This window comes from Paenibacillus sp. MAEPY2 (assembly GCF_000499205.1).
GTDB lineage: Bacteria > Bacillota > Bacilli > Paenibacillales > Paenibacillaceae > Paenibacillus > Paenibacillus vandeheii.
Genome location: NZ_AWUK01000020.1, coordinates 1 through 57,671 on the forward strand (window position 1 = coordinate 1; position 57,671 = coordinate 57,671).

The 57,671-nt window shown below is 46.4% G+C and carries 52 protein-coding genes and 1 pseudogene (1 of these 53 running past the window's edge); 11 read left to right on the forward strand and 42 right to left on the reverse strand.

What is annotated here, in order from left to right; all coding sequences use genetic code 11:
- Positions 1-981: 981 nt before the first annotated feature.
- Positions 982-2,748 carry a methyl-accepting chemotaxis protein gene (locus P364_RS0116845; RefSeq protein ID WP_029881040.1) on the forward strand — a complete coding sequence of 589 codons (1,767 nt, stop codon included), beginning with the start codon at positions 982-984 and terminating at the stop codon, positions 2,746-2,748.
- A gap of 256 nt (positions 2,749-3,004) precedes the next feature.
- On the opposite strand, the gene P364_RS36910 is transcribed toward P364_RS0116845, so the two are convergent.
- The 5 genes from P364_RS36910 to P364_RS0116870 all read right to left on the reverse strand — a co-directional run bounded on the left by P364_RS36910 (position 3,005) and on the right by P364_RS0116870 (position 7,690).
- Positions 3,005-3,172, reverse strand: coding sequence for a DUF3934 family protein (locus tag P364_RS36910; protein WP_081718007.1), 168 nt, complete (start codon positions 3,170-3,172; stop codon positions 3,005-3,007).
- Between the two features lie 142 nt (positions 3,173-3,314).
- Positions 3,315-4,535 (reverse strand): MFS transporter, encoded by a 1,221-nt coding sequence (locus tag P364_RS0116855; RefSeq protein ID WP_024631260.1) that lies wholly within the window; start codon positions 4,533-4,535, stop codon positions 3,315-3,317.
- Positions 4,536-4,568: 33 nt separating this feature from the next.
- Positions 4,569-5,168 carry a TetR/AcrR family transcriptional regulator gene (locus P364_RS0116860; protein ID WP_024631261.1) on the reverse strand — a complete coding sequence of 200 codons (600 nt, stop codon included), beginning with the start codon at positions 5,166-5,168 and terminating at the stop codon, positions 4,569-4,571.
- Positions 5,169-5,288: 120 nt separating this feature from the next.
- Positions 5,289-6,437 (reverse strand): S1C family serine protease, encoded by a 1,149-nt coding sequence (locus tag P364_RS0116865; RefSeq protein ID WP_024631262.1) that lies wholly within the window; start codon positions 6,435-6,437, stop codon positions 5,289-5,291.
- A gap of 14 nt (positions 6,438-6,451) precedes the next feature.
- Positions 6,452-7,690 carry an FxLYD domain-containing protein gene (locus P364_RS0116870; protein WP_024631263.1) on the reverse strand — a complete coding sequence of 413 codons (1,239 nt, stop codon included), beginning with the start codon at positions 7,688-7,690 and terminating at the stop codon, positions 6,452-6,454.
- A gap of 300 nt (positions 7,691-7,990) precedes the next feature.
- Here P364_RS0116870 and P364_RS0116875 point away from each other — a divergent pair, with 300 nt between their 5' ends.
- Positions 7,991-8,746 (forward strand): class I SAM-dependent methyltransferase, encoded by a 756-nt coding sequence (locus tag P364_RS0116875; protein ID WP_024631264.1) that lies wholly within the window; start codon positions 7,991-7,993, stop codon positions 8,744-8,746.
- 106 nt (positions 8,747-8,852) lie between these two features.
- Here the strand turns inward: P364_RS0116875 and P364_RS0116880 are convergent, their stop codons facing one another.
- The gene (locus P364_RS0116880; RefSeq protein ID WP_024631265.1) at positions 8,853-10,985 is read right to left on the reverse strand and encodes a penicillin-binding transpeptidase domain-containing protein; all 2,133 of its coding nucleotides are present in this window, start codon (positions 10,983-10,985) and stop codon (positions 8,853-8,855) included.
- A gap of 147 nt (positions 10,986-11,132) precedes the next feature.
- Here P364_RS0116880 and P364_RS0116885 point away from each other — a divergent pair, with 147 nt between their 5' ends.
- Both P364_RS0116885 and P364_RS0116890 read left to right on the forward strand, forming a co-directional pair.
- Complete coding sequence (locus P364_RS0116885; RefSeq protein WP_024631266.1) at positions 11,133-11,537, forward strand: CBS domain-containing protein; 405 nt, start codon at positions 11,133-11,135, stop codon at positions 11,535-11,537.
- 273 nt (positions 11,538-11,810) lie between these two features.
- Entirely contained in the window at positions 11,811-12,950 is a 1,140-nt protein-coding gene (locus tag P364_RS0116890) for a hypothetical protein (RefSeq protein ID WP_024631267.1), read from the forward strand.
- 175 nt (positions 12,951-13,125) lie between these two features.
- Here the strand turns inward: P364_RS0116890 and P364_RS0116895 are convergent, their stop codons facing one another.
- Positions 13,126-13,491: a hypothetical protein gene (locus P364_RS0116895; RefSeq protein ID WP_024631268.1), complete on the reverse strand. Its 366-nt coding sequence runs from the start codon at positions 13,489-13,491 to the stop codon at positions 13,126-13,128.
- The gene (locus tag P364_RS0116900) at positions 13,488-13,937 is read right to left on the reverse strand and encodes a hypothetical protein (RefSeq protein WP_024631269.1); all 450 of its coding nucleotides are present in this window, start codon (positions 13,935-13,937) and stop codon (positions 13,488-13,490) included. Before P364_RS0116900 ends, P364_RS0116895 begins: the two co-directional genes overlap by 4 nt.
- Before the next feature lie 324 nt (positions 13,938-14,261).
- Between P364_RS0116900 and P364_RS0116905 the strand changes: the two genes are divergently transcribed.
- Both P364_RS0116905 and P364_RS0116910 read left to right on the forward strand, forming a co-directional pair.
- Positions 14,262-14,861: a hypothetical protein gene (locus P364_RS0116905; RefSeq protein WP_024631270.1), complete on the forward strand. Its 600-nt coding sequence runs from the start codon at positions 14,262-14,264 to the stop codon at positions 14,859-14,861.
- A gap of 128 nt (positions 14,862-14,989) precedes the next feature.
- Positions 14,990-15,202: a DUF6366 family protein gene (locus P364_RS0116910; protein WP_024631271.1), complete on the forward strand. Its 213-nt coding sequence runs from the start codon at positions 14,990-14,992 to the stop codon at positions 15,200-15,202.
- A 133-nt stretch (positions 15,203-15,335) separates the two neighbouring features.
- Here P364_RS0116910 and P364_RS38250 read toward each other — a convergent pair.
- From P364_RS38250 to P364_RS0116985, 16 genes and pseudogenes are all read right to left on the reverse strand, one after another.
- Positions 15,336-15,416: pseudogene (locus P364_RS38250) on the reverse strand (MgtC/SapB family protein); the annotation flags it as partial.
- A 41-nt stretch (positions 15,417-15,457) separates the two neighbouring features.
- Positions 15,458-16,489 (reverse strand): LacI family DNA-binding transcriptional regulator, encoded by a 1,032-nt coding sequence (locus P364_RS0116915; RefSeq protein ID WP_024631272.1) that lies wholly within the window; start codon positions 16,487-16,489, stop codon positions 15,458-15,460.
- 87 nt (positions 16,490-16,576) lie between these two features.
- The gene (locus P364_RS0116920; protein ID WP_024631273.1) at positions 16,577-17,623 is read right to left on the reverse strand and encodes an ABC transporter ATP-binding protein; all 1,047 of its coding nucleotides are present in this window, start codon (positions 17,621-17,623) and stop codon (positions 16,577-16,579) included.
- A complete protein-coding gene (locus P364_RS0116925) occupies positions 17,620-18,663 on the reverse strand; it encodes an ABC transporter ATP-binding protein (RefSeq protein ID WP_024631274.1) in 1,044 nt (347 codons plus the stop codon). The genes P364_RS0116920 and P364_RS0116925 overlap by 4 nt, the downstream gene beginning before the upstream one ends.
- 32 nt (positions 18,664-18,695) lie before the next feature.
- Positions 18,696-19,841, reverse strand: a complete 1,146-nt coding sequence (locus P364_RS0116930; RefSeq protein ID WP_024631275.1) for an ABC transporter permease — start codon at positions 19,839-19,841, stop codon at positions 18,696-18,698.
- Between the two features lie 2 nt (positions 19,842-19,843).
- Positions 19,844-20,842 carry an ABC transporter permease gene (locus tag P364_RS0116935; protein ID WP_024631276.1) on the reverse strand — a complete coding sequence of 333 codons (999 nt, stop codon included), beginning with the start codon at positions 20,840-20,842 and terminating at the stop codon, positions 19,844-19,846.
- 95 nt (positions 20,843-20,937) lie between these two features.
- Complete coding sequence (locus tag P364_RS35400; RefSeq protein WP_024631277.1) at positions 20,938-22,884, reverse strand: ABC transporter substrate-binding protein; 1,947 nt, start codon at positions 22,882-22,884, stop codon at positions 20,938-20,940.
- 419 nt (positions 22,885-23,303) lie between these two features.
- Positions 23,304-25,418, reverse strand: a complete 2,115-nt coding sequence (locus P364_RS0116945) for a DUF5054 domain-containing protein (protein ID WP_024631278.1) — start codon at positions 25,416-25,418, stop codon at positions 23,304-23,306.
- Between the two features lie 136 nt (positions 25,419-25,554).
- Positions 25,555-27,045 (reverse strand): Vps62-related protein, encoded by a 1,491-nt coding sequence (locus P364_RS36225; RefSeq protein WP_161634238.1) that lies wholly within the window; start codon positions 27,043-27,045, stop codon positions 25,555-25,557.
- Between the two features lie 389 nt (positions 27,046-27,434).
- Entirely contained in the window at positions 27,435-28,574 is a 1,140-nt protein-coding gene (locus tag P364_RS0116955; protein WP_024631280.1) for a GntR family transcriptional regulator, read from the reverse strand.
- 135 nt (positions 28,575-28,709) lie between these two features.
- The gene (locus P364_RS0116960) at positions 28,710-29,240 is read right to left on the reverse strand and encodes an HAD family hydrolase (RefSeq protein WP_024631281.1); all 531 of its coding nucleotides are present in this window, start codon (positions 29,238-29,240) and stop codon (positions 28,710-28,712) included.
- Between the two features lie 235 nt (positions 29,241-29,475).
- Positions 29,476-30,450, reverse strand: coding sequence for a phosphotransferase enzyme family protein (locus P364_RS0116965; RefSeq protein ID WP_024631282.1), 975 nt, complete (start codon positions 30,448-30,450; stop codon positions 29,476-29,478).
- Positions 30,451-30,843: 393 nt separating this feature from the next.
- Positions 30,844-31,431 (reverse strand): hypothetical protein, encoded by a 588-nt coding sequence (locus P364_RS37840; protein ID WP_024631283.1) that lies wholly within the window; start codon positions 31,429-31,431, stop codon positions 30,844-30,846.
- A gap of 5 nt (positions 31,432-31,436) precedes the next feature.
- The gene (locus P364_RS0116975) at positions 31,437-33,017 is read right to left on the reverse strand and encodes a glycosyltransferase family 39 protein (protein ID WP_024631284.1); all 1,581 of its coding nucleotides are present in this window, start codon (positions 33,015-33,017) and stop codon (positions 31,437-31,439) included.
- A gap of 201 nt (positions 33,018-33,218) precedes the next feature.
- Positions 33,219-33,428, reverse strand: a complete 210-nt coding sequence (locus P364_RS0116980) for a helix-turn-helix domain-containing protein (RefSeq protein ID WP_017690565.1) — start codon at positions 33,426-33,428, stop codon at positions 33,219-33,221.
- Positions 33,429-33,512: 84 nt separating this feature from the next.
- Complete coding sequence (locus tag P364_RS0116985; RefSeq protein ID WP_024631285.1) at positions 33,513-33,722, reverse strand: helix-turn-helix domain-containing protein; 210 nt, start codon at positions 33,720-33,722, stop codon at positions 33,513-33,515.
- A gap of 119 nt (positions 33,723-33,841) precedes the next feature.
- Here P364_RS0116985 and P364_RS38255 point away from each other — a divergent pair, with 119 nt between their 5' ends.
- Both P364_RS38255 and P364_RS38740 read left to right on the forward strand, forming a co-directional pair.
- A complete protein-coding gene (locus P364_RS38255; RefSeq protein ID WP_024631286.1) occupies positions 33,842-34,129 on the forward strand; it encodes a hypothetical protein in 288 nt (95 codons plus the stop codon).
- A 97-nt stretch (positions 34,130-34,226) separates the two neighbouring features.
- Positions 34,227-34,307 (forward strand): putative holin-like toxin, encoded by an 81-nt coding sequence (locus tag P364_RS38740; RefSeq protein WP_350338901.1) that lies wholly within the window; start codon positions 34,227-34,229, stop codon positions 34,305-34,307.
- A gap of 184 nt (positions 34,308-34,491) precedes the next feature.
- On the opposite strand, the gene P364_RS0117000 is transcribed toward P364_RS38740, so the two are convergent.
- Genes P364_RS0117000 through P364_RS0117010 form a run of 3 tightly spaced genes read right to left on the reverse strand, consistent with a single transcriptional unit; the run spans position 34,492 to position 36,165 of the window.
- Positions 34,492-35,025, reverse strand: coding sequence for an isochorismatase family protein (locus P364_RS0117000; RefSeq protein WP_024631287.1), 534 nt, complete (start codon positions 35,023-35,025; stop codon positions 34,492-34,494).
- A 48-nt stretch (positions 35,026-35,073) separates the two neighbouring features.
- The gene (locus P364_RS0117005; RefSeq protein WP_024631288.1) at positions 35,074-35,460 is read right to left on the reverse strand and encodes an iron chaperone; all 387 of its coding nucleotides are present in this window, start codon (positions 35,458-35,460) and stop codon (positions 35,074-35,076) included.
- A 42-nt stretch (positions 35,461-35,502) separates the two neighbouring features.
- Positions 35,503-36,165 (reverse strand): M48 family metallopeptidase, encoded by a 663-nt coding sequence (locus tag P364_RS0117010; RefSeq protein WP_024631289.1) that lies wholly within the window; start codon positions 36,163-36,165, stop codon positions 35,503-35,505.
- A gap of 168 nt (positions 36,166-36,333) precedes the next feature.
- On the opposite strand from P364_RS0117010, the gene P364_RS0117015 reads away from it, so the two are divergent.
- Positions 36,334-37,098, forward strand: a complete 765-nt coding sequence (locus tag P364_RS0117015) for a GNAT family N-acetyltransferase (protein WP_024631290.1) — start codon at positions 36,334-36,336, stop codon at positions 37,096-37,098.
- Between the two features lie 46 nt (positions 37,099-37,144).
- Here the strand turns inward: P364_RS0117015 and P364_RS0117020 are convergent, their stop codons facing one another.
- Positions 37,145-37,564, reverse strand: coding sequence for an ester cyclase (locus P364_RS0117020; RefSeq protein WP_024631291.1), 420 nt, complete (start codon positions 37,562-37,564; stop codon positions 37,145-37,147).
- Between the two features lie 319 nt (positions 37,565-37,883).
- Between P364_RS0117020 and P364_RS36230 the strand changes: the two genes are divergently transcribed.
- Positions 37,884-40,409 (forward strand): transglutaminase domain-containing protein, encoded by a 2,526-nt coding sequence (locus P364_RS36230; protein WP_024631292.1) that lies wholly within the window; start codon positions 37,884-37,886, stop codon positions 40,407-40,409.
- Between the two features lie 127 nt (positions 40,410-40,536).
- Here the strand turns inward: P364_RS36230 and P364_RS0117030 are convergent, their stop codons facing one another.
- Complete coding sequence (locus tag P364_RS0117030) at positions 40,537-41,439, reverse strand: SDR family oxidoreductase (RefSeq protein ID WP_024631293.1); 903 nt, start codon at positions 41,437-41,439, stop codon at positions 40,537-40,539.
- 330 nt (positions 41,440-41,769) lie between these two features.
- Here P364_RS0117030 and P364_RS0117035 point away from each other — a divergent pair, with 330 nt between their 5' ends.
- Complete coding sequence (locus P364_RS0117035; protein ID WP_024631294.1) at positions 41,770-42,753, forward strand: MerR family transcriptional regulator; 984 nt, start codon at positions 41,770-41,772, stop codon at positions 42,751-42,753.
- 26 nt (positions 42,754-42,779) lie between these two features.
- Here the strand turns inward: P364_RS0117035 and P364_RS0117040 are convergent, their stop codons facing one another.
- From P364_RS0117040 to P364_RS0117100, 13 genes are all read right to left on the reverse strand, one after another.
- Positions 42,780-44,240: an alpha/beta hydrolase family protein gene (locus P364_RS0117040; RefSeq protein WP_024631295.1), complete on the reverse strand. Its 1,461-nt coding sequence runs from the start codon at positions 44,238-44,240 to the stop codon at positions 42,780-42,782.
- A gap of 268 nt (positions 44,241-44,508) precedes the next feature.
- On the reverse strand, positions 44,509-45,888 hold the full coding sequence (locus P364_RS0117045) for an amino acid permease (protein ID WP_024631296.1): 1,380 nt from the start codon (positions 45,886-45,888) through the stop codon (positions 44,509-44,511).
- 143 nt (positions 45,889-46,031) lie between these two features.
- Positions 46,032-46,553 carry a GNAT family N-acetyltransferase gene (locus P364_RS0117050; protein ID WP_024631297.1) on the reverse strand — a complete coding sequence of 174 codons (522 nt, stop codon included), beginning with the start codon at positions 46,551-46,553 and terminating at the stop codon, positions 46,032-46,034.
- Complete coding sequence (locus P364_RS0117055) at positions 46,550-47,758, reverse strand: Gfo/Idh/MocA family oxidoreductase (protein WP_024631298.1); 1,209 nt, start codon at positions 47,756-47,758, stop codon at positions 46,550-46,552. Before P364_RS0117055 ends, P364_RS0117050 begins: the two co-directional genes overlap by 4 nt.
- The gene (locus P364_RS0117060) at positions 47,755-48,609 is read right to left on the reverse strand and encodes a metallophosphoesterase family protein (protein WP_024631299.1); all 855 of its coding nucleotides are present in this window, start codon (positions 48,607-48,609) and stop codon (positions 47,755-47,757) included. The genes P364_RS0117055 and P364_RS0117060 overlap by 4 nt, the downstream gene beginning before the upstream one ends.
- 14 nt (positions 48,610-48,623) lie before the next feature.
- Positions 48,624-49,403 carry a carbohydrate ABC transporter permease gene (locus P364_RS0117065; protein ID WP_029881046.1) on the reverse strand — a complete coding sequence of 260 codons (780 nt, stop codon included), beginning with the start codon at positions 49,401-49,403 and terminating at the stop codon, positions 48,624-48,626.
- Between the two features lie 152 nt (positions 49,404-49,555).
- The gene (locus P364_RS0117070; protein WP_024631301.1) at positions 49,556-50,446 is read right to left on the reverse strand and encodes a carbohydrate ABC transporter permease; all 891 of its coding nucleotides are present in this window, start codon (positions 50,444-50,446) and stop codon (positions 49,556-49,558) included.
- 130 nt (positions 50,447-50,576) lie between these two features.
- Entirely contained in the window at positions 50,577-51,944 is a 1,368-nt protein-coding gene (locus tag P364_RS0117075; RefSeq protein WP_024631302.1) for an ABC transporter substrate-binding protein, read from the reverse strand.
- Between the two features lie 42 nt (positions 51,945-51,986).
- Positions 51,987-52,853, reverse strand: a complete 867-nt coding sequence (locus P364_RS36235) for a DUF6923 family protein (RefSeq protein WP_024631303.1) — start codon at positions 52,851-52,853, stop codon at positions 51,987-51,989.
- Positions 52,854-53,025: 172 nt separating this feature from the next.
- A complete protein-coding gene (locus P364_RS35415; RefSeq protein WP_024631304.1) occupies positions 53,026-53,877 on the reverse strand; it encodes a helix-turn-helix domain-containing protein in 852 nt (283 codons plus the stop codon).
- Positions 53,878-54,052: 175 nt separating this feature from the next.
- A complete protein-coding gene (locus tag P364_RS0117090) occupies positions 54,053-55,405 on the reverse strand; it encodes a sensor histidine kinase (protein WP_024631305.1) in 1,353 nt (450 codons plus the stop codon).
- Positions 55,402-56,076: a response regulator transcription factor gene (locus tag P364_RS0117095; RefSeq protein ID WP_024631306.1), complete on the reverse strand. Its 675-nt coding sequence runs from the start codon at positions 56,074-56,076 to the stop codon at positions 55,402-55,404. The genes P364_RS0117090 and P364_RS0117095 overlap by 4 nt, the downstream gene beginning before the upstream one ends.
- A gap of 55 nt (positions 56,077-56,131) precedes the next feature.
- Positions 56,132-57,671, reverse strand: the 3' portion of a protein-coding gene (locus tag P364_RS0117100; protein ID WP_024631307.1) for a serine hydrolase domain-containing protein. 434 nt of this gene lie beyond the right edge of the window; the window shows 1,540 of its 1,974 coding nt (coding positions 435-1,974); the start codon falls outside the window, past its right edge; the stop codon is at positions 56,132-56,134.

Here is a 57,671-nt window from a genome sequence, read left to right on the forward strand (position 1 = left end):
GAGATTAAAAATCTCATTGTTTTTGCTTCGAAATCATACCGTTCGAAAACGTGTACCGATTTCTCAGCGTCGATCTTGCAAGCAAGATCGTTACTCACTCGTTGTTCAGTTTTCAAAGATCAAACTTGTTTCCGTTGCTGTCGTTGTTCTCTTCAGCAACTCTTATATATTATCACGTCCGAACCAACTTTGCAAGCATCTTTTTTTAAGTTTCTTTCGAAGCTTATTTTTCATTCGCTTGCCGCACCGTGTTTCTTGTGTTTTCTTGGCCGGATTAATAATATATCATGTTCTATTATTAATTACAACCCATATTATAAATTATTTTATTTCACTACAATGACTATTGATTATAAATGTACTCCAGTGATTGATACGCTAAAGGAATTTCGAGATACTCTCTAGACTTCTGACTTCTAAGGAACAGCCTATATTGAATGTAATCCCAACGCCTAAGCTCTAAGGATAGTTTAACTCTGAGGGACGTAAATGCTTTTCTTCATTAATGTAACTACTTATTAAGTTAGCTTCATCTATATACTGCTGTCTTTCATTATAGCAACAGAATAATGTTCAGTGATTTTGCTGATTCACCAAAATCTCGCCTCGAGTCATTTTTGCGTAATAATGTATTTCATATATGCGCATATCTTTATTTCAATATAAATCCCTCTTCCCTCTATGTATATACATGTTAGGCAACAATTCACTCATCAAAACGAACTCCCCTTATAACTCTTGGCAATCCATTTACTCAATCTTTAAGGAAATGGCCGTAAAGAATTTGCGCATTTTTCATTTATGAACACAATAGTGAAATAAACGAGAAACATTCTGAAAAACCTTGGTTCTAAAGCATCATTTTCATTCCAAACGCTAACATTAAACTAAATCTATTACGATATATCACATGGATACAAAGCACCATACGCAAAGCGAATACGCATCCAGAATGGTCTCAATTAGAAAAAGGAGTGAAAGATGTTGTTAGATAAGATACGGTGGAGTACCCTTCCTTTCTTTGCTAAAAGTCTCGTTATTTCGTTCGGTAGCATTATGTTGATTGGCGTCATCCTGATAACTGCGGGATATCAACTGCAAAAGGATATTTTGAGTCAACAACTGTACGATCAGGCTGAAGTTACGACACAGAAATGGTTTGATGACCTGGATACAGACCAAGTACTTGAAGCGGTAAACGAGAAAAGTTATTCTGGACCTGTTCAGAAACAATTAAGAGAATATCTGGATTCCATCCACGAGTTATATCCCAATATTGCACAAGCCTATATCTTCGGTACTGAACTGAAGGAAGGAAATCAGACGTCCATCATCGCGATTCCTACCAACCTGCTCGGGCCTTTTGAAGAAAGCAATATGGCAGCAGGTTCAATGTATCCATTACCACAGAAGAATGTTATAGCTCTTGAAGGTATGAAAAAAAATGAGAAGCCTGCATTAAGCAGCTTTTATACGGACGAATACGGTACTTGGACTACAATTATGTACCCTATTAAAAATGCCGAAGGAAAAATGTACGCCGCACTTTACTTCGACGTTGATGCAAATGCTGTTCCAAAAGGACTTCATAAACTGATTACATACAGCAGTATTTTCCTTATCGTTTTCCTGATTCTGTTTATGGTACTACAATATATTCTGTTAAAGAAAACACTCAAGCCAATCCGTGACCTCATGGAGGGTATTGAGGCTGCGAGCTCTGGTAATCTGGATGTAACCATCCAAACCGGACGAGATGATCTAGGAATTATTAATCAAAAATTCAATACGATGATTCAGCGATTCAATGACACGATGTTCAAAGTCCAAACGACATCCCATCACCTCTCTGATTCATCCAAGAAATTATTAGACATTTCCGAAAAAAATAATGATAACATCCAGATGATCAGCAGTAATATCCGGGATATCTCACTGGGCCTTCGTTCTCAGGATCAAGCCAGCGTGGAAAGTGCCCGAGCGATGACAGAGATGTCTGCCGTTGTGCAGACGATTGCCAGCAGTTCTGCAGATGTAGCGGATGAGGCATTAAGCATGGAACAACGTTCTAGTTCAGGCCATGAGATTATGCAACAAGTTATTGAGCAGATGAGACTGATCTCCGGTGCGGTGAAACATACGTCGGAATCTATACAATCTTTGGAAAGCCGCTCCAACGAAATTAGCAGCATCGTAAATATGATTACACAGATTGCGGAACAGACTAATTTGCTCGCCCTGAATGCTTCCATTGAGGCAGCTCGTGTTGGCGAGGAAGGAAAAGGTTTCGCGGTTGTCGCAGGGGAAGTACGCAAACTCGCTGAACAGTCCCAGGACTCAGCCAAACAGATCCGTACCTTGATTGACGGAATTCAGCGCGATATCCTCCAATCCGCCGAAGCTATGCAACTTGGCTCCCAAGAAGTGGAGAAGGGGTCTCATGTCACCCTGGAGACGGGCCAATTCTTTGAGGATATTCTGACAGCTACGAACAAAGTCGCCAACCAAATTCAGGATATCTCCAGCTCTACCGAAGAAATATCCGCCAGCACACAGGAAATGTCGGCTACTGCGGATGAATTGTCTTCGAGCGTAAGCAAAGCAGCACATAGCAGCAAACAGATTGAGCAATCTATTGCGGAACAGGAAGCATCCATGGCTTCCATTGTATCGGCCTCGGATGAACTTTCCGCTGTATCAGCCCAATTGCAGGAACTGATTTCATTCTTCAAAGTAAAAGCCGGCTAGTCTTGTGTAGAGTGTAGCAAGCTCAATTAGGTCATTCATATCAAAGAACCAAGATGTTAGGGTAGTTCCTTGCCTCTTGGTTTTTTTTATTTACTGCTCGGGGATGATTTAACCACACGTGCCGAAAACTCCGCCTCTCTAACCTTATTTCCTCAGCCTTTCTTCAATATATAAAGATGAAATAAAAAAAGAGACCGTCCCTATATATAGGTCAGATCTCTGCTCCATGAACTCCTCTGGTATCGTCAAGCCCCACTTACTGTGGCTTGTCAGTGGAAGCTTCGGTATCGTCCTTCTTCTTCGTGCCTTTACTCTTATAAGGCTTCGGGGCACTTTTCGCCCGGTTGGCGGCGGCTTGCCAACGGTTCCAGCCTTTTTTGCCAGTACCACGGCCGGTGCCACCTTTTCCTTTTGCTTTGCTCATGTTATCACTCCAATAATCCTGTATATGCTTAAAAATGACCGTCCTCGGTAACTTGTTATGCAACCCAGCCCATCTTCTTCACTTCCAGCATTTCTTATTATAACAAAATTGATGTCTTTACGTTCATTTACATAAATCATGATTACATTTCAGCCTTCGCACTGCCTGTGGATTTAACACCTCTTAATACCCGCAGAGATAACAGGAAACAGATCGCCAGAACGGCGGCTGCCGAGACGTAAGGATAGTTAATATTCACATCAAATAGTGCTCCCGCTACAATTGGACCTGCGATATTGCCCAAACTTGTATAGGCTGAGTTCAACCCAGCTACAAAGCCCTGCTGTTCTTCCGCCAGTTTGGACATCTGCGTGCTGATTGCCGGACGCAAAATATCCATGCCCAGGAAGACGATGAATGTAACGACCAAAATCATCCAGTATGTGTTTACAAACAGGGTTAACAATACAAATACCGCCACAAAGAGCAAGCAGACCGAAATGACTTTTTTCTCACCAAATCGGTTTAACAGCCAGCCAATCAATGAGACCTGTACCACGGCTCCCGCAATGGAACCAAACGTTATAATGAAGGCAATATCCTTGGTGGTAAAGCCAAATTTGTGATCCACAAATAGAGAAAAGACCGTCTCATAGTTAGCCAAGCCAAACGCCATAACAAATACGATGACCAAACTGAAAAAGTAGGGCTCACGGTACGAACGAAGCAGCTGGGAAACCATGCCCGGCCCTTTGACCTTCGCTGCACCCGCGACAGGTTTGGTCTGTTCTCCAGTAATTCTGGTTGATTCCGGCAAAATAATCAGCGTAATGATGGATGCCAGCAAACCCGCAATACCTGCAGCATAGAAAGGAATCCGAATACCAAAGTCCGCGATATATCCGCCGATTCCCGGACCGATGATAAATCCTGTAGTAATTGCGGCATTTATTAATCCCATACCTCTACCGCGTTCTTCCTCTGTTGTAATATCTGCAGTGTACGCCATAACCGCCGGGAAGATCATCGCTGCGCCAATCCCGCCAAGCATCCGTGCCGCGAAGAGCAGCGATGGTGCATTCACAGCACCAAACATAAACTCGGATACAGCAAAGATTAACATGCCGCCAACGATTATTTTTTTACGTCCCAAGATGTCTGACCAACGGCCCGCAATGGGAGAAAACAGAAACTGGGTGAATGAGAATGCCGCTACCAGCAAACCAACCGTGAATCCAGTGATATGCAGTAGATCCATGTAAGCAGGCATAATAGGCACAACAAGGCCTATACCTGTAAAAACGAGAAAAATATTAAACATTAACAGCAGCAATGCGCCCCTGTTCCGTGTAAGTAATGCCATGATTCCATCCTCCGTAGTTGTCAAAATGTTACCTTAATCTTTATCTTTTGCAATTCCATACAAGTATACGCTAGCAGCCTTGCGGTATAAGGCAAGAGCCTGTTCTGGCTCCATGCCGCGCGACAGCTGACTGAGACCAATAATGGTGCTTTCAAGAATGAGCGCTAGATGGTCTGCGTTGTCTGCTTTAAACTCCCCGCTCTCAATTCCCTGTTCCACCAATTGTTTGTTAAATTGAATATGCCGCTCAAACATCAAAGCTATTCGTTCTTCAATATCATTTTCTTTCTTCTCACCAGTGAAAAACTCATCTGCCGCCTTCGTCAGTGGGTGATTCATGTCATCAAGGATTAATTGTTCCGCCAAGCCGTATATCTTCTCCGTAGAAGTATGATACAGATGATCCTTGGCTGCCCAATTCTCCTCCCACTCCCGATCCCATTCATCAATCAGGTAGAGAAACAGACCTTCCTTGCTTTTGAAGTGGTAATATATATTGCCTTTACTGCTGCCCGTCGCAGCCACAATATCTTCTATGGACGTTGCTTTATAGCCTTTTTGCACAAAAAGGGCTCTTGAGGCATCCGCAAGTTTCTTCTTGGTCTGCTCGGTTTGTAGTTGCTTTTTATTCATACTCATTCATTTCACTCCACCTCTTGCATACTGAACGTTCGTTCTGTATTTTAACAGATGAATCGAACATAAGCAATCAAAAAGGAGAGTCGACTTGTCGCCCATTCTCCCTCCACAACTTTATTTTACTTTTTCCCCTTGGCCATGAAGTATTTTCAGTTGTCCATTCTCATACCCTACCTGATACGTAACTTTGTATTTCGTTGTTACATACTCGCCATCTCTACGCTCATCTGCTGTAATGACCGCCGTCACTTCCATCTCTTTATTTCCGTTTGTTGTAGAGGAAATTTCACCGATAGTTACATAGCTCGTATTGATATACCCTTCGCGAAACTTCGCATACGTCGTCCCGCTCTGCCATTCGCTGCCAAGCAATGCATAGGCGGTGACATAATCGCTCAAATTCAGGCTCGTATAAAAGTCCGTCACCAGTGCCTCTGCTTCCAATGCTGCTGAGCTTGATCCCGAATGCGTATCCCCTGCCGTCTTAACCGCTGCTGTGCCGGAAGGATTTTTGGACCAGTTCTGCACCTGCTTGAGCACACTGGTCATAGGGATGCTGAATCCAATTCCACCCTCCTGCTCCACCACAGCTGAATTGATGCCGAGTACTTCGCCAGTCTCCGCACTAATCAGTGGTCCACCACTGTTCCCATGGGTTATAGGAGCTGATATCTGATAAAGATTGCTATAAATATAAGGTGCTATTTCAAAGCTACGGCCTACACCACTAATAATCCCTGTAGTTACGGTATTCTCTAACCCGAGTGGACTGCCCAGCGCCAGAATTTCGTCTCCGGTCTCAGCTTTGGATTTGGCAATGTCTAGCGGTTTGATCTTTTTCATATCCGGTACCCTGACAACTGCTACATCCGTCTCTTCCCCTATCCCGATTACCGTTCCCTTATATTCCTCATGACTCAGGGTGCGGACGATCACTTCTTTTGAGCCTTCCACCACATGCGCATTCGTGACGATATCCCCCTGATCATTATAGAGAAAACCGGAACCCAATCCACTGCTGCTCTCAATCGTGACCACTTTCTTCTGGCTCTCTTCAATAATCTGTTTGCGCGTCTTCTTCTCAGGTTGCTTGGAAGCAGTCGTCGTTGCCGCGTTTTCCGTTTCCTTCGCAGCGACAACGGCCAGTCTGGGCCCATCCTGCAGCTGATCTACTGAATGCTGATGTATCCAGAACACGCCTCCTGCCCCAGCACCAATAATGATGGCACTGGATATGATCGTACTCCATGTTCGTTTGGCCATTCCAACCTGTCCTCCTATTCAAGATACCACGTTGCATTCACAACAGAGACTTCCGCTTCCTGATACACACCATAATAATAAGTTTCAAAGAAACCTTCTTCTCCCACATCCAACCAGCTTGGATACACATCCACATAAGTCTGGCCCAGATAGCTACCGTCTGTACCATAAATGTCGACCATGATAGTGACGGAGGAGATCGGCCGGGTCGCATTGTTTACCATTGAACCGCTAATATAAAGGTCACCGTACATATCGAGCGCTGCGTCAACGCTCACTAAGCTTACTGCTGCTGTTCGATTCTTCAGATCTTCTTCCGCAGCCTGCTGCTCCGCCAGTTGGATCCGTTCCGCTTCCGCTTTTTCAAACGCCTTTTTTTCACTGAGCACCCTCTCACGATACGCAGTGAGTTTTTCATTTTCCGGCGCATAGGACAACCCTTGATCCACAGTTTGTAAAGCAGCTGTGAAATCCTTTTTCTTCACTTGCTGTTCAGCCTGCTTATAACTAATGCCTGCGAGCTTATCGACGATTTGCTTCTCTACTGCCTCTGCTTCCTTGCCCTTCAAATTCGATACGGTATCCAGTTTCTCGGCAAGTGCCTCTACCGTCGTCAAACTATCGATTTCCTTCTTTACCTTCAGTACGGCCAGTGTGACCTTTCTGTTGTTTAATGTCGCACGCACTTTGGAAAATACTGGTTCGTCCCGCTCGTTCAGCACTTTGTTTACAGCCTGTATGGTCTTGTCTCCTGCGGAGAGTTTCCCTGTCTTCAGACTTGTGGACGCCTCATTTAACTGATTCATCAGATTGAACGCCTTCGCCGTAATTTGGCGATCCAGTACAAGTGCATTATAGTTCGGCCGTTTCGCTAAAGCGGTGTCCAGCAACTGAAGTGCTTCTTTGTACTTACCTTCCAGGGCTGCTTGTTCCGCCTGTTGATGCAGCGATTTCACCTCTGAATTAATGCCCATCTCCTGCTTGTAATAGTACGTCAACAAGGCCCCCATCACCGCTGCCAGAAGCAGTGGAATAACCCAGCTAAATGCGCGACCTTGGTTGCTCTGCTTCGGTGCAGACTGATGCTGCCTGGATAATTGATTGACTGCTTTTCCCGCTCCACTCTCCAAACCAACCGCTGTTTCTGCCCAAATCTGTTCTTCTGTAGAGCCTGAGTCTTTTAATTTCGTTTTACACTTTCTACATGTGCTGTCCCCTGGACTGCTTTTGGTCCCACATACGTGACAATACACCCTGATCCCTCCATCAAAAAGAACGTATGTATGTTATGCTATTTTTACATGAATCGACACTTATCATATAGCAAAAAGGTAAAATACACCATATATTTGTGGGGTATAATGGAAGTATTCCAACTGTGAGGTGAAACGGATGTTATTTCGAATTGTTCGAAGTAATTAGTCGTCGGGCTGGGTCAAAACGCGTACCAGCTATCAGGGGATACGTCTGCCCTTTTGAGCCTGTTCGACAATCGGAACGATTTCGCACTACATCTGCCTAGAATGAAGAACTCACATTGGAGGAAACTTATAATGAAGAAAAGAATGGATTATACTGCTTTTTACGAACGCATAGGCCAATTGAATGGCTGGAATTTTAGCTCTTTAAACGTGACTTCAGAGGGCATTGGATGGGACTTCTATGAGGAAGTTGTTCGCCGCACTCATTCATCCGATCTGTTGCTTGATATTGGCACAGGTGGTGGAGAAGCTGTTCTTTCCATCTCGAACGCCGCACTGTTATTGGTTGGAATCGACCTTTCCCATGGAATGATTGAGACTGCCCAGCGTAATCTCAAGGCATCTGGTACCCGGTCGAATGTCCGTTTTGTGCATATGAATGCAGAGCAACTGACATTTCCAGATCAATTCTTTAATGTGATATCCTCCAGACACTGCGACTTCTGCGCTACAGAAGTATACAGAGTATTGGGAGATGGGGGTACATTCCTTACTCAGCAAGTCAGTGAAAATGATAAATGTAACATCTCAGAGGCCTTTGGCCGTGGACAGTCACTGGGCGTTCAGCCAGGCACATTGATGGAACGATACAAACGTGAACTTCAGGAAGCAGGTTTTCAAGATATTCAGGTTAGGGAATATAATGCAACAGAGTATTACGCCACACCTGATGATCTGCTATTCCTTCTGACCCATGCACCGATCATTCCCGGTTTTGGTGAGAGGGAATCCGACTTTGAGTGTTTCCAACAGTTCGTCGAGCAAAATCGCTGCGATAAAGGGATTCGAACGAACTCGACACGTTTTATGTTGACTGCCCGGAAATAAAATCTATAACATAAAGGCAAAAATAAGAGCCCATCCGCCATTTTGGTAACATGAATGGTGTTGGGCTCTTCAAATACTATTTTAGATCATCGTATATAGTATCAAATTACTGCGTGACTCCCTTTTTCTCCAGGAACGGCTTTAATTTATCCAACACATGATGACTGCCACCTCGTCCGTTCACTTGTTCAATAACCGCGGCTATAAGGAAGGATGGTGAATCCGTATCAAACACCACGACAAAACCGTTCTCCTGTCCCTTCTCTCCCTTTTTGGCCTTCAACTCGGCAGTCCCTGTCTTTGCAGCCAACCCTTCAGAAAGTGAGTCCAAGGAATGGGCTGTTCCTCCCGATCGGGTTACGACTTGGCCCAAGGCATCCTTCACCGTATTTGCGACTTCAGGCGTAATTACAACTTCCGGTTTGGCTGTTTCCTTTTCCTCGATCAGTACAGGCTTCACCATTTTCCCTTCATTAATAAAAGGGGTGAAGGACGACGCCAGATGGATCGGCGACATCAACATTTCTCCCTGTCCATAGGATGTGTCAGCGAGCAACACCTCGGAAGACAGATCCAGATGAGCCTCGTTCGCATACTGGCTTGGTTTCAAATACAGTTCATCCAGTCCAAAGTTATCTCCAAAACCGAACTTCTGAATACCCTCTATAAACTTGGCGCTGCCCATCTCAACAGCTTCCTTCGCAAAATAAATATTGTCCGAGTAGACTAGTGCATCAACCATGTTCACCGGGGATACACTTTTCACACGCTTCACATAGTAACCGCCCCAGCTCTCATCCTTGCGCCATTGCAAACCAGAGATATCATGCGATTTGTCCGCTGTGGTAACCTTCTCCATCAGCCCTGCAGCTGCCGTAATGGCTTTGAAGGTTGAGCCTGGTGCATAGCGATTCGTAAACCTATTGATAAAAGGAAGCTTCTCATCTGCTGAATATGCATCCCACTCTGCCTGTGTCAGTCCCGTAACCATCTTGTTCGGATTATAGGAAGGCGCACTGACCAGTGCCAGCAGATTACCGTCCGTTGGATTCATCATCACCATCGCTCCGGCATCACCACCACTGGATAGTGTCTTATACAACTTACGCTGTTGCTCGGAGCTGATCGTCAGTTGAATATTCTGTCCATCCACTGCATCCTTGCGGATAAGCTCTGAGCGAGTGTTTCCAGAATCATCGGTGATCTCGATCAGGCCACCTCTTTCGCCGCGAAGCTGTTTCTCCAGTGATTGCTCCAGTCCGGCTTTGCCAATCCAATCTTCTGCACGATAATAGCCTTCCGTATCTTTCTCCAGATCCTCCTTGGTGGCCTTACGAACATAGCCGATCAGATGAGCGGCAGCCTCCCCAAGCGGATAATACCGTATTTCCTTGGATTGAACTTGCACACCAGCCAGTGCTGCAGGCACCCTGGAGTCCTCTGTTGAAGCAATGGGAACAAAATATTCCGGCTTCACCCATTTCTGTGCAAGTGCAGTGTTAATGATATCTGCTGTTACTTTGTAATGCTCCGCAATTCGGGCGATCATCGTCTCCGGATTTTCTCCCAGCTTCTCAGGAATGATGCCCCATTCATATATATTTCCCTTTGTTGCTAGGGGCAGCCCTTCACGATCAACAATGTCTCCACGTTCCGGGAATAGCGTTCTCACCCGAACTTTGCTCCCCTTGACCATGTCGGTCAGAATCATGGATGGCTTCCAGTTGATCCGCCAGACTTTCGCTCCGTCCTCAAGCTCTTCACGTACCAGTTTCAATGTATGTGTCTCATTCACTTCCCCCAGGAAGGTCGTTAGTTGCAGGCTGTAGTCCACCTCATAGACATCCGGGTTTTGATTTTTATTTCCACTATTCGTTCCATTCTTGTTCTCTTTATCACCGTTATCCTTGCCTTGCTGTGAGTTGCTGTCCGTTGTCTCTTCGGTTACCTTCGGTATCAATTCTGCCTTTACCGCAGAAACCTCCATGCCCGAATAAATCGCATTGTATTTTTCCACAAATTGCTCACGGTTCATGCCAGACTCATTCAATGAAGCAGGCGTCATCAAGGGATACAGTTGATCGAATTCTTTCTTTTGCAAATGCGTTATGTATTGATCAACGGTTGCCTGGGGTTTCACTTCCTCTGTTTTGCTATTCTGCATGTATAAGTACATTCCGATTCCACCAGCAAATAAGATGGGAAGCAGTCCATAAATAATTTTACGTTTCGATTTCATGATCATATCACCTCTAATATACACTATAGATTTCCAGCCTCAATTAAACAATGGAACAAATCTGACGAATTTATCATTAAAAATAGCCGAAAGCTCACATAATATGTTTAAATAAGGATAGTGAGATTACAGTAAAGGAGCCCGATGATGGAAATCAGCTATTTTTTACTCCCCAAAGCCGAAGTGGCCTATATCAAGTCTTCCGCTTCCATGAAAGATGCGATCGAGCAGCTTGAATTGCAACATTATACCGCCATTCCCGTGATTGACCAGGATGGAAAATATGTTGCCACCCTGTCCGAAGGCGATTTGTTATGGAAAATGCGGAGCACCCCCGGACTGACATTTGAAACGATGGATCAGGTTCAGGTGCACGAGATCGACAACCGTGTATATAATGAATGTGTCTTTATTAAGGCCGAAATGGAAGATATGCTGACGCTGGCAGCAGATCAAAACTTTGTGCCTGTGGTGGATGTGGACCGTGTCTTCCTCGGTATTATCCGTCGCAAGGATATTATTGAGTATTATACGCGTAACATCTCTGACTGATTTTTCAATTGAATATAGGCCTTTATCGATGAAAGATGAAAGATGGCAAAAGGCTGAAACAAAAATGACGAGCCCTGGCTTGTCATTTTTGTGTTGGGTGCTCATGTCAGATCACATCTTCCGCTTGGCGAAGACCTCTCACTGGAATGCGTATGGGTGCAATACCTGCGTGACAAACGAGGTAACCTGTACCCCAGGGCAAGAACAACATCTCTCCAGACGAACTGAACGAGATGGCTTATCTATATTCTATAGAGAGGAGGCAAGTAAAGCATGATCAAGAAGTGGAAAAAACTGACGCTTGTCGCCAGCCTTGCTGTGTTATGGAACGTATATCCCATTCAAGCTGTTCAGGCAGAGCAGCTTAAGGTGAGTGGGAATACACTCCATGAATGGAACAACGGAGCCAAGGTAGACGCCAGCGTTGATAACAAAGGCAGTATTCAGATTAAGACCTCTACACAGGGGCTCAAAAAAGGAAACTATTCGGCCTACGTCTATGAGCTGCAGAATCGGGACTGGTCAGGATATAGGGCTTTGACCTTCTCCATTCGCAATGAGTCGGACCAAAAGCTGCCTCTTAATATCGTACTGACCCGATCGGATAAACTTTCCCTGACTGTGTCTGATGATCGAAACATCATCATAGTCGAGAAATCAACCGGACAGGCTGAACTGGTTCGCCCGGTATCCGGTCTGATTGAGTTGGAACCGGGATTTGTCGGACAGATCCGCATTCCCTTTTCCAGCCTAATGGTTCAGAACAAAGCCAACACGACAGGTCAAGTGATCTTGGGCAAAGTCATTGGTTGGGGCATTACAACCACTACTCCCGAAAACGCCAAGCTGAGCTTCCGCATCGGCAATATCAAGCCTTTGTCCAGGAAGCAAGCTGTGGCGGAGAACGGGCTCACTACCTTGCAAATGACTGGTGACGAGCGTGTGGTGAAGCCTGTAACCGGGGAATCCACAGTCCAATACGGTGTTCAATCCGCCTCAGAAGAAACGCCTGATGTAAAATTCCAGCTCGACACCCCCGTTCAGGGAGTATCCATTACACCGGATGGACTGCTTACGCTTCATACCGATGCCGATGCCGAACAGACCACCATCCGCGCACTTGTAAGTGGCAAATGGAATCTGACAACAACCGTCATACTGGATCGCTCTTCGGCCATGAATGTTCAGGAGAAACCACGTTCTATTCCTGACCCATCTGAAGTTACCAAGGTGCTCAGCCCTGCGGACCCACTGATGAAAACATCGGTGGGATGGTTTATTCGGCTCTTGTTAACAGCTGCCGGAATCCATGGACTCATACTCTACTGGCTATGGAAAAGACAACGGAAAGCCCCTGGCGCCAAGCGACGTTCCCGGGAAGATCGACAAGCAAGGCGTCCTTTTCGCATGTAAACGCACGTATTTGTATCCATATCGCCGCAGGATCTCGTGGATGAATTTTTTTCTTACGGAGCGAAAGATTAACCCGCTGAAAGATCATACTTATATAAAAAATTAAAAGGAAAGGGTACCCCACGGCCAATGATTTGGCAGATAGGGTACCCTTTTCATCTTGTAATCCGTAGAATCAGTTTCGTTCACGCTTCATACAAATGAGCAAAGCTTCATCATGCTGCTCTAGCCTCATGCAGACTATACCCAGATCAATCCACGGCCCGGTATTAATATCGGAACCTCTCGTTTGCAGGGCAATTTCAGCCCACGGCTTCGCCAGTGTGTATTGCTCCAGGTCCATATGTGCATTCACATGACAGGAAGCAATCCAGCTTGCCATTTCCCAGTCAGTCTTCGGCTCGGGCAGCATCCCCCAAGCCTGATCATAATAGATCAGGGCTTGCTCATGCTGCTGCGTTTCATCGAGAACATTGCCTGCTTCTACCGTTTCAATAATTTCTCTCTCCAGTTCGGGATACTCCGGTGTCAGATCCTTCACTCCGCAACCTCCTCCTCCAGTTCGAAATACCATTCCAGAAAGTTATTGAAGCTCGTCCATTGCGGTGTACTTTCACGGCTCAGAAAACGTTCGATCGATTCACCCAGCTCCACCAGAGCCACATCTCCCGTTTGGCGGTTATAAAAGAATCCACCCTCGCCCTCAAAGCTGTCCAGCGGTATGTAGGCTTCTGGCAATCCAAGCGTAAGTTGAGCCACTGTCATGTCCTCCAAATATACGGTGTTTTCCATAACCCAGCAGATCTGATAGATCTCCTGATGTCTGCTGTAAAAGGTCGGATCATCATCCGCATGCAAATAAAAATGTGCAAAATCAGATTTAAGATCAATACCCAGTTGACGTAAAGATTCTTCATACTCTGCTGGTACATCTTCATGCCACCAGCCCTTATTTTGACAATAATCAATCACTTTATTGGATAGCATATTAAGCCTCCTAATGAATCAAACATGATGAGTATAAGCCCTCTGACTGTAAGATGGCTTTTAACTTTATAACCTAACCTGTTATCCCGTTAGACAACTTAATTGCAGAACGATATCGAGTGTGGTTGCCCATCACCCAGTCATGAAACATATAAATACTGTATCAAAAGAACAAGACGAATGGAAATGGAGACATTTCTATTTACCTATCCAAAAGCCCACGATGAGCAGAACACTCCGCAGCTAGCCTCAATTTCCTTATTCTGGCGCAACTTCCCCCTCATTCTTTCGTCTAATAATTGATTAACAACGAAGGAGATGACTATGCGAATAAGTTGCAGTCCTGGTTTCCCCGGAAGCATGATTGGTTCAATTGAAATCCAGCCGTCCAAGTTTAATACGGGCGTTTCCCATAACAGTGAGATTACTCATCATGTTGATCCTGACCTCATTGCTATTCCTTACATCGAAGACCCCGGATTCGGTTCAACCTTTGACACGATGAAGATGATGAAGGGAACGTTCCAAGAAGAGTTTCACGTAAGTTATGATGTGGAATTTACGATTGATGTGGATAAAAAGGGGTACATCACCCAGTTTGAGCATACCTTTGCACTGGAGCGTTATCTTGATCTTGTGCGGACGCAGTCCTATAAAGTAATTAAGACGAATTGGAAGGGACGTTCCTTCCATGTCATGACTTACAGTTATATGGAGGAAGTGTGCAACCCGGATAATGTAATCTTCAAATGTAACCATGCAGAGGATGTTTTTGTCGTAGCAGAACTTGTTCCCTATTCTGTCGGTGGTGGTGTGGTGCAGCCCAACAATGTGTACCTTCACCTCCGTGCATTAATCTCGGCAAGAGATGATCTCTATCCGATTGACTATATGTGTGAACCTGATTTCGATCTAAGCATCTAGGCCTGAGTTCTACATCATTTAAATACAGCAAAGAGCACAAAGCGTTCCTGATTAACTCCGGATCACCTGTGCTCTATTTGAATATAGGTTCGTTTTACCGAAAAAAATCAAATCTCAGGGGTGGTTACATGGATTTTCGAGAAGAAACACCCGAAGCCAAAAGAGAACGCTTGAGACAAGAAGAATTAAAGGGAAACTCCATGGGTACGTTTGGTGATGGTATCAATCGTGCTCAATTTGGAAGCTTATCCGATTTAGTTGGTGGTTTGGGATGGAAAGGCACCGGAATACTCATTATATTATTGGTAGTAGGCTATGTAATTTATAAATTAGTGGTCTGAGAAGGATAGGCATAACGATGCATTCTTTGCTGCTTAAAATAAATAAGCGTATTCAAAGCTTTCCACCGAATACGCTTATTCGTTTGCAAAATTACTCACGCTGCAGATGTCAAACCTTTCATTTCAAATCCGGCCTCATAATCTGTCCTGCTCCGAGAAAACCGAGGCCCGAGACAATCTGAGCTGCCAAGCGCATTGGGTCTTGGATGTAACCGTTATCATATTTAACCTTACTACATCCGAAACTTATTCTTGCTAATTCTTGATCGAGGAACAAGAGTTTCTCTCTATTATTTTGCTCGGAACGATCCTGTTATTCTCGTACGCTCCCTCCAGAATACCCAGCTTGTGCATAAGTAACCTTACCGATTGAACCCCCAGCTCAGATGGTTGCAGATCCATTCCCGTCAAAGAAGGCCTTACCTGGTGCATCATGGACTGATCGCCGCAGATGACAAACAAAGAGATATCTTCCGGCACACGAAGACCCGCGTCGTTGATGGCATTAAGGGCACTAAATGCAGTACGGTCGTCGTCTGCAATAATGGCTGTTGCTCTCTCCGTCTGGTTCTTCACATTATGAAGTGTCTCATCATAGCCATATTTAATATACTTATCTGAATGAATGCCCGGTTTATAATGGATCATTCCGGGCTGGATCATAACACCATGCTCTTGTAGCACCCGGACAAACTCTTCCGTACGTTCAATGGACACGGTCATCTGCTCCCCGGCGTTCAGGAACATGATGTTCCGGTGCCCCAGCCCAAGCAAATAATCGCAAATATCGCGGATAATCTGTTTGTTATCGTTATTGACGGTAGCGACACCCTGGAGTCCCTTGTTAATAATTTTGCCAATGGTAACGAACGGGATTTCATGCTGATACAGCAGATTGATCCGGTCGTCCTCTTCTGTAGGCCCCAGCACAATGGCCCCGTCAATAGGATAGCTCGCGAGTGAAGGTGTCTTCACCTCTTCGGCAGCAATCATGTCCAGAAGCACCCGATATCCGTAATTGGAGGCTTCCAGAATGACGCCGTTGATAAACTGATTATGGAACACGCTGAAAAAGAATTTACCGTGCGGAATCGTAAGCCCGATCGCCATTGTTTTCTTGGTGACCAAGCTTCTTGCAATATGATTCGGCACGTAATTCAATTCCTTCGAGATTTGCAGCACTTTCTCGGTTACCTTTTTGCTCGTCGGCCTTTTCTGGCTGAATACGTTGGATACCGTTCCCTTCGATACACCCGCCAGACGGGCCACATCGTCAATCTTTGCCATTAGGAACAACCTCTCCTCAACACTAGTTCGATTTCGTCCTCGCGAGTTCAAAGATGACTGTTTGTATCATCAGGTACATGTCGATGGTTAGGATGTCCTGGATTGCACCTCATCCTCAGTCTCGATTGGAACGCCGCGAAGCTGAAGCTGCTCGGCATAATGACAGGCAGCAAAATGATTATATCCTACTTCACGGAGTTCAGGAACGTGCTGGATGCATTTATCCGTCTTATACGAGCATCGGGGATGAAAATGACAACCGCTTGGCGGATTAGCCGGATTCGGTACTTCCCCCTCCAGTATAATTCGTTCTTTTTTGAAGTCCGGATTCGGTTGGGGCACGGCTAACATAAGCGCCTCTGTATAGGGATGCTGAGGATGCGAAAACAGCGATTCCGTTGTCGCCAGTTCCACAATTCTGCCCAGATGCATTACCGCTACCCGGTCGGAAATATTTTGTACGATGGAAAGATCATGCGAAATGAAGATATACGTGATCTTGAATTGCTCCTGCAAATCCTTGAGCAGATTGATAATCTGTGCCTGAATCGAAACATCAAGGGCTGAGACCGCTTCATCACAGACAATCAGTCTGGGCTGTGTAATCAGTGCACGTGCAATAGCTATCCGCTGCCGCTGTCCCCCGGAGAAGGCATGCGGGTAACGTTTCAGGTAACCCACATTCAGACCTGTTTTCTCGGCAATCTCCATTACTTTCGCTTCCACTTCCGCCCTGCTCAGCTTAAAGTTCGCAATCAGCGGCTCAGCAATAATATCGAATACGCTCATTCGAGGGCTGAGTGAGGAATAGGGGTCCTGAAAAATCATTTGGATGTCCTTGCGATATGCCTTGATCTCTTTCCCCTTCAAGTTAAGGTAATCTACTTCTTTTCCATCTTCCGCGTGATAGACTACACTGCCTGAAGAAGCATCCACACCTCTGACAATACATCGTCCTAGCGTCGTTTTCCCACAGCCGGATTCCCCTACAATACTCAAGGTTTCCCCTTCAAGGAGTTCAAATGAAATTTCGTTCAGAATGTGAATGGGTTTGGGCTTTTTGAACAGGGCTTTTTTGGATTTGACCTGAAAGCTTTTGTTCAGGTTGAGGACTTCAAGAATGGACTTGGTCATTGTGCTTCTCCTTCTCTCTGGTCCGCGTACAGGAAACATCGGACCATATGCTGGTCTGAGATCGCGGTTTTCGGTACAGCCTGACGATTACATACGCCTTCAATTCTGTCCTTGCAGCGATCATAGAATCCGCACATCGGGGGCATGTTGATCGGCATCGGAACAGAGCCTTCGATGGAATCCAGCCGTTTGCTTTTGTTTCCTCCCAATCTGGGCATTGATTTAAGTAACCCTTTCGTATAGGGGTGCTTCGGATTGTTAAAGATTTCTCTCATTGGGGCCTGCTCAACAATTCTTCCGAGATACATCACCGCAACCTCGTCACACATCTCGGCGATAATACCCAGATCATGGGTCACCAGCAGAATGGCCATGCCAAATTCCGCCTGCAGGCTTTTCATGAGTTCCAGTACTTGAGCCTGAATGGTCACATCGAGCGCTGTGGTGGGCTCATCGGCAATTAGAATTTCGGGGTTACAGGACAATGCCATCGAGATCATCGCCCGCTGACGCATACCTCCCGAGAATTCATGCGGATACTGATCGAAACGCTTGGCCTGATCGGAAATACCGACTTTGCTCAGCATCTCTAATGCGATTTTTTTGGCCTCTTTTTTGTTCTTCGTCTGATGGATTCGGATCGCTTCCATGATCTGATTCCCGATGGTATACATCGGTGAGAAGGCCGTCATTGGCTCCTGAAAGATCATCGAGATTTTACGGCCGCGGATGGAGCGGATCTGCTTGCCCGTCGGTTTCAGGGATAACAGATTCAGACCATGGAGGGCCATTTCCGAGTCGGAATTGTAAGTGATTGTTCCACTCGTTTCACATTCCTTGGGATTGATGCTGATGATTGATCGGCTTGTCAGGCTTTTGCCGCAGCCCGATTCCCCGACAAGCCCAAGGGTTTTTCCTTTGTATATATTGAAGTCGACACCATCCACGGCATTCATGACACCGTTTTCCATCTGAATCCGAATCTTCAGGTCTTGAACGGACAGTAAAGGTTGCTCCTTATGAACAGCTTGAGTTGCCATGCTATCCCCTCGCTTGCCTAGTATTTGGACAATTATTTTTTGTACGGATCTGCTGCGTCACGCAAGCCATCGCCGATAAAGTTATAGGTCAATACTGTCAGAATGACAAAAGCCAGTGGAATGAGCTTCCATGGATAAAGGGCCACATTTTCGATCTTTTGGGCCTCCTGAAGCAGCACGCCCCAACTGGTTGCCGGCGAACGGACGCCAAGGCCGAGGAAACTCATGGCCGTCTCACCCAGAATCATGCTGGGAATCGCCAGGGTTGCCGCCACGACCAAATAACTCATGAAGCCTGGCAGCAGGTGTTTGACGATAATCTTGGCGTCCCCTACACCAGCGATCTTTGCAGCAATTACATAGTCTTCATTCTTCAACGAAATGAACTTACCTCTGACGACCCGTGCCAGATCCGTCCAGCCAATAAAAGCGAAGATGATAACGATGTATAAATACATGGTCACTACCGGAATGCGCGGCGGAATTGCAGCGGATAATGCCATCCACAGCGGCAGCGTCGGAAAGGAACGGATGATTTCGATGATGCGTTGAATCAAGGAATCTATCCAGCCGCCGAAATAACCGGAAATGCCTCCAATAATCAAGCCCAGGATAAAGCTAATGCCTACGCCGACCAGCGGAATGCTGAGTGAAATTTGACTGCCCAACACGATCCGGGAGAACAGGTCACGACCCATGCCGTCCGTGCCTAGCAAAAATATTCTTCCTGGCTCATCTACGGCGAACAAATGCGTGGACATCGGAATCAGGCCAAGAAACTTATATTCTTCTCCCTTTACGAAGAATTTGAAGAAGTACTTTTTTTCGGTATCCGGGACAAACATTTTACGCAATGTTTCGGGGTCACGCTCACTTTTCAGCTCATACACAAACGGCTTGATGTGAAACTTGCCTTCCGCATCGACAAATCGAAGTCCCATAGGCGGTGCATTGACGTACTTGCTGTCATAGCTTTGCAGCCCATAGGGCGCGATAAACTGCGCGAACAGCGCAATGACGTAAAATGCAGCCAAAATGTACATACTGATTCGGGCCAATTTGTGTTTCTTGAATTTCTGATAGATCAGCCGCCACTGCGAGCTGTATACAGTATCTTTGGGTGCTGCTGTAACTGGGACTGCCGGCCTTTGACCTTTAAATAACGGTAGTGGTCTCATGATTAGGATCCTCTGAACTCTGTACGTATTTTGGGATCAAGCCAAGCCAGCAAAATATCGGAAATAAGCGTTCCGAGAACCGTCAGCAAAGCCATGATCAATAAAAAAGTTCCAGCAAGATACATATCCTGACCGAGCAGTGCATTATGCATAACTGGCCCTTGAATCGGCAGGTTTAATACGATTGCTGTAATGGTAGCACCGGTAAAGATGGAGGACAGTGACCAGCCAAAGGTACTCACAATAGGATTCAAGGCTGCACGTGTTGGATACTTGAACAGAATCTGCATCTCTGATAGACCTTTAGCACGAGCTGTGATGACATTCGGTTTATTCAGCTCATCAAGCATCTGTCCCCGCATGATCCGAATCAGATCCGCAGTACCCGAAAGTCCGATAACAATGACCGGAATCACCATATGCTGCATTAAGTCTTTTACCTTATCCATGGACCACGGCGCATTCACGTATTCGTTGGAGAATAAGCCGAGCAACGGATTGCCGAACCACTTATAGGAAAAAAACATGAGAATGATAGCTAACAAAAAGTTGGGCGTTGCCATTCCGATAAAGCTCAGGCCGGAGAAGAAATAATCGCCCGCAGAGTACTGCTTTACTGCTGTGTAGATCCCGACCGGGATCGCGATTATATAATGGAAGGCCATCGTCACCAGCGAGACAACCAGCGTCAGTCCCATATACTGCTGGATCACCGCCATTACCGGTTTGTTGTAGTTGAACGAGAAACCAAAGTCGCCATGCAGTATTATTTTCTTTACCCAGACGAAATATTGTTCATAGATTGGCCGGTCCAGCCCCAGATTCGCCCGCATGTCATCCATTTCAGCCTGAGTCATGATATCCCCTGAAGCGGACATCTTGGCCGAGTAGGAGGATACGTAATCGCCAGGCGGCAATTGAATAATATAGAAGACGATAAAGGAGATCACAACAACAACGGGAATGGCCAACAGAATTCGTTTTAAAATGTATTCAAACATCTATTCCTCTCCTCTGCACCGCGTGAATGATACAAAAGGAAACAATAGCAAGGATAAATCCCTCCTCACTATTGTTTACCTGAATGCTTCACCAGCTATTGCTTGATGAAAAATTGTGCCGGATGGCCTTGACCCAGCGAGCGATACTCATCGGACCAGATGAGATCCGTAGGAATGTTATGAATTTTATTCGAAGCCGTAATCAGCACCGGAGTTGGTCCCGCATATCCGATGACCCATTGATTCTTCTGGTGCAGTTTTACGATTTCATTGCTATACTGATTGATTTCATCCAGTGTCTTGCTAGCTTTGACCTTTTCCCAATACTCAAGGATTTTAGCGACATCGCCTTCAGGCTTGATGCCTTCTTTGCCGCCAGATTGGGAGTACAAACCGTAATGACCGAACCATGGAGTGATTACACGGAGCGGAACCATGGTATCCGGCCGGAAGGCTACGTTGACGACAGAAATATTCTCGGTAGTCATCGGAATCTGGTTGGCATATTTCATATCAAAATGAGTGCCGCCGTCAACCACTTTCAGGTTCGTGCGCAGCCCCATATCCTCGTAGTATTTCTTAAGCAATTCGAGGAAGGATGCCGTATCGGTCGTGTTCTCGATCACGGTAAGCGTCAGCTCGGAGCCGTCAGGGTTCAGACGGAAGTTGTCTTTATCCCGCTTGTTTAAACCAAGCTCGTCAAGAATTTGGTTAGCTCGTTCAGGATCGTATTCCGCCCACTGCTGAGCCCACCCTTCCTGAAAACCCATTACGCCTTGCGGTACGGAAGCTTGAATCGGCTCGCCCAGTCCACTGGTGACAATCTCAGATACCTGGTTACGGTCTACCCCAATGGAGAGTGCTTCCCTGAACTTGATATCCTGAAACAATTTGCGGAGATTCGGGTCCTCTGTTGTCTGGTTTAACTGTATTCCGGCACTGGACCAAGCTGGTTGTGTCCAAGGGATAATACGGTAGTCGCCTTTTTTCTCATTCTCTTTCAACACCGTGAAGTCTTTTGAATCAAAGATCACCAGGTTGTAATCACCCGCAAGGGTTCCAAGTACCTTTTGACTTGGATCTTGAATCTTGGTCGCTACAATTCGGTCAATATACGGAAGCTGTTTGCCTTCTTTGTCTGTTTTCCAGTAGTACGGGTTGCGCTCCATGACAAACTGATCGCCGTTCGGATCATTGGTTGGCACCCATGCTCGGAGTGTAGGGATCTGGTAATGCAGCCAGTCCGTATACCCGGTTTCCATCAAGAACACTTTGGGATCTTCATAGCCCCACTGCTTCGTGATCTCCAGTGTTTTTGCATCACCAACAAACTCTGGAAGGATGGTTTTGTGGAAGTGTGCGGGAGCGAAGAACCACTTGTTATCGATGGCCACACGTTCCAGGAAGAGCACACTCGGATATTTGTGGGTTACGGTAAACGTGTAGTCATCGACCTTTTTCACTTCAGCCAACGCTCTATCTCCGGTAACGGGATCAACGGAATAATAAGCGTCATAAATCTTTTTGCCGAAAGTTTCTTTGGTCAACATATGCTCCCAATAGAAGAGAACATCATCCGCTGTGAAAGGAACACCGTCGGACCACTTCATGCCTTCCCGCAAATGGATGGTGAACACGGTGGAATCTTCATTCACTTCATAGCTTTTGGCTACGTTTGGCTCAACCTTGTTACCTTCCTTGTTGAAGCGGAACAGCGCTTCTTCTGTTGGTTGGCCTATGCCCCACTTATCTGGAACGCCAGTCCAAGGCATATTCCAATCTCCACCGTATTGCCCGATCTCCTCAACAACCTCTTCAACCATAATGTCTTTGGAAGCCGGCAAGCGCTCAGCCAGTGCAGGCAATTTACCTTCATCAACAAGCTTTGCCAGCATCGGCGCTTCTTTTGCACTGTTGTCCGTAACAATAGGTTCTTTCACATTAGATTCCTCATTCTCGTTGTTAGCAGAAGAAAACGAGCATCCTCCCAGCACAGTCGTGATTAGAACCAGAATAATTAACAAATTGCTTTTCCTCTTCAAGCTAAACCCCTCCACATTTGGATTCACCATTAAACTTGCCTGCATTGCTCTGGTTGGCGCTCACCTCCCTGACGGAATAAACCTCTATGTAAAATATGTAGGCATTATTAAACCGGTTTAATAATGTGGCGAAAAAGAAGTTCTCGTTGGGAAAACATCACACAAAATTAAACCGGTTTAATTACCATATAAGAAAATGTAAACGCTTTATTTGTATATAATACATGGCTTACTGTGTTCAAGCAATAGCGTTTTAACAAAAAAATTGTTGTTTCTTCAAAATGATTTCAGGAATTTTTCAGGAACAGCTCGGTTCATTTCAAACCATATCCTCACTCACAAATCCAAGTATAGGTTCCAATTGTACTTGGATTATTATCCAATCATCAATTTTTGGTAAAATTCCACAATATCTTCTTTTATTTGCGGTTTGCAGTTGTATTTAGTCGGAAGCGGAATTTGGCATCCTCGCCGTACCACATAGGGAAATTCGTGCCCCAGATATTGTTATGCAGATTAAACTGCCATCCGGATTCAAGCGAAACAAACGAATTGTCGAATTGCAGCAGTCTTCTCTGTCCAGGTGCGACTAAAGGAGAATCCAGCGTTTCAATTGAAGCATGTCCATCTGCGCCTTCATAGAACACTCCCCTGTCTACAGCGTGTAGATTGCGGTTGCCGTCTTTTACAACATTCAACGGGGAGATTCGTCCTCCAAGCTTATCCATCATCCACAGATTGGGGTTATCCACCTTGAGGCCACATCCGAACCAACTTGCCTCCGGAAGACGATTCGCTTCTTTTCCAAACCATTGCAAGCTAACCTCAATCACTCCTGCCTGCGTAAAAGTGTACACCAGCTCCAGTTCCTTGGGTGCTCCGTACAATTCATAACTTTCTGCTGGCATGGATAACCGGAACCCGTACGTATCGCCATGAGCACTGCCTGAAATGTTCATGTCGGTCACGATTGGCAGATACACCTGATGGCTTGGCAGCGGGCGCACAAATTCAAAGCCAGGCTTGCTGAAATCGGCATCTGCCCAAGGATGGGTCACCGGAAGGTTCTGCATATAAGTGCGGAAATATCGATCGTAATCCTCCGTACCGAAGGTCTCATAGGCATAGGCCCCGAACGGATGCTTTGCATTCACCCAATTCTTTCCCTTCTCGTCCGTCAGCTGAATCAGGGCTCCATTGTTATTGAAGGCCAACTGATATCCGCCACTGTTATACACTTGATGGGTTATCACGGATACTGTGTCGGCAAACGCACGCTTAACTGGAGTTAGTTGTTCAAAAGCTTGCCGCGCTTCCTTCTGTTTATCATCACTCAGGCACGCCACAGCCTTGTCCAAGTATTCCCGCTGTTCCGCCCAAGAGCTCTCTATCATGGAATAAGTGCGACGGCTCGTCTCAGAGGAAAATAGTCCACTGGAATGACTGTCGAACTCATCCATGGCGAACGCACCGATATATTGAAACTTTGCGGGGATATCATCCACATCGACGTCATTAATTTCCCGCGCCCGGTTGAAGTCAGGCTTAGTATAATTCCGGAAATCCGGAAGCCATTTCTTCACATCAAGCCCCCACGTATGTTCCACAACAAGCAGCATGGCATCACTCATGCCTTTATATTCAGCGTCTGCCGGATCGATCCGGCCTTCGGTCAGCCACTTGTCTCTTAACCGCTGCAACTGGCGAAATCGGGCTATTTTCAGCGGGTCGGTACCGCCTCCATGAATCCAGGTATCCCCGAGCTCTTCACGTACAACAGGTAATTGGTCCCGAACCTGATCAAGATGCACTGCAAATGCATCCAGAGATGAAGCCATAATCTGTGCATCGGGGTAACGTTCCTGGATATGCTGGAACTGTTCACGAATCTCTTCTGCGCTTGGCGGTCCGCAATTGTCGCCCGTATGAGCGAACAACAAGATATCGTCGATACCTTCGATTTCGACTGCCTCCCCATAGGTGTCCGCATAGTTGACGATGATCTCACTGCCATCCGGTGCCTGCCACCTGAACAGCTTGGGCACATCCGGGCGCATGGAAGCCGGATTAACCCCAAGATGCATATACCGGAGACCCGCTTCACTCATCAAGGGCACCATGGACAAGGTATGGCCGGGTACATCCGTCATTTTTGCCGCAATGGTTGTTTTACCAAACTGTTTATCCAGATCCAGTCCGATGGACAACCCGTAGCGAAATAATGAGGCGTCCATCAGTTCGGTATGCGTCGTGAACGGCAGACCGTGCCACACGATATGACCTTTGCGGATCGCCTGTTCCATGGCCTGTTTCCCCTCTTCGGTCGCATGATTAAGATAGTGGCGGATCAGCCAGGAACCCGTGGTCCAGATGAATCTCTCCCGTCCTCCCTCCGCTTTCAACTGCGCAGAAAGTGCGATTGCTTTGGGCACATATTCTTCCACGTACTGCCTTACGACATTTTCCGCCAAGTGGGTAAATCCGATATCCAGGTGCGTTTTGAAAACGACATGTACTCTTTTTGGGTTAGTCATTGTTGTCTGAGCCTCCGTTGTTAGATTCACAGTTATCACTGTTTTTTGAATACTCCAGGTCGATCTCCGGTGTAGTCCTCTAATAAGCATGGGAGACCCGCTTCACGTGAAAGCGAGTCCCCCTGTTTGATTTCGTTTAATCTAAAATAACGTCATTCGTTAATGCACCTTTTTCCTGCGGACCTGTAGGTCCTCCAGCAAGCAGCGGCTGACCAAAGAAAGAGCCTTGGGACGGATTTCCGAATCTATAGACAGACAGGCTGTTCGGATTGCTGTAATCCCTGTCCAGCCATGACGGCCAATTATTCCCCAGACCGTTGCCTGTCCGGTTATTCGGATCATACTGAAAAGCCTGGATGTTGTTCCAGGTATCCCATGCCGTTCCCTGATTGGTTACATCAATCAACTGGGTCACGACAAGTTCCTGATAGACATGATTGCCGGGGTCTTTCCACATCCCATGGGAACCAAACGCCGAATAGGCGACAGGATGCGTATTGTTTATTTTGTCCACTTCACCCCAATTGTAGGTTGTACCGAAAGAATGTGCACCATAGTAGACTTGTACTGGTTTCACATAGTTACTGTTCTGATCGGTGAACTTCGCCAATCTGACCGTAACCCGCTCCCAGTCCCCCACATGATCTCCCACTTCCGTACCAAACACCGTTTTTCCAAGATCATAAGGACTGAACTGGAAATATACAAGGTCAACGTTGTTATATTCCTTCTCCACCCAAAACGCGTAGATTGGCGCATTAGCCAGATCTCCTGTAAAATACGGCAGTTTCAGGGTATAGGGATTCAACTCTGTTTTTGTCTTGAATTCATACAATCCCGAATCTGGGTTCACATACCGATCCACATAAGGCAGCGTATGTTCTACCGAAGACGGAAAATAGCTCTCTCCCTGGGCAAACCAGATTCTTGGCGCAAAGGTTTGCAAAATTTCACGTTTAGCTGCATCACTGTAATTGTTACCCGGAACGGCAACCGATGTGTTATCCAACGGAGAGATAGCTTCAACCTTCAGGCTGGATACAGAATCATTAATGTCACTGCCAACATAAATCGCATCTGCAGTCAGAACCTTAGAGTAGCCGCCGAAATTGTAGTCTTTGTACAGTGTTACCTTATACCCGGGGGCAACGCGGAGTGCAGAGATGGTGTCATTCCCCACTCCATTCTTCAATTCGTCCACATTATAGCTGCCAATATCAAACTGCTGCTCAAAACCTCCATAAGGCGAATTAGAATACGCGATAACCGGTTTATTGGGGCCTCCGATCCGCTCCACTTTCAGGCTGGAGGTTGCGTCGTTAAAATCATCGAGCCAGCCTGCGTCCCCGGTCAGCATTTTGGTACCTCCGGAAAAATCCTTGTCACGATATAAGGTTAAACGATATCCCGGGGCTACCTTTACCGAGGATATTTTATCGTTGCCCACCACGTTAAGCTGACTCACATTAAACAGGCCAACCCCAAATTGTTGGGAGGTGCCTCCAAAGTCTCCATCCTGGTACACTGTTACGGGATTATCATCTGCCGCCTGCGCAGGCTGCGCCAGTGGAAAGAAAAGAGATACTGCCAAGAACGAAGCTGCAAGCAAGGATTTGATTGTCATCATCGGGCTCCTCTTCGAATATTGATTTCGTTTATTGCCAACGCTCGTACGTTCATTTCTTTTGGCTCTGCAGGTCATTTCCCAGGATGTATGGTGGCGCTTTCCGAAAGGCCCCCCCTTCATTCTTCTGGTACGTGGTATATCTTCACACTAATATATGTCATTGACATATACAATGATATAAAGTGTAAAATCTTTCTCAGAAAAAACTTCATATAATTACTATAATTTACAATATATTTGCATAAAACCACGATAAATATAACATATTATGTATTTTCATAGGTTGAACAAGATATTAAATAACATATGTCACTGATATACAGGAGAAGCCTTTCTTATCCTTAAATCAAGATAAGAAAGGCTTAAATGAGCGGAACTAACATCAATGTTTATGGATTAAGATTTCGTACGGAGCTTCGTTCGATGATGGTTGTATTTACCTTAATGGATAACGCTCCTTCTCGGGAGTTCTCCATCCGTTTGCACAGCAAATTCACTGCTGCTTGTCCAAGCTTCTCTGTGGTTTGTCTTGCCGTAGTCAGCGGAACGGGCAAAAGACTCGCCAACTGGATGTCGGAAAAACCAATAATGGACAGCTCTTCAGGTACCCGCTTCTGGATGGACAAAGCCGTGTGCAGACAGGAAGTTGCGAGATAATCATCCGCACACACAACCGCCGTCATTGCAGGATTACTTTGAATGAAATGCTCGAGCTGGAGATTGGATCCATTCAGGTTGAGCATGTAATCCTCTGCACAATCCAAGAGGATATTACGCCCATTGACCGTCAGCGCGTAATCCAGCATGGCCTGCACATATCCTTTATATCGATCCTCCCGGCTTGTCACTCCATCAAACGGCATGGAAATATAGCCTATCTCCCGATGTCCTCTCTCAATTAAGTACTCTGTCAAGTTATAGGCTCCCTGATAATGGTCATGGTACACACAATCAATATTGACCTCACGGAAGATTCGATCGATGATTACCAGTGGATAATTCAGCAGATTAAGCTCCAGCACCTTCTCGCTGCAACGAGTTCTTCCCCGGGGGAAAAGAATAATCCCGTCAATTCCTTCCTCGTACAGCTCTTGCAGGCAAAAGCTCTCATCCTCTTTATCCGTGGTGATCCGAACAAGCAGCTGACACCCCGATTTCCGCGCTTCCTGCTCGACGGATGCTATAATTCTGGCCACGTAATCATCCATGTTGGGGAACAACAGGGCAATTTTTCGCTTTACAGGCTTCTGGTCTGTTGTAACATTCCCAGGTAAAGGCTCTTTACCCAGATCGCTCAAATAATCTCCCGACATAAATGTGCCTCGCCTCGCCAACCGGTAGACTATGCCTTGTTTCTCCAAAATTTGCAGCGCAAGCTTGGCTGTCATGCGACTGACTGAATACAGTTTGGCGAGTTCTCCTTCCGATGGCACGGGATCATGTGGCTGCAATTTCCGGTTGCGAATTTCTTCCATCACCCAATCGGCAGTTTGCAAGTATAACAACGGCTTCCGATGTGGTTCTTCCATGTAAATCACCTACCCCCGTTCCGGATTTTACGATCATTCTATCATTTTCTCAATTAAAAAAGTAAAAATAGCCCTTGAGCAGAAGGTTGAATGAGAATCTTTCCTTCTGCTCCAGGGCTGGCCGAAATTGTTTATTTATTTGACCTCGGCATTCAGCCGTTCAATAAGTTCAAGCAACTCCAGCGGTTCACCAACCGTATGAGCTGGACGTTCTGTCTCATCCACGGGCTCATGGGGATAACGAGGCGTCCAGCTCTGAAAGATGCTGGTGATGCCCAGTGCGTTGGCTCCCTTCATATCACGACTCAGGTTATTACCAATCATCACTGTCCTGGAAAAATCCCCTTCGGACAAATCAAGCGCACCAATTGCTGCCTTGAACATCCGCGGGCTTGGCTTGCTGGCTTTAATATTCTCCGAAATAATCATTGCGCTAAAATAATCATGAAGTCCATGCTGCTTAAATACGTTCTTGAAGGATTGTGCATCGCCGTCAGCAACCAGGGCCAGTGTGTATCCTTGTTCATGAAGCTTTTGAATCGTGATATCCGCACCCGGAATCAGATCCGCAGTCAGAACAATTCCTTCTTCGTCCCGAATCTCGGTAGATTCATCAACGATGGTATCGCCGCTGTCAAAAAAGATAATTAGCTTTTTGTCGTCCATGTCCGTTATGACCGTCCTCTTCATTCAATTGGTGTAACGACTTGCCGGTTTCCGTTTGACCATATACAATGATGTTCCAAAATAAGGTATAGCGCTTAATCCAATGTTACAATGGAGACGAATAAAAAATCAATCATTTTTTCGTCGAGCTCGTGCGGATACCTGATTTAAGCTTAATCATCTCGACCGAAAAAATAATCAGGATCAATTGGACGGTAGTTGTAGGTTCTGCTGCTTAACCGAAATGCTTTGCTTTTGCTGCCATCGCTTTATCCAACCTTACTCTTAATCCACTCATCCATTCCGGCTCATGCGCCCATTGTTCTGCTCCAGATCGAAGCACACGTACGTAACCGTACAGATTGGCAAAGCGACGGCATGCATGGAACATCGACTCCATATCATAGGTGTCTCCAGCTTCTGCCCAATACCCTTGCATAAACGCTTGCTTCTTCTGTTCCCATTGCTCCGGCTGGATTTCCTCCTGTAAACTATCGAGGCTCTGCTCCACATCCATTGCATACCAGTGGTACATCGCATCATCGAAGTCAATGGCGTAACAGGACTGACTCTCCTCGTCATAGAAGACATTATCCAGTTCAAAGTCATAATGAATTAACCCGAAGGTCTGCTGTGTAACGGGCCAATGTGCAAAAGAATCCCGAAGAACTTCTACCTCATTGAGCGCCGCATTCTCACCAGGGAACTCCCCCAGCACATCCTTCATCCAATCCAGTACATCCGTATACGTCCAGCGTTTCGCCTGTTTGGGTGTGTATTCGCAGGATAAACGATGCAACCTCCCCAATGCCTCACCCAAGCTGTGCACGATCGGGTCATTTAAATCGATACTGCCCATCTGGTTACCTTGGACTCGTTTGAATACGGAGGCATAATACATTCCCCAAGGCGTATGGGCCTCCACCAACTCATTTCCTTCACGGGATGGCACAGCTTCCATGACTCCATATTGGTTCAATTTAAGAAAGGACAGAAACTCTAGCTCCGCTGCAAGATTCGTTTGATTTTTCTCCTCTATCGGGGCAAAACGAAGCAACCGAACCTCTCCCTGATCTCTGAATGGATACACGGCATTGGAGGATATACGATAATATTGAAACATGTCCAGTGACTCCAGATCATAACTCCAGTTTTTCAAAATCATCTCGGCGAGATCGTTATTTTGGAATAAATATTTAAGTTTTAACATGGGCATATCTCCTTAGTGGTCGTTTAATATAGAACGCTTTTAGGGTTCTGATTCCTATTTTTGCGCGCAAAAAGCCGCAGGCTATGCCTGCGGCTTCAAAAAATTCCGGTTGCACGAGGTATACTTTCATAAGCAAATAAGCCTCGTGAATACCATGAAAAATGAGCAGTTATATCCCTATATGTCGGCAGACTTTGGATTTCGTCACTTAAGCAAAAATACAAATGCTTGGTCATGCTTCCATTGCTCTGCCGGATCTATTCAGTTCGTATTCACCTTAATTGTTGTAGTCACGCTTTGCATCATCTTAGCCCGTCGTTTCATGACGATCACTCCTTCCGAAAAACAAGTTATTTCCATAATACTCCAATAATTGATTACAGGCAAAGGTTATCAGGATTGTGTAACAACCATGCGTTCTACAGTCTCCGTGTTCTCCTTGTACCAAACCATAACGACATCTCCCTCTTTCAGATCAGACACCTGAATGGAAGAATCGGCGCTTTGGTTGTTACCAGGTGCCCCCATGCCCATTCCTTGTGAGATGTTCACATCATCACCAATGTTCAATTTCATTTCGATGCCAGTATCCTTCATGTCTGTACTCCCGCCTCTGGAGACGCCTGGTTGTCTTCCATTTCCATTCGTGGAGCCTGTGGATGAGTTGTCCTGCACCTCAAGTAATGCGATCGTGATTGTGCTTCCTTCAACGGAAGTAACTCTGCCCGTAAGGTCGGCATTCATCATTCCCCTCATCTCGTCCGTGCTGCCTGTTCTGCCATTCATTCCTTGGCCCCCGCCCCTCTGTGTTCCTCCGTTCATGCCAGGGCCACCGCCATTCATCATTCCGCCACCATTCATTCCTTGGGCAGAACCAGTATTCGTAATGTTCTGGGCAGTGATGGCGTCGCAGGCGGAGAGCAGAACTGTGCAGGTAAACAACAGGAGCATAGCCGATGTGAGATATCCTTTTTTTCGCATACGGATCACCTCTTTCTCAGGGAAGAGCGTTCCCAGCCAAGTTTTCTATAAAATATGAAATTATACGCATCTTTGAATCCCATGTACGACAATACAACCAGCAACGGATATACGGGGTAGATATACCTCGATTTAATCTCCCACAGAATATAGAATCCGATAAATCCGAGAATAACCAGAATTAAAGAGACCTCATCATACCTTTTTCCACGAATACTACCGATTAAGCGAATGACAATAAAGCAGTACATCAAGAAATTCATCACATAAACGACCCAGAGCACCCCCGTCCGGTAGACGGAATCTCCCTGGAACAAGTCTGTTACCGCATTGGTATAACTATAGGAGCCGGCAATTCCACCACCTCTTCCTCCCCCCATCCCCGAGGAGCTTTCATTACCGATGCCATATCGATCCATTTGGTAGGTTCCTTCGGTCCAGGTCCAAATGATCTTTTTGTAATACATCTGGGCCAAGTCACTTAAGCTGGCTTCTGACAGTTTCCGTTCAATCTCCTGCTTGTACAGCTCCGTGCTTTCAGCTTTATTATAATTAGCATCTCTCTGATAGATCTGGTAGCTCTCCATATTATCCCAGAAGCCGAATCTTTCGAGATTAATCCCCATGTTCAGCCACATATAGACCGGAGCCGAATTTTCCCCAACAGGTTCACTTACACCAGAAGAATTCAAGACCGCATTCTGAGTCCAACCTGGGACGTTAAACAACATAGCCAGCACAAAAATGGAAGCAATTCCTTTCTTGAATCCAATACTTCGCATATTCAGCAGAATGGTTAACATGGCAGCAATCAGCACAATCACGCCGACGCTTCGGAAGTAGTTTCCCACCGCGAGCAGCATGGCAGCGATAATGATTGTTTTCCAAGACTTTTCACGCACAAAACGAATAACAAAGTATAGACACGATGTCAGAAATGCTGTGGCGATCACATCATTATAGATCAGGTTGTTCAGGAACAGAGATGGCAGATACGTCGCCGCGAAGATCAGAACCCCGTAATCACGCTCCGTGGACTTGTTATTTAACTGTTTATAAATGAGATAAATCATTAATGTCGTTACGGTTGAAAACAAAATATTGAACAGCTTGATCACCAAATAATTATCCGGGAACAGATACAGCAATGTTTTTAAATACAAGACGGTAGAAAAGTTAAACGGGAACATGTGCAAATATCCGCCCGTTTCGAACGAGGAATAGTCCTGATCGTAGAGCATGTTCATGGCGAGCGAAAGCACCGTCTGCGAATCATCGGTAGGCACTCTTGGAAATACGAAGATAATTATGATTTGAATAGCTAGAGAACATAGCAGCACCACTGGAATAACAACCTTTGGGCTGGCTTTGTTCAGCTTCAGGCAAAGCCGGTATAACAAGACACCGGATACAAGAAGCAATGCAATCACCGGGATAAAAATACTCCACTGCTGTGCGCCCAGAATCGGATTATCCCCGTACAAGGTGTAATTGTACTGTGCACGTATGAACAGGGACGAAACGATAAACACACCGACAAAAATAAGCAGAATGAGATAAAGCGACTTATGGATCACCTTAGACATGCCAAAACTCCTTTTCCAGTACAGGATTCGGGAATAGTATAATGCCTCTACCTGAAAAAAGGCTGAATTCAGATTCGTGCGAATGAATACTCATTGGGAGATGATTTACAGCACAAAAAAAGACCGTTCCTTGGTTAAGGTAACGGTCCGTATGTCTATTTTTATAAAAGAGTATATGGGCTTTAAGCTAATCGTTGAAGATCACTTTTCGTCCTTAATAAACTCAATAATATCCTGGATCTCACAATCCAAAGCCTCGCATATTCGATTCAGCGTATCGAACTTCACGCCATCTGTTTCCTCATTATATAATTTGGCAATCCCATTTCTATGTAGTCCGGTTAGTCGGGATAAATCGGCAATGTTAATTCTTTTCTCTCCCATAATTCGAGATAAATGAATCTTAATCATACATGTTCTCCTCCAAACAAACAGGTATAACGCCATGATTGAAAAGTGTACCCCCAGCCTGGTATTGCCTATTAAACATGGCTTCTAGTCAATATACTTGATTAGGTCGCCTGGCTGACATTCCAGTGCTGCACAAATTTTCTCAAGGGTGTCGATTGTGATCGATTTGACTTCAAAACCGCTATCCGTTACCCATTGTCCAATGGTATTCGGACGAACTCCTGTTTTTTTAGCCAAAGCATACATAGACATACCCTTATCCTTCAGAACTTGTTCGAGAGTGAATTTGATCATCTGAAAACATCCCTTAACATAAAATATAGTAACTCTTGACGTTAATAACTAATTAAGTTATCATAACTATATGAGTTATTAAATCTCTATAGTTCAATTCATAGAAAGTAGGAGAATGCATGATAGAATCTCTGGAATCTTTGGCAGAACCGTTAATCCGAACGCGCTTAGAGTTATTATACAACAATTTGTCTCACACGCAGCCTGATTATACCCGACTATCTGAAGATTCTGATCATTATTTTCATACCATTCGCCAAGCTTTACCTGAACATCTGAATCAGACCATTTTTTTATATGAAGATACCCAACTTTCTATGCAAACACTTCTGGAAAGAGAGATTTATTTACAAGGGTTTCGGGATGCCCTGCAACTAATGAGCGAGTTACATATACACAGATTCTGACGCCATAGCTTCTTACAAAATATGCTATAATCAACAAAGCAATAGAATAGGCTTAAAGGGTCGGTCGGCTACCTCGCCATGAAGGGAGGGATGCCCTGTGACAGTTTTTGAAGCAATCATGTTGATGCTTACCTTTGGTACTCTCATCGTTGCCATTCTGTCCGATAAACGCAAATAGACCGCCCCCATAGCAAAGGAATGCGGTCTATTTCATCGTGCCCTTATGTTACTGAAGCCCACCGCCCTTAAAAGCGGCTATTGCTCAGAGGAGTCGTGTTACCAGCACGGCTCTCTTTGCATTTTACGTCTAATCTGCTCTAATTATACCATACTCAAATCTTAGAAGTCACATATAAACCGTGTTAATCCTCATACAATTCCTTATACTCGTGCAAATATAAAACCTCAATACAATTGGACCAGTTCAGAACCGAACCGACAAAGTCCTGAATGTCCAATCCTGGCATTTCATAAGTCCCTTCTGTATTTACCGAACCCGTTGCATCCTCAATCAGAGTGACTTTGAACCCTTCATGCTCGGCCGCAATTGTCGTAAACAGGCAACAATATTCTGTATTAAATCCCACAATAAACACATGTTCCACCTGATGTTCATGAAGCCATTTCTTCAACTCCGGGTTGCTAAAGGCGTTAGGTTTACTTTTTTCCAGAATCGTATGCCGCCCAGTGTCGACTACAATCTCCAGACCCGCAGCATTCTTGTAAAATAGTGAAGATCCCTCGTGGTCATAGTCTACATGTTTCAAGTAAATGACCGGTTCATTCCGCTGTTCAAAATCAGCGATAACTGCTTCAATGTTCCCTACCTGTACTGTGAAATCCCTCAATGACGTAATCCCGTATTGCACATCCAATACAATCAGAGCTTTGTTCATATGATTTCCCCTTGCTTTAGTAGATCGATAGACGTTTTCCTACTTCCACTACTTCTTTCGTTTCTTTTCCAAAGCCTTCTTCGCATTTGCCTGTACCCGAAATTCCACAATTCTGCGGATCAATTCTTCTGGCAATGGCTGATCTATGGGAAATTGCACCGATCCTTTGGCTCCTTTATACCGTGAGAGTTCTTCCTTAAATGCTTCGATCCCACTGGCACTCGGGTAAAATCCGATATGCTTGGCGTAAGCGGCAAAATGAACCAAGTTTCCGTGCTCTGCATATGTGGGCATCTTGTAACTGATCTTCTCCACCGCATTGGGAGCGGAAGCGCGAATAATCTGTCTTAATGCCTGTAATTTATCCTGTACATCCGAAGGGAATTGAGAGATATATTCATCTACCAGCACATCAAAAGAGGTACTCTCTGTCATCTTAAACTCCTTCCACCACGTCCACTCGTGGTATGGCATTTTTCACAACGTCATGGCTCGGCCATTTCGCATCAGATAATCTTCCTTGGCTTTGTAGTCTGGCATAATACTGCCAACACGACGCCAAAAAGAACGATCATGATTCATGTGGTGAATATGGCACAATTCATGGATGATGACATAATCAATGACTTCCAGCGGTGCCATCGCCAAGCGGTAGTTAAACGTAAGTTTTTTGTCCCAGCTGCAGCTTCCCCACTTGGTCGCCGATTCCACGATATCCACAGACTTCGGCTTCACCTTCAATTCTTGCTGGTAACGGCCGATGCGTTCGCCGATCATTCTTTTACACTCGGCAAAATAAAACTTCTTCAGATTCGCACGCAAATCCTCTTCCGAATATCCCTCTACTTCAATTAACTCATGCAGCGCATGTTCTTGGCCAAAAAGCAGGAACTTTCCCTTGCCTTCCTCTTCGTATTCCTTGGCTTGAGGACCATCCAGCGCCTGCTGCATCAAGGCTGATTTCGTCAAAATCACTTCCCCATGCTGCTCCACAAGTTGTTGAATCATTTCTTCGCTGGTGCCATTGGGAGCCTTGATTGTGACCATATAAGGTAAATCCATAGTGATGGAGACTTTCTTGCGTTTTCCATATTCAATATGACAGGTAATAGGATGATTGTTTATTTCAATAGTTAGCATAACGTGCTCCACTTCTTCCGATATTTCAATGTCAAAATTCTGATTTATTCTTCAGATTGTAACCTATTCAGTAACTCCATGCATAATGTTCAGCGAATTATAATGTTTTAATTGAATTTTTATTCATAAATATGTATTATTATAAAATTATAAGATAGGAGGATAGATATGACCCCTACATTGAACCCGGATTACAAAACCATTGAGGAACTATCGCTCAACCATTGGCAGCCCTTATCAACCTTGCTTTTTGACGGATGGGTACTGCGTTTTGCACAGGGATATACGAAGCGTGCCAACTCCATTCAACCTCTTCACTACTCGACCCTGGATGTGCATGAAAAGATCGAGCAATGCGAGCGAATCTACGCTTCCAATCAGTTAAGTACCATATTTAAGATTACACCGTTTATCCAGCCGGATCATCTCGACCAGCTTTTGCATGAAAAGGGGTATGATGTTGTGGATCTGAGCCGGGTCCAGACTCGGAGTCTGGAAACCATTAAGGAGCCTGAGCACTCTGAAGTAAAAATAAACGAACAGTTGACCGGAGAGTGGTTGGATCACTTTTGCAGACTAAATCAAGTGAATGATATGCATCGGGGAACGATGGAACAAATGTTGACCAACATCCGTACGCGCACAGGTTTCATCTCGCTGTTCAATGACGGACAAGTTGTTGCATGTGGATTCGGTGTGGTGGAACGAGGCTATATTGGATTGTATGACATCATTACAGACGCTAACTTTCGGAATCGGGGATTGGCCGAGCAGATGATCCTTCATCTGTTGCATTGGGGAAAAGCAAATGGCGCTACGTCCAGTTATCTGCAAGTAGTTGCTTACAACGCACCCGCATTAAAACTGTATGCCAAGCTTGGATTCTCGGAGATCTATACCTACTGGTATAGAGTCAAGGAAGCCCAAGTCTGATGTATATTGACTTGGGCTTCAAAAAATTTTAAAAAAGAGCTGGTTCTCAGCCCTGATTACGTTCCAATTGTTTTTCGATCCCCAGCCTGTCGATCTGAATCCAGTATTCTGCAATTCGCTCATTCACCACCCGATATACCGCACTCGCAATTTCAATCACTGGCAGGTGGGTCGGCGCATATCCATCCACTTCTCCGACATGAGTACCCACTTGTCTCCAGCGTACATATACTTTATCTCCCTGTGCAAGCAGCTCCTGAATCTGCAGCGAAAAATCTCCGTACTCTTCGATCATTTCCCTCACATGATCCGCATAGTCGGATGGTGTTCTTGTGACTGTCACTTCTTCTTCCGAGATCACCTGGTGAGCCAGTACCTGATCGGCCATCAGTGTATTGGCATAATCAAGATTACGACCCGAGCGAACTTCTTCAAAAAAAGTTCTGACAATCTGTTCTGGCGTCATCCAATCCACTCCATTTTTCGTTTTATCATGCATTGTACCAGAAGTATCGACGAATCTCACTCTCTCGTAAAAATCAATTTAACTAGCTCTTATACAGGATTCTTACTCTATTGTATATAGTCATAATATACCATTACATATCTTGACAATAAGTCTATATGACCATAGACTAGCAAAAGACATTAGGGAATTAATAGGAGGTTTAGCTGATAAGAGGTTCGAAAACGGGTTTTAACCAGAGATGATAATCTTAGGTGTTTAGAAATTATTTAGAAATTAGCTTTTGCAACAACTCAGAAAAACGAGAAAGCGGTGTATCATGAAACGTTTATTATTGATTATGTTTACGCTCACCCTGTTATTGGCTGGATGCCAGAGCAATGACAAGGAGAGTAGCCCGTCCGAAAATAACCCCACAGAAATAGTAGAAGGTCCTAGCATATTAAGTTTGAAGCAGAAGTACGGCTCTGAATCGAATAAAGCGATCATGCCGATGTATAACGTAGCTCAAGATGAAGAATTCAAGTTTAAGTTCAAAGCAGATTTAAGAAAAAGTAACTTGTCAGCCAGTGACATTATTAGTGTACATACCGATATTAAGGCACTTGAAGCCAGCAAAGTTTATGCCATACCAGAAATCAATGACAACAGTGTCTCCATTAAGCCTCTTGGATGGGGTGTTTTAAGCTCAGATAAATTACGGACACAGGAGAAAAGCACTTGGGGCGGTGCCCCCATTTATTACATTCGTATTAACTATGATCTGGATGCCGAAAAGCTCACGCTACTGGATCAACCAATGATCATTCCTTTCACAGTAAAATCCGAACTGGCTGTTCCTAATCTCAAATATGAAATCGACAAGGATAAACGCTTTAAACTTACTTGGGACAAGGTCGAAGGGGCAACCGAATACAAAATCTATAATCGTGCGGATCGAACGGTTATTTTTGAAACCAACAACGTTCCCTTGCAAGGTGCGGAGAAAGCCTTCAATGGAAGTAACCCTTTAGTTTTGACGACCACAACGGAAACGTCTTTTAATGATTTTATGGAAGATGGAAAAGGCGGTCTGGGAACCATTAATGAACAGATGACGTCTTATCAGAACCATGGTATGAAGGGTGAATATTACGTCACCGCAGTCAGCGGAGACAAGGAATCCAATTTCAGCAACGGTGTTGCCACTGCACCCCTCTCTAATCAGTTGCCAATGTCTTTAAAAGAACAACTGTACATGAAGAAACTGAAGAACATCAATGAATTGCCTAGAACAACAAGTATTGAGTACATCGATGGTTCGTTTTCCCAAGAAACCATTGTCTATGATACTACCAACGTAGAGATTTCGGAGTTCAATGAAACAAATATTCCTTTTCACATTAAAGGTACAGCTCTGAAAAGTTACGTACGTGTAGAAAATATCACCCAAGAAGATTTGGACAAACTTGCTCAGCAGACCGTGGCTGAATCCAGCAACGGACTGGTGGAACCGAAGAACGACACACCTTACGTCCCTGCACCAGATGTGCCAACGATTATCAACAATCATGATGCGCCTGCGACTGAGCCTTCAACGGAAACAGGAGCAGAACCGACGGTGGAAGAAGCTCCATCTACGGAGTCCACAACCGATACTGGAACGTCAGAAGATAAAACTGACCCGGTATCCAACGAGGCTTCCGATGATACTTCCGATAAAGCTTCTGATGAAAGTTCGAGTGAAACACCTGATCCAGCCTCCGAAACTGAAGAAGACAACTTGGTGGATGAGCAGAAATCCAATACACAGCAAAATGTAGAACAAGGTAATCAGGAAACCGTGCCTGAGCCTGCTACAGGCGATGCCATGATCAATGCAGATTCTGCATTGGAAGAAGTTTTGGCTAAAAACATGATTGCAGCACAAGAAAAGATTTCTTTGAAAGCTTTTCCTGAAGCCCAAAACTTCACAACACTCTCGGATGTGGTCCTGAAAGTGATGTATCAGAATCCATTGATTCTGGGTGTGGAAGGTTTTGAATACAATTACGGCACACTTACCCTTTCGATCCATTACAATGAGTCGGCAGATGTGATCCATAAGAAACAGGACGAGATTATTGCCAAAGCAAACGAAGTTGTTGCTTCCATCATCAAGGATGGCATGAAGGATGATGAGAAACGGAAAGCCATCTACGATTATCTGAACGATAACGCGAAATATGATGATGCAGCACTGGAAAATGCGGAACAGAACAACTTTAAAAATGTCGATGCACAGTTCAATGATTCGTTTACAACGTACGGTATCCTTGTCAAAGGCGTTGGCGTATGTGCCAGCTATGCTTCTGTTTACAAACTGCTGTCCGATCTGTCTGGACTGGAAAGCATTGTCGTAACGGGAGCGTCAAGCGGTGTTCCTCATGCGTGGAATAAGGTCAAAATCGGGAATGAATGGTTCCATGTGGATGCCACCAATAACCTGACCAATTCCGGTATTCCTTACTTCCTGTACAATGCAAATGATGAGACGGCTGCAAGTCAGAAAACGATAGCGGATAAGGATTACTGGCTGGATTCCGAACTCGCCCTGTTTAATGGCGAAAGTGATGCGAACGATTATTATGTACAGAACGATCTTGAAGTCGCTTCGATTAGTGAATACAAAGTGAAGGCTGAAAGTGAACTGAAAAATGGGGAGAAACGGGTTATTCTCCGTTTTGCATCGCCCGTTGATTCAGATGAACTGATGACCGCAGCAGGTGAAGCTCTAGCTGCATTCGATGAAGCCCTTCTGGGTACGGCCCAATTGGCTACACTCGGTAGCTACGCCATTCTGGAACCTAACCCGGAACAGAAATAATTCATTAATCAAGAAAAATTCCATAACAAGAAAGAACTCCATTCACCTTCATCGGGAATGGAGTTCTTTGCTTATCTTGCCTATGATCACTAGCCTATGTTTCATAGGTCTTTTTTATATCCCAATATTACGGACTAACTGTACCGCCATTAGCGTTCAATGTCTCGCCGCTCACATAGCTGGATTCCTGGCTCGCCAGGAAAACAAACGCAGGCGCCATTTCCGCAGGCTGTCCTGCACGGCCAAGCGGCGTATTGGAGCCGAAATCAGCAAGCTTCTCTACGGGCTGTCCACCAACGACCTGAAGCGGTGTCCATACCGGGCCTGGAGCGACGACGTTCACACGGATGCCTTTGCTGCCGACCTGTTGGGCCAGCGCTTTGCTAAACGTGTTGATTGCTGCCTTGGTTGTCGCATAATCCAGCAGGATTGGAGATGGCTTGTATGCCTGAATAGAAGACGTGTTAATGATGGAGCTGCCTGGTTTCATGTGTTTCACAGCTGCTTTACAGAGCCAGAACATCGAATAGACATTGGTTTTGAACGTCGCATCGAATTGTTCTGTAGTCAGATCGGCGATCTGCTCAACAAACTGCTGTTTCCCTGCCACATTAGCAAGAATATCGATCCCGCCGAGCTCTTTTACAGCAGATTCAATGAGTTCTTCGCAGTATTTCTCATCCTTGAGGTCACCTGGAATCGCAACAGCCTTGCGGCCTGCTTCCTCAATCAGCTTAACCACTTCCTTCGCATCGGCTTCTTCCTCAGGAAGGTAAGCCAGGACGACATCCGCGCCTTCACGGGCAAAAGCGATGGCTGCTGCCCGACCAATACCGCTGTCTGCTCCGGTTACGACCGCTTTGCGGCCGGTCAGACGCCCGCTGCCTTTATAGCTTTTCTCACCGGCATCAGGTACAGGAGTCATTTCCCGTTGAAGCCCCGGCTCCTCCTGCTGCTGTTTCCAATCTGATGTTGCCTTCGGATATTGTGTCGTCGGATCTTGCATGGTGTGCTGGTCTTGATTAGCCATGTTCAATTCCTCCTCGGTCATTTACAGTGATCACTACGATCACAGAACAACCTTACGATCGCTGTTATCCCCAGATTTTTTTCACTCCCTTTATAAGGGGAAAATCCGGGGATAAAGGCGAACACTCCGTTTCTCCAGGTTATTTCTGTGCTCTTCGTTACCATGTAAATTTAAATTTATTTTATTATGTTGTTGTCATAAAAGTTGCACTCTTTCCTTTGTAACCGAGATGGGCAGAATTTAAACTGGCTCTGAACATTTCCATGGGAAACTTTCCGAATTTGAATCTCCAGTGACTGGAGATTGTATAATAGATGATGAGGTGATCTCGTGAACCAAAGAAAAGATACTTATTCAATCGGTGAAGCCGCCAAAATGATCGGCTCGACTGTCAAAACGATCCGTTATTACGATGAAATCGAGCTGCTCCGGCCCTCTTTTCATACGGAAGGTGGTCACCGTCTCTATACACCACAAGACGTGTGGCGCCTGGAACTGATTACAACACTTCGCTATTTGAATTTTGGCATATCGGATATTCGCAAGCTGATGTCCGGTGAACTTGGCGTGTCACAGGCGCTGGATTTGCAGATCGAAGCCCTGAAAACCCAGATCGGAACCATGAATTCCATGCTCTCCATTCTGCAACAAGCCAAACAGCGTGAAGCAGAAGATACGCTCCATTCCGGACAGTCTCTTACGTATGTTACAAGTCTGGTGGATTCGCTGACCGCCAATGCCCAAAAAAGGAAAAAATTCATCTCCACCAAAATGGAAGAATCTCACCTGCTGGACGACATTCCGCACGAATGGAGAGTTTCGTTTCTGCATTTTTTCGACAAATACATGATGAAAGATACGAAGCTGTCTGCCCAACAAACACTGGCATGGAAAGAAGTCCAGGAAATCATCAACGATCCGGCCTACATCGCCGATCTGGCCCGTCTTGAACTCCCCTTCTTCACTATGGCGAATCATCCACAGATTGAGGCAGACGCCTGGGTGAAAAAAATGGAGACCCTCCGCATTCGTGCCCATGAAGCTCTGGAGAAACGTTGGCCGTTAGATAGCCCCGCTGTGCAGAGCATGGTGTGGGATTTTGTGATGATGTACGCCAGTGTTGAACATGCTGATGATCCGGAAGCATTTTTTCGCAAACAGGCTCGTTATATGCTCGACTCCGTGACAGAGCGCATCCTTCGTTTTAACAAGCTCTGCAAGATCGTGAATCCCGAATGGATCCAGATCGTAGACGGCATTAATCTGTTGCAGGAAGGCATGCGTCTGCGCTTACATCAAATGGAAGAAGACTGAAATTCAGTCTTCTTCCATTTGGTTGCTCAGCCTTTTTTCAATGAATAGGATGTATGTTCTCCTACTTCACTGTCTAACTGGAGCGGTTGTCCTTTCAGATAGTGGTTGAAGAAATCGATCGTTGTATCGTTCACGATTTGGTGGGCTCCCTTTGCATCTACACCCTGTGACCATTCGAGAATAGGAGATATCAGATAGAGGTCCGAGAAGCTCAGATGTTTGGTCTGATTCAGCTCCATCCAGTAGTTCCCTCCTGCGGTCATCGGTTCATAACGGGTATATACTTCTTCGTAGTATTTCTCTGCTTCCGGGCGGGTCGTACCCATAGCTGCAATCTCATCGTCACTCATGACACTTGTGCCCGCAACAGTCGTGTCTGCACTCATCATCAGGAACGGTTTGCCAACGCCTGCTGTCGGTATGCGTTTCTCCCCAAACAATACGCCGTCCATGTTCATGCCTGCTTTGATACGAGGATCATCCATCAGCATCTGTACCGTTGTTGCCCCGCCAAACGAATGTCCAAACATGCCGATGTTATCCAGATCCATATGACCGTTAAAACGCCCGTTTGGATCAGTTGCCGCCAGCTTTTCCACTTCATCCAGCACAAATTGCGCATCCTTCACCCATGTCTCGTTGAGCTTGTCCATATAACTGAATTGCAGCTGATCGAAGCCTTCCTTTCCCTCGGATTCAAACTGCGCCACACGCCCATCCGGGAACACAGAGACCAGACTGCTGTACGTATGATTAATGCCCACAACAATATAACCTTGGCTGACCAGCTGCTCCACCTGGAACGTATTTTGATTTTCATAGCCATGCAGACCATGAGAGAAAAGGATGACCGGATACTTGGCCTCCACATCAGATAATGATGCCTCCTGAATGGCATGGGTTTTAACTTGACTCAGGCTTGAAAATAAAAGCTTTGGCAGCTTCAGCACATCATTAAAGGCTGTCGCATAGACCTTCGGATCATTCACATAAGGAGCTGTTTTTCCCTTGGTGTCTTTATCCGTCGGATACCAAATCTGCACCATCAGCTCCCTTTTGTCCCCGGCTGTACTCGTCAGCAGTTCCTCCCGGCTCTCATCCGTCCAGTCATAGGAAACCGTACCGATCCCGTAAGAACCCGTTGGTGTATCAAACGAAAATACCGGGAACAGAAGTGGAAGCCCGATGGTCACGACTGCATATACCAATACGAACAGGGATGTTCCGATGACTCGCACACGTCCGAATTTCCGCTCCACGGTTGACTTCGACCTCTTAGCGATTAACACAATCAGTGGAACCAGTGTGAGCAGATACGCCGGAATCATGGGCCACCGCAGGCCCACGACCAACCCATGAAACAGTAATAACGCACCCGATATGACCAAACCTCCCCATACCATGTTCCGGGATTTATTCCTCCACCCAATCAACCACACCAGCATTACGACATTGAAAATAAGATAAATCCATTCTAGTGTCCTCATCTGTCCTTGCCCCCTTCTCTGCCACAATTGAATTTGAGCTATATCGTGCAGCAGCTCTTCTATTACCAATCATAAAACCTCCAGTAACAGGAGATTCAAGCCTCAATTTTGAAAAACAAAAAAAAGCACTCCCTGCATCACACTGGATCTCCCGAAGGATTCCCATGTGTACAAGGAATGCACGTATGATGTTAAGATATAAGCAGACTAGGGAAATTTATACACCTTGCCACTACGAGTGCCGCACCATCTTATCTTTGAGCTGAGGCTAGTGATCTTCGCCCGCATCTACCCGCTGTCTGTTCCCTATGCCAAATACGAAATATCCGATCACAACGATCGCCATAAATGTAGCCCCGACAATCAGCGGTAATCGCGTATCCGGGTTAAATGCCATACCGATAATAACGAGCGTCAGATATACGATGATGATGTAGTTGCTGATCGGGAACCATTTGGACTTAAAGGTGTGGTCTCCCATCTCGTTGCCCCAACGCTTACGAAATCTGAATTGACTAAAAGCAAGTGCGAACCACGGAACCATTCCCGGAAGAACACTTGCACTGTAGATGTACAGGAAGAGCTTCGAATCCGGCATAAGGTAGTTCAGCACTACACCGATCAGCAGCAAAGAAATCGTGATGATAATACTGTTGCGGGGAACCCCGCCTTTGGACAGCTTCTTGAAAAAGGCCGGTGCCTGTCCATTCTCCGCAAGCGTATAAAGCATCCGTCCTGCACTATAAATCCCACTGTTACATCCTGACATCGCGGCAGTGAGTACAACAAAGTTGATAATGCCCGCAGCGGCTACAATCCCGACTTTGGCAAAGGTCAGTACAAACGGACTTCCCGTTTCTCCGACTTCATTCCAAGGATACAATGTCACGATGACAAAGATCGCCCCGACGTAAAAAATGAGAATACGCCACACGATGTTTTTGATCGCTTTACGCAGCGTAACCTTCGGATTCTCCGCTTCGCCTGCCGTAATTCCGACCATTTCGACGCCCTGATAAGCAGCCGTTACGATACACAGGGCAAATAAAAATCCTTTTAGACCCCCGGGGAAAAATCCTCCATGGCTTACCAAATTCGACAGACCAATTGGCTCACCACCATTACCCAGACCGAAGAAGATCAGCCCGGTTCCGATTACAATCATGAAGACAATCGCTGTCACCTTGATTAAGGCAAACCAGAACTCAAACTCGCCGTAAAACTTCACCGCTGCCAAATTCGCCGCCGCAATAATAAGTACGCCAACCAAGGCAGGCAGCCATTGTGGTATATCCGGGAACCAATAACCCACATAGATTCCAATTGCCGTCACTTCCGCCATACCCACCGTAACCCAGAGGAACCAGTAGCTCCAGGCAGTCAGGAATCCGGCAAGCGGGCTAATATATTTATGAGCAAATGTGGCAAACGAACCCGTCACTGGCTCCTGTATCAGCATTTCCCCCATAATCCGCATGACAAAAAAGATAATGATCCCAGCCAGCAAATAGGCTAACAGCACCGAAGGACCTGCCCACTTGATCGTACTTGCCGATCCCATAAACAATCCAACGCCGATGGTGCCCCCAAGTGCAATCAGTTCAACGTGCCTGGGCTTTAGCCCTCTAGATAGTTGCTTTGATTCCAAACGACATTCCCCTTTTCGTGTGTACATCTTACGGTTGTAAGGTTACAACTCCACATTCGCATTACCGCAATGCAGAATTACTTCACCAAATTGTACGAGATGCGTCAGAAAAATACAACAAGGAATGTAAGGAAGCGGATTCATTAACTCATCAGTTCGTTGAATATCCTTTCCCAGCGACCACTATGCTCTTCCTCCACAAGTAAAGGAACAAACCCCAACCGGAGATAAATAGAAATGGCCGGGAGCCTGAAGTCATCGGTTTCAAGCAGGGCTGCTTGTTTGCCCTCTTCTCTCATCCGGTGCAAGGCAGCCAGGGCGATGGTATACCCCAGTCCCTTCCCTGAATGTCCCGGCAGAGCGCCGACCATATGCAAATATCCACAGTTGATATCGGCATCCTCTTTCTCCCAAGCTACAGCAGTGGCGACAGCAAGTCCCTCATAACAGAGAAACAGAATCTTCTCCGGCATAAATGGCGGCTGGAAACCAATCTTGTCGCCGAAGGCAATTTCCCTCGCAAAGGAAATGCGGATCACATGCTCCCATTCTGTAACATCTCCGGGGTGAAATGATCTGAGCTTGTAACCTTCCGGTATGTCCAGCTGCGGCAGATCCGCCAACGTTTCCTTTTTCATGACCAGCTTGGAGCGTTCATCCCTCATCCTTCAGAGCCCGCCTTTCCTCTAAAATCCGGAAATGTCACGGTGTTCCCGCCCAACTTCACGGATTCCATGGAAAGGAAGAAAACCGAGCTCCAGGTCACGGCGTCATATACATCAACCAGCGGACTTCGATCTTCCTGAATGGCGGAGATGAACTCCTCCAGCACCAGAAAATCACCCCCGCCATGCTTCGTTCCGGCAGCCAGATGGCCCCACTGCTTCCACTTTGGATGGTCGTATTCCGGCTGATAACGGGACATCTCCTCCCACATTTCCGAGCCATCCTCCCCATTGACCGGAGAGCGGTCCTGGAGCCATACGAGGTCTTCCTCATATGGATGGCGCGCTGACAAATAAGCGCCTTTGGTTCCCTGCAGCATATAATGCGTTTTATTATGGGGCCGGACGGAAACCCAATCGACACGCAGCGTAATTAGAACGCCCTTCTCGGTCTTCAGGGCGGCAACGGCTGAATCCCCTTGGCTCCAGTAGCCTTCACGGGCAGCCGGGTGATCCTTGCCAAATTGCTCACTGAAATAATTCTGAAGCGCTCGCGGTTCAGAGACTTGCGCGGAAATGCTTTTAAGCCGATCGCCTCCGGGTTTATTCAGTGCAATCCATTGTGCGGCAGGTCCAATGGAATGTGTCGGATAATTGACTCCGTTGTAATTCTGGTGAAGCTGACCCCGCCAGGTTAGCGAGCCGTTCGGATGATGAATCAGATGGCGCAAATCATGAATATAGCCCCCCTCCACATGGGTGATCTCACCGAATAGACCTTGCTGCGCCATATGATTAACCGTCAGGTTGGACCTGGAGAAGCAGTAGTTTTCCGACATCATATATTTCAATCCCGTACGCTCTACCGTCTCGACCAATTCCCAGGCTTCCTCAAGCGACTGTACCGCGATGACCTCACTTAACACATGCTTGCCTGCGTTCAGCGCATCAATTGAATGCCGAGCATGCATATGCATCGGGCTGATCACGAATACTGCATCAATAGAAGCATCCTGCAGCATTTCCGAATAGTCACTGTACGTCCTGATTCCTGGAAAAATCCCCTTCCACTGCTCCAGCACCAATTCATTCAAATCACAAGTAGCCGTCAAATCTATACGGTCAGCCAGAGAATGCAAGGCATTCAAAAAGCTTGCCCCCCGGTTGCCCCCGACAATCGCCAGCCTGACCCGCTTGCGGCTCATGGCGTCATCTCTTTCTTGCCAGACGATAACGTAAAGATCAATTCTGTTGAATCATGGTCGCCTTTGGCATCAGGATGCGGCTCATAATCATACAACCCTTTGACAAACGTCCTCGCCAGTTCCTGATAGTGCGTGCCTTGCAGTTCAACCGTATGTATGCTCATCTGCTGGTCCTGAAGGTTGACGAGCACCACAGCAGGAATATCCGGCACGGCCGCGATTTGTACAAAATGCCACTGGTCTCGCTGGATGACAGACTGAACATGATTGTGTCCGTTAAAGTAAATGCCCTGACCCTGATGCTCCTTCAGGACAGACCATAGGTCGAGTTCCGGATCAAAAGACATCATCGGCTCTGTCGATCTTGCCGTTGTATCGTATACAGGATGATGGGCAAATACGAGCAGCGTTTTCTGTCCATACTTGTTCATCTGCCCGCGCAGCCAATCCATCTGTTCTTCATCCATCATGCCGCCCCAGTGGTCGGGATTCTCGCGGGCAGTATCCAGCACCAGCAGGACCGCCTCTTCTTCTTCAATGGCCAGATAACGCTTCTGTCCGGTTGTGGCTTCAAGCTCGGCCTTGGAACAGGCATGGGTGTCATGGTTGCCCAGTGCGTACAGAAATCTCCGTTGCGGTAGCGCCTTTTGAACTTTGCTCATAATAAAATTGAATTCCAAAGGTTCACCGGCATGTGTCAGGTCACCAATAGATATATGATAGTCAGCCGAGAAGTCCAGAAATTCTGCCAAATACTTTGTATAAAAAGCATCCCTTGCCTCAATCATCTGGGCATCTGCATCAACTAACAGAGCAGGATAATGCAAATCCCCCATTACAATCAATCTCATCCTCGATCTCTCCCTTATCCTTTGATGCCCGAATGCATAAAACTGCTGATGAACTGCCGCTGGAACACCAGAAAGCCAATCAGCATCGGCGCCGTCACGATCAGCGTAGCTGCACTGACATCCGTCCACTGCGCACCTGCTTCGGTTGATTTCGCAAACATGGCCAGCCCTACCGTCAGCAGACGATTCTCCGGGGAGTTCGTCACGATGAGCGGCCAGAGAAAGTCATTCCAATGAAAGCTGATGGAAACGATCGCAAACGAAAGGTAGACGGGCTTTGACAGCGGCATGTAAATCCGAAGCAAAATGCCGAGTGAGGAACAGCCCTCCACACGCGCAGCTTCCTCCAGCTCGTTGGGAAGCTGCTTGAAGGCTTGCCTTAGCAGAAAAACGCCGAAGGCAGAGGCGAAATAAGGCAGCATAACCCCGATCTTAGTATCCAGCAGTCCCAACTCGTTAATGATCTGATAATTGGAGAAAATGAGAACATCTGCCGGCACCATAATCTGCACAAGAAAGAGCATGAATAAAATATTTCGTCCCACAAACGCAACTCGTGCGAACGCATACGCTGCCAGTGTCAATGTGAAAATCTGAACCGCGAAGATCCCTGCGGTCACCAGCAACGTATTCCACATGTATTGTCCGAACGGTGCCCCTTCCCATACCCGACTAAAATTATCCAGCGTAAATTGCCAGGACCAGCCGGCACCAATGGAAGCCTCTCTGGGAAGAAAGGCATTGCGCACCATCCACATCAGCGGAATCAGCCACACGGCAGCAAACAATAGCATGATTGTATGCCAAACGACTTGTCCGGCGATCCGGCGGCGGCGTGCGGATTGGAACTTCCTGTCCAGCGACAGGTTGTCCTTCTTCTTCATCGTTTTGACGGACAAGGACAGGTCGGCTGTATTCTTCATGATTGTCCATCCCCCTCCACATTTTACTGATAATGAATCTTACGTTCCCATCCGGCAAACTGAAGACAGGATATAATCAGGAGCAGAACGATCATTACCACGGTCATGGCAGCTGCCATCCCCTGGTCATTGTAACTAAAGGTCGTCTCATAGATGTAATACAGCAGCAGACTGCTGGCATGATCCGGCCCTCCCTTGGTCATCATCCACAGATGATCCACCCATTTGAACGCATTTGTGATCGCCACAACAGTGACAAACAGCGTCGTAGGCATCGTTAGTGGAATGGTGATTCGCAGCTGCTGCGTCCACGCACTGATTCCGTCTACCGAGGCGGACTCGTATAAATCTTTCGGAATTTGCTGCATACCAGCCAGATAAAAGATCATGAAGTATCCCGCTTCCTTCCAGACGGTCATTACGATCAGCGAGCCCAGCACCGTATCCGGATTGCCGAGCAGATTCACCTCACTGCCTGCGAACCAGGAAGCAAACCGGGCAAATAAACCAAACTGAGGCATATAAAGAAACAGCCAAATGCTCGCAGCGGCGATCATTGGAATCATATTCGGGTAGAAAAAAGCAACTCGGACCAAGCTTTTGCCACGGATCGCTTTATCTGCAAATAATGCCATGACAAAGGCCAGCGCCATAGACACAGGAACTGTACCCATAGCAAACCAAATATTATTTTTGAACACTTCAACAAAGATAGGATCATGCAGCAAAGCTTTATAGTTGTCCATTCCGACAAATACGGGAGTGCGAACAGCCAAATTCTGCTCAAACAGACTGAGCCATGCCGATTTAAGCATCGGATAATAAGTGAACATGCCAAGAAACAGAAGAGATGGCAGTACAAGCGCCCACCCAAACCCATTGCGCCTAAGCTTCTCGTTCCAGCGGGTATTCATGCCCTAACTCCCCCTTATACATTCTGCGCTTTGCTTTTCCATTCGCCGCTTATAAAGAGGTATGGGCGGGAGGCATATGAATGGCTTCCCGCCAGGCTCTCTTCATACTGAACACATGAATGCAGCAGCTTTATTTGTTAAAAGGAGCGAGCACACGATCCGCCTCTTCTTGCGCGGCCTTCAATGCTCCGGCCGCATCAATTTTGCCAGCCAGCGCGGATTGAATCTGGTTCGTCAAAGCCGAAGACACCTTGCCATGGTTATGTGTGGATAATTCTCTGAACGCATACTGCAGCTGGTCGCGGGCAACGAGTGCCTGCGGAAAGCCATCGGTATAGGTCTTCATTGCTTCCGTATTATAGGCCGATTCGCGCACCCCAACATAACCGGATGACGAACTGAACAGTGCAGCCTGCTCAGGCGCAGTCATAAACTTGGTGAATTCCCAGGCTGCTGCCTGTTTCTCGGGAGTCGTATCCTTGAAAATATACAGGTTTCCCCCACCCGTAGGTGATCCGTATTGCTTATTAGCGGGTGCGAAGGCTACACCGAAGTCGAATTTGGCATTGGTTTTCACATTCGTCAGATTGCCGCTGGTGTGCATCATCATAGCCGTTTTGCCTTCAATAAAGTCAGTTGGCGTAGCCGCCCAATCAATAACTCCCTCAGGCATTACCTTGAACTTACGGGACAAATCAAGCCAAAATTGCAGAGCCTCAACGTTTTCCGGCGTATTGAAATTGGCCTTCCTGCCATCGTTGCCCATAATGCTCTGCTTGGGATCGCTCGCATTCTGTCGGGCAAGCATCTGGAACATCCAGTAGGAATCGTCATTGCCCGGAATCTCCAGCCCCGTATGTCCATCACGATTCAGCTTCCCGGCATATTCCACCAACTCATCCCAATTGGTCGGCGGCTTATTCGGGTCAAGCCCGGCTGCCTTAAACATGTCTTTGTTGTAGTAAAGAATGATCGTGCTTCGCTGGAACGGTATGCTGTAGGTATGCCCATCCGCTTGGGTATCCTCCACGAAGGCCGGATAGAAGTCATCCTTGTTGTAATCCGCATCCTTGGCAATAAAATCATCGAGTGGAATAATCGCTTCCGTGTCCAGCATGCTGTACAGCTCGGTGGACATCATTACAGCCACATCCGGCGGCTGGCTGGCTTGAACGCCTGCCTGAATTTTGATCGTATTATCTCCGTAGTTTCCGGTATAGACCGGCTTAACTTTAATATCAGGAAACTTATCCATAAAAGAATTCGTCATTCCGTCTATAACCTTGGTGAGCGGACCACCGACGTTGACCGGATAATAAAACGAGATTTCAACCGGCTCCTTGGATGTCTCAACTGAAGCGTTACCGGCTTCAGTTGTTGAAGTCGCTGTAGCTGTTCCCGCCTTTGAATCCGCTTCACTGGCCCCTCCCTGACCGCAGCCGGTCAACATGAACGTTAACCCAAGCGCAATCAGCATCATTCTACCCTGCTTTAGCATGTATTTTCTCCCCTCATATGTGCAGAGCTTTTACGGCCCTGATTAAAATGCGTAATGTCTGAAATTCATGCTTACACGGTTCGAGCCTACATCAAGGATATGCAGGACCGCACCATCTGCCGTGGGAAGTACCGTGATGCCTTGCGCTTCATTGCTGCTTCCAAGATTCCGGTCAAAGGCCAGCGTGACAGCTCCGGTTTCCGGATCAATCCGGTAGACGGATTTTTGCGAATTGTTATCGGAAGAAGCGTACAACGCACCGTTATACATCTCTGCACCTTGAATGCGATCAATAGTCTGACTAAGCGGTACCGTTTTGATGAGGCTCATGTCACTGAGACGAAATACATTCAGTACCGGCGCATTGTTCCATTGGGCTGTGTAGACTTGGCCGCGAGCGGCATCGACCGCTACCCAGGGCACTCCTCCGGGATGAAGGTTCAGCGGAAGTTCATAAGAGATTCCGGTGTATTGAAGGGTCGAGGCATTATAAACGGCAATGTAAGGATGCTCGTATTTCTTGCTGTCTTCGATCGGAGCATAGATCAACCCGTTGTAATACGAAATGTCGCCAATGTGATCACCGCCCTTTAGAGCTATCTCAGCGGGGATGGCAACTGTATTTCGCGCCTGCACCGTCTTGCCGTCCAGTGCCGTCTTGAGCAGACCAAGCTGGGAGTTAAAAATCCATGAGTTTCCGTCTGTTGTGACGCCTTGGCCGCGCTCAAAGGCATCGGTAAGCCAAAAAGTCTGCTTGGACACCTCATGCCAGGATTCGGCTGCCTGTTGAGCGGCTACTGCATAATCCGCAGCTTCAGCCGCGACGGGGACCGACCATGCACCAGATGTTAAAGAACCTGCAAGCAAGACTCCAGCACAGACCCAACCAGACACTTTGTTCAGTTTCATTTATGGACTCCTCCTGAATTGTGGGCCTGCTTCTATAGTGGCTCGTCCATTATAGAAGCAGTAACCTCCGTTTTAGCCAGCAGAACTCACTGCCCGCTTGGCTTAAACATATTGTAGCGTTCAGGCTAAGGACGTCTGTTGGACAAAATGCTGTTTTTATTGAACAAAACAATCATTTTAGAATAATCCGGTTTGCAGAGACCTCGTTCATATACTGTTTGGGCGTCGTTCCAGCGATTCGCTTGAACATTCTGGTGAAGTGGCCCTGGTCCGAGAAGCCGGCCCGGTCTGCAATTTCCTTCAAACCGTATTCTCCCTTGCTGATTAGCAGCTTGGAATATTCAATCCGCAAGCGAATCAGATAATGATGGGGTGTATGCCCCGTCTGCTGTTTGAACAGCCGAATATAATGGGACAGGCTGAGGGCAGCCCGGTCGGCCAGCTCCTGAATGGAGAGCTCCGCCTCCAGATTTTCTTTCATATATTCAATGGACTGATAGATTTCCTGATTGGTAGTCATTCTGGAGGGCGTACTCCCCGTGCATACCTGGGAATAGTGGTTCAGGAGATGCAAGGTGAGCATATTGGAGAGTGAATCACTGTAAATTTTCCCTTGTCTGCCGCCATTCTGTAGCTCTTCGAGCAGCCAGAGGCCTAGTTGCAGCAGCTTGGGGTCCTTGACATAATACTTTAGCTGCAACTGAATAAACCCTTCCTTCAGCAATCCTGATTCGCGCGCGATGTGCTCCAGATAAGAAGGGGGAATTTCAATTTGCAAAAAATATAGTGAAGCCTTTCCCCAGGAACAAAGAACGGGTTCTCCTGCAGGAAGGATATGAATGGTGTAGTAATTCTCATAATAAGCCGAACAATGGATACCAATCTGATGTTTCGTTCCGGTAAGCCCCCCGGCAGCATGCTGAGGACTGGGCCACCGTGCCACCTGCAGATGATCCCATCCAAGGGCTTGGCTTGTGAGTACAGGTTTGCTGTCGGCCGGATACACTCTTTCGATTGTTCTCATCCTATCACCCCTTTTCACCACGTTAGCAACCTACTATGCGGGATGTATAAACTGTGGGTAAAAGAGTTCACTATTTTGAATGTGAAGCGGCACTGTTACATTTGATTTGACGATCTGTCTTACAAAACAGGCTGCCAACAAATGAATGTTAGCAGCCCTGAATTTTTCTTTACTTTTATCCTGAAGGCAGATGAACCATCACCGTCGTACCTTCACCCACCTGACTATTGATTTCGACAGTTCCCTGATGCAGTGTCACTATTTTCTTGACGGTCGCGAGACCCAGACCGTTACCGCTAATGCTGCGGTTTCGCGACAGGTCTGTTTTATAAAATCGATCAAACACATAACCCAGCTGCTCTTGCGCTATTCCAATGCCCGTATCCGTAATCGTGAAGAGAATTTCATTCGTTAACTGGTCCGTGCGTATATGAATATGCCCACCTGCAGGCGTAAACTTCATGCTGTTCCCCAGCAGATTCATCCAAACCTGGTTAAGCTGGTCCCGATCCGCTGTAACTTGAATCGTATCTGTAAGTTCCAGATGAACCTGAATATTTTTGGCGGACCACTGCGGCTCGCAGGTCACGATAATTTGCCGAATCTGCTCATCAAGATGATATGTGGTGGCTTCGAATGGATGATGATCCGAGTCCAGCGATGCAAGCTCCAGCAGATTATCGCTAAGTCTGGATAGCCGTCCACTCTCCGTAATAATAATATCGAGGTAATAATTACGATCAGCCTCCGCGACCAAGCTACTGTTTTTCATCGCCATGGCAAAACCGGAAATGGATGTGAGCGGGGTTTGTATCTCATGAGATACACTGGAAACAAAATCCTGTCTCATCTGTTCCAGCTGTTTAAGCTCACTCGCCATTTCATTAAAACTGTGCGTCAAAGCCCCTATTTCATCCACACGTTTCGTTTGGATTTCCACGTCAAAATCACCCTTCGCCAGCCGCTTGGTTGCCCGTGTCAATACCTGGATCGGTTTCACCAAGTACCTTGCAGCAATAAGAATACAGAGGCTTCCGATCAACAGTGCGAGTAATAATATCAGGAAGACCATCCGATTAATGATATTTTCGTTCTGCGGGGAATATTGCATAAACACGGCGTGTGACTCCCCCTGGAATGGAAAAGGAATGCCGATAAAGGTCTGATCCACCTCAGCCGGAGATCGATAGACGTGGCCCTGCAGCACCATTTGAACCACCTCTGGTGCAATATGAACCGTATCCGTATTGTCCAGATCATAGTACGTTGCGTTGCCGGAAGCGTCATATAGATGAATGGGATAGGTGGATACCTTCACCATACTTTGGATGAAAGCATCCCTGTCCTCAGGTTGCGTTTGCTCATAGAGATGTATCATCTCCTCCCCTGCTGCAATCATATCGTTCTGTCCGATATGATTAACTTCTTTTTTGAACAGGAAGAGCCCCAGGAAGAAAGAGGTCAGCAGGCTGAAGATGATGACGACCAAAAACGTGCAAATAATCCGAACATATAAGGTTTTGATCATGTGATCACTAACCGGTAGCCCAAGCTGCGGGCCGTTTCAATCTGAAAATGGTGTGCATCGCCAGCGAATTTTTCCCTTAATCGCTTAATGTGAACATCAACCGTCCGGTCATCCCCTTCATAGTCGCTCCCCCAGATCTTCGTAATTAACTGTTCTCGGGTAAAAATCTGTCCAGGCTGGTTCGCCAGCATGAACAACAATTCGAATTCCTTTAAAGGCAGATTGAGCGTGTCCTCTCCCCGGATCACTTGAAAGCTGCGGCGATTTAGCAGAATGCCACCTAGCTGTATGGTTTGGGAGGAGACAATCAGATACCTTTTCAGCAAGGCTTTGACTCTCATCACAAGCTCCAGAGGATCGAAAGGCTTCGTCAAATAATCGTCTGTTCCAAGCTGGAATCCCTTTACTTTCTGAGCCGATTCCCCCTTCACTGTAACCATTAAGAGCGGCATATTCAGATCCATGCGCCGGATCTCCCTGCATAGTTCCCAACCATCCAATCGTGGCATCATAATATCGAGAATGACCAGATCAATTTGGGATTTCTCAACAATCTCCAGTGCTTCCGCACCGTCTTTAGCCACTACGATCTCAAATCCCTCATTCCGCAAAAACAAGGTAATTAGCTCCCGAATATGCACATCGTCATCCACGACAAGGATTTGGGTCATATGAAATGCAGGCCTCCCATATCTTTCTTCTCCTCTTCCACACTGGGTGGAGGGTTCAACCAAAATGCCAGCCTAACAGATTCCAATGATAGAAAAATAAACACAAGGTTACTGCTGCTAGGGCTACGAACGTATAGTGCGCACGCTTCGGTAAAGTCCAATAGCGGTTCTTCCATGCCAGGATATTCATCGTTACGATTGCCAGACACAATCCCACAAGAATCAGAGGCATGAATAGGTAAAGACGCAAAGATAGTGGAATGTGGCTGAGTCGATCGATCAAATCCATGTTCATCACCAGAAATGCTCCGCCCAGGGTCATCAATGACCAAATAGACGTCATGACAGACAGCCGGACTGCCCATTTCTGCACCCTTGGCATCGCATTGATTTTGCGACTGCGATAAATCGCTCCCAGCAATACGGTAATGAACAGAACCGCGGAAATACCGAGCAATGGGAGCCAGAACTTCGATTGATTCATCAATGGCGCGGGTTCCAGAGGCATTGGATTCAACATATCCAGAAACAGATACGTGACCTTGCCCTCTTTATCCGTACGGAACCCCATCTGATGTGTGCCTCCGACCTCCTGGAATAAATTCACGCCAATCGGAGTGTATACTTGCTGGTCTGCACCACTTCCAATAAAGAGCCGGTTATCCGAAACCTCAATATTGATCTGAGTCAGAAAACTGAAAAACGTATCGACCTTCGTGTGATTACGACGTGTAAATTGATAGGAACCTGCATATTTCTCCAGAGGCTCCCCTAATTCAATAGAGGTTGCAGCAGGCTGCTTACCCGTCTGGGCAGGATAGTAACGATTAAAAAAGGCTTGCGCCAACCCTCCCGCTGCCGTTCCACCTTCCCCTCCACTATAGGAAACAAAGATACCCATTTGTTTGTCCGGTACAAGATAAAGATCTGTATTAAACAGCTCGTCGGCCCCTGCATGAGAGATCACACGCAATCCATTCATATTCAACTCGTAAAAGCCCAGATCCATGGCGGGTAAACGTTCGTCAAACTGGAATGCCGGGGAATGCATAAGCCTGGCGGTTTCCGGCTTGAGAATTTGCTTATCCTCATATCGCCCGTACTGTAGATGGGCAATCATGAAATGAGTCATATCGTTCGCTGAGACACTGCCTGATCCCGCAGGCCGGAAGCCTCCCTCAAACGTTGGCCGCTTTGTTACAAACTCGCCATTGGCTCGGGCGTATCCGAGCACCGCATAAGGCTCCAAAGACGCTGGAACAGGCTCCTCTACCGTAGCATAATTCATGTTCAGCGGATCAAATATATTTTTTTGTATATAGTCATTGTAGGCCACACCACTAACTTCTTCGACGATAAGTCCCGCGAGTGATGCTCCATAATTGGAATACGCCAGCATCTCGCCTGGAGGCTTAACCCTTGCAGGCATGTGCTTCGCCATGGTTTCAGCAATAGAGACGGGGAGTTTCTCCGGATCGGTAGTGATCTGATAACCTACACCGCCTTCCTCGAAGCCTGCGGTATGGGTCATGAGATGGCGTAACGTAATCGACTCCGCATAGGTTTTCGGTATTTTCACCGTTTTTAGATAGGTG

Bases quoted from the DNA above. Each gene is read 5' to 3' on its own strand.
- P364_RS0116845 (WP_029881040.1), top strand. From the start codon at position 982: ATGTTGTTAGATAAGATACGGTGGAGTACCCTTCCTTTCTTTGCTAAA.
- P364_RS36910 (WP_081718007.1), bottom strand. From the start codon at position 3,172: ATGAGCAAAGCAAAAGGAAAAGGTGGCACCGGCCGTGGTACTGGCAAA.
- P364_RS0116855 (WP_024631260.1), bottom strand. From the start codon at position 4,535: ATGGCATTACTTACACGGAACAGGGGCGCATTGCTGCTGTTAATGTTT.
- P364_RS0116860 (WP_024631261.1), bottom strand. From the start codon at position 5,168: ATGAATAAAAAGCAACTACAAACCGAGCAGACCAAGAAGAAACTTGCG.
- P364_RS0116865 (WP_024631262.1), bottom strand. From the start codon at position 6,437: ATGGCCAAACGAACATGGAGTACGATCATATCCAGTGCCATCATTATT.
- P364_RS0116875 (WP_024631264.1), top strand. From the start codon at position 7,991: ATGAAGAAAAGAATGGATTATACTGCTTTTTACGAACGCATAGGCCAA.
- P364_RS0116880 (WP_024631265.1), bottom strand. From the start codon at position 10,985: ATGAAATCGAAACGTAAAATTATTTATGGACTGCTTCCCATCTTATTT.
- P364_RS0116885 (WP_024631266.1), top strand. From the start codon at position 11,133: ATGGAAATCAGCTATTTTTTACTCCCCAAAGCCGAAGTGGCCTATATC.
- P364_RS0116890 (WP_024631267.1), top strand. From the start codon at position 11,811: ATGATCAAGAAGTGGAAAAAACTGACGCTTGTCGCCAGCCTTGCTGTG.
- P364_RS0116900 (WP_024631269.1), bottom strand. From the start codon at position 13,937: ATGCTATCCAATAAAGTGATTGATTATTGTCAAAATAAGGGCTGGTGG.
- P364_RS0116905 (WP_024631270.1), top strand. From the start codon at position 14,262: ATGCGAATAAGTTGCAGTCCTGGTTTCCCCGGAAGCATGATTGGTTCA.
- P364_RS0116910 (WP_024631271.1), top strand. From the start codon at position 14,990: ATGGATTTTCGAGAAGAAACACCCGAAGCCAAAAGAGAACGCTTGAGA.
- P364_RS0116915 (WP_024631272.1), bottom strand. From the start codon at position 16,489: ATGGCAAAGATTGACGATGTGGCCCGTCTGGCGGGTGTATCGAAGGGA.
- P364_RS0116920 (WP_024631273.1), bottom strand. From the start codon at position 17,623: ATGACCAAGTCCATTCTTGAAGTCCTCAACCTGAACAAAAGCTTTCAG.
- P364_RS0116925 (WP_024631274.1), bottom strand. From the start codon at position 18,663: ATGGCAACTCAAGCTGTTCATAAGGAGCAACCTTTACTGTCCGTTCAA.
- P364_RS0116930 (WP_024631275.1), bottom strand. From the start codon at position 19,841: ATGAGACCACTACCGTTATTTAAAGGTCAAAGGCCGGCAGTCCCAGTT.
- P364_RS0116935 (WP_024631276.1), bottom strand. From the start codon at position 20,842: ATGTTTGAATACATTTTAAAACGAATTCTGTTGGCCATTCCCGTTGTT.
- P364_RS0116945 (WP_024631278.1), bottom strand. From the start codon at position 25,418: ATGACTAACCCAAAAAGAGTACATGTCGTTTTCAAAACGCACCTGGAT.
- P364_RS36225 (WP_161634238.1), bottom strand. From the start codon at position 27,045: ATGATGACAATCAAATCCTTGCTTGCAGCTTCGTTCTTGGCAGTATCT.
- P364_RS0116955 (WP_024631280.1), bottom strand. From the start codon at position 28,574: ATGGAAGAACCACATCGGAAGCCGTTGTTATACTTGCAAACTGCCGAT.
- P364_RS0116960 (WP_024631281.1), bottom strand. From the start codon at position 29,240: ATGGACGACAAAAAGCTAATTATCTTTTTTGACAGCGGCGATACCATC.
- P364_RS0116965 (WP_024631282.1), bottom strand. From the start codon at position 30,450: ATGTTAAAACTTAAATATTTATTCCAAAATAACGATCTCGCCGAGATG.
- P364_RS37840 (WP_024631283.1), bottom strand. From the start codon at position 31,431: ATGCGAAAAAAAGGATATCTCACATCGGCTATGCTCCTGTTGTTTACC.
- P364_RS0116975 (WP_024631284.1), bottom strand. From the start codon at position 33,017: ATGTCTAAGGTGATCCATAAGTCGCTTTATCTCATTCTGCTTATTTTT.
- P364_RS0116980 (WP_017690565.1), bottom strand. From the start codon at position 33,428: ATGATTAAGATTCATTTATCTCGAATTATGGGAGAGAAAAGAATTAAC.
- P364_RS0116985 (WP_024631285.1), bottom strand. From the start codon at position 33,722: ATGATCAAATTCACTCTCGAACAAGTTCTGAAGGATAAGGGTATGTCT.
- P364_RS38255 (WP_024631286.1), top strand. From the start codon at position 33,842: ATGATAGAATCTCTGGAATCTTTGGCAGAACCGTTAATCCGAACGCGC.
- P364_RS0117000 (WP_024631287.1), bottom strand. From the start codon at position 35,025: ATGAACAAAGCTCTGATTGTATTGGATGTGCAATACGGGATTACGTCA.
- P364_RS0117005 (WP_024631288.1), bottom strand. From the start codon at position 35,460: ATGACAGAGAGTACCTCTTTTGATGTGCTGGTAGATGAATATATCTCT.
- P364_RS0117010 (WP_024631289.1), bottom strand. From the start codon at position 36,165: ATGCTAACTATTGAAATAAACAATCATCCTATTACCTGTCATATTGAA.
- P364_RS0117015 (WP_024631290.1), top strand. From the start codon at position 36,334: ATGACCCCTACATTGAACCCGGATTACAAAACCATTGAGGAACTATCG.
- P364_RS0117020 (WP_024631291.1), bottom strand. From the start codon at position 37,564: ATGACGCCAGAACAGATTGTCAGAACTTTTTTTGAAGAAGTTCGCTCG.
- P364_RS36230 (WP_024631292.1), top strand. From the start codon at position 37,884: ATGAAACGTTTATTATTGATTATGTTTACGCTCACCCTGTTATTGGCT.
- P364_RS0117030 (WP_024631293.1), bottom strand. From the start codon at position 41,439: ATGGCTAATCAAGACCAGCACACCATGCAAGATCCGACGACACAATAT.
- P364_RS0117040 (WP_024631295.1), bottom strand. From the start codon at position 44,240: ATGAGGACACTAGAATGGATTTATCTTATTTTCAATGTCGTAATGCTG.
- P364_RS0117050 (WP_024631297.1), bottom strand. From the start codon at position 46,553: ATGAGGGATGAACGCTCCAAGCTGGTCATGAAAAAGGAAACGTTGGCG.
- P364_RS0117055 (WP_024631298.1), bottom strand. From the start codon at position 47,758: ATGAGCCGCAAGCGGGTCAGGCTGGCGATTGTCGGGGGCAACCGGGGG.
- P364_RS0117060 (WP_024631299.1), bottom strand. From the start codon at position 48,609: ATGAGATTGATTGTAATGGGGGATTTGCATTATCCTGCTCTGTTAGTT.
- P364_RS0117065 (WP_029881046.1), bottom strand. From the start codon at position 49,403: ATGCTATTGTTTGCTGCCGTGTGGCTGATTCCGCTGATGTGGATGGTG.
- P364_RS0117070 (WP_024631301.1), bottom strand. From the start codon at position 50,446: ATGAATACCCGCTGGAACGAGAAGCTTAGGCGCAATGGGTTTGGGTGG.
- P364_RS0117075 (WP_024631302.1), bottom strand. From the start codon at position 51,944: ATGCTAAAGCAGGGTAGAATGATGCTGATTGCGCTTGGGTTAACGTTC.
- P364_RS36235 (WP_024631303.1), bottom strand. From the start codon at position 52,853: ATGAAACTGAACAAAGTGTCTGGTTGGGTCTGTGCTGGAGTCTTGCTT.
- P364_RS35415 (WP_024631304.1), bottom strand. From the start codon at position 53,877: ATGAGAACAATCGAAAGAGTGTATCCGGCCGACAGCAAACCTGTACTC.
- P364_RS0117090 (WP_024631305.1), bottom strand. From the start codon at position 55,405: ATGATCAAAACCTTATATGTTCGGATTATTTGCACGTTTTTGGTCGTC.
- P364_RS0117095 (WP_024631306.1), bottom strand. From the start codon at position 56,076: ATGACCCAAATCCTTGTCGTGGATGACGATGTGCATATTCGGGAGCTA.